Annotated in this window: 39 protein-coding genes and 2 pseudogenes; 27 read left to right on the forward strand and 14 right to left on the reverse strand. The window is 62.5% G+C overall.

Annotation, left to right across the window (positions count from 1 at the left end; genetic code table 11):
• Window positions 1–457 precede the first annotated feature (457 nt).
• The 5 genes and pseudogenes from F2P44_RS30265 to ilvA all read right to left on the reverse strand — a co-directional run.
• Window positions 458–1,415: pseudogene (locus tag F2P44_RS30265) on the reverse strand (IS4 family transposase); the annotation flags it as partial.
• Between the two features lie 517 nt (window positions 1,416–1,932).
• Entirely contained in the window at window positions 1,933–2,868 is a 936-nt protein-coding gene (gene hprK, locus F2P44_RS30270; RefSeq protein ID WP_054265941.1) for an HPr(Ser) kinase/phosphatase, read from the reverse strand.
• Between the two features lie 51 nt (window positions 2,869–2,919).
• Window positions 2,920–3,402, reverse strand: a complete 483-nt coding sequence (locus F2P44_RS30275) for a PTS sugar transporter subunit IIA (protein ID WP_167093094.1) — start codon at window positions 3,400–3,402, stop codon at window positions 2,920–2,922.
• A gap of 437 nt (window positions 3,403–3,839) precedes the next feature.
• Window positions 3,840–4,670, reverse strand: a complete 831-nt coding sequence (queF, locus tag F2P44_RS30280; RefSeq protein WP_167093095.1) for an NADPH-dependent 7-cyano-7-deazaguanine reductase QueF — start codon at window positions 4,668–4,670, stop codon at window positions 3,840–3,842.
• A gap of 79 nt (window positions 4,671–4,749) precedes the next feature.
• The gene (gene ilvA / locus F2P44_RS30285) at window positions 4,750–6,285 is read right to left on the reverse strand and encodes a threonine ammonia-lyase, biosynthetic (RefSeq protein WP_167093096.1); all 1,536 of its coding nucleotides are present in this window, start codon (window positions 6,283–6,285) and stop codon (window positions 4,750–4,752) included.
• A gap of 193 nt (window positions 6,286–6,478) precedes the next feature.
• Here ilvA and F2P44_RS30290 point away from each other — a divergent pair, with 193 nt between their 5' ends.
• Entirely contained in the window at window positions 6,479–6,991 is a 513-nt protein-coding gene (locus tag F2P44_RS30290; protein ID WP_167093097.1) for a YqaA family protein, read from the forward strand.
• A gap of 18 nt (window positions 6,992–7,009) precedes the next feature.
• On the opposite strand, the gene F2P44_RS30295 is transcribed toward F2P44_RS30290, so the two are convergent.
• Window positions 7,010–9,142 (reverse strand): TonB-dependent receptor plug domain-containing protein, encoded by a 2,133-nt coding sequence (locus tag F2P44_RS30295; protein WP_167093099.1) that lies wholly within the window; start codon window positions 9,140–9,142, stop codon window positions 7,010–7,012.
• An 86-nt stretch (window positions 9,143–9,228) separates the two neighbouring features.
• On the opposite strand from F2P44_RS30295, the gene F2P44_RS30300 reads away from it, so the two are divergent.
• From F2P44_RS30300 to F2P44_RS30320, 5 genes are all read left to right on the forward strand, one after another.
• A complete protein-coding gene (locus tag F2P44_RS30300) occupies window positions 9,229–10,419 on the forward strand; it encodes a sensor histidine kinase (protein ID WP_229423841.1) in 1,191 nt (396 codons plus the stop codon).
• Window positions 10,416–11,195: a LytR/AlgR family response regulator transcription factor gene (locus F2P44_RS30305; RefSeq protein ID WP_167093101.1), complete on the forward strand. Its 780-nt coding sequence runs from the start codon at window positions 10,416–10,418 to the stop codon at window positions 11,193–11,195. Before F2P44_RS30300 ends, F2P44_RS30305 begins: the two co-directional genes overlap by 4 nt.
• Window positions 11,196–11,426: 231 nt before the next feature.
• The gene (locus F2P44_RS30310; RefSeq protein WP_167093103.1) at window positions 11,427–15,455 is read left to right on the forward strand and encodes a DUF3683 domain-containing protein; all 4,029 of its coding nucleotides are present in this window, start codon (window positions 11,427–11,429) and stop codon (window positions 15,453–15,455) included.
• Entirely contained in the window at window positions 15,452–15,874 is a 423-nt protein-coding gene (locus F2P44_RS30315) for an HIT family protein (protein WP_167093105.1), read from the forward strand. Before F2P44_RS30310 ends, F2P44_RS30315 begins: the two co-directional genes overlap by 4 nt.
• A complete protein-coding gene (locus F2P44_RS30320; RefSeq protein ID WP_167093107.1) occupies window positions 15,871–16,287 on the forward strand; it encodes a gamma-butyrobetaine hydroxylase family protein in 417 nt (138 codons plus the stop codon). The genes F2P44_RS30315 and F2P44_RS30320 overlap by 4 nt, the downstream gene beginning before the upstream one ends.
• 67 nt (window positions 16,288–16,354) lie before the next feature.
• Here the strand turns inward: F2P44_RS30320 and F2P44_RS30325 are convergent, their stop codons facing one another.
• Both F2P44_RS30325 and F2P44_RS30330 read right to left on the reverse strand, forming a co-directional pair.
• Entirely contained in the window at window positions 16,355–17,419 is a 1,065-nt protein-coding gene (locus F2P44_RS30325) for a hypothetical protein (protein ID WP_167093109.1), read from the reverse strand.
• A gap of 83 nt (window positions 17,420–17,502) precedes the next feature.
• Entirely contained in the window at window positions 17,503–18,264 is a 762-nt protein-coding gene (locus F2P44_RS30330; protein WP_099873929.1) for a DeoR/GlpR family DNA-binding transcription regulator, read from the reverse strand.
• Between the two features lie 146 nt (window positions 18,265–18,410).
• Between F2P44_RS30330 and glpD the strand changes: the two genes are divergently transcribed.
• From glpD to F2P44_RS30395, 13 genes are all read left to right on the forward strand, one after another.
• Window positions 18,411–19,937 carry a glycerol-3-phosphate dehydrogenase gene (gene glpD, locus F2P44_RS30335; RefSeq protein ID WP_167093111.1) on the forward strand — a complete coding sequence of 509 codons (1,527 nt, stop codon included), beginning with the start codon at window positions 18,411–18,413 and terminating at the stop codon, window positions 19,935–19,937.
• Window positions 19,938–19,995: 58 nt separating this feature from the next.
• The gene (locus tag F2P44_RS30340) at window positions 19,996–21,105 is read left to right on the forward strand and encodes an ABC transporter ATP-binding protein (protein WP_167093113.1); all 1,110 of its coding nucleotides are present in this window, start codon (window positions 19,996–19,998) and stop codon (window positions 21,103–21,105) included.
• A gap of 2 nt (window positions 21,106–21,107) precedes the next feature.
• Window positions 21,108–22,190, forward strand: a complete 1,083-nt coding sequence (locus F2P44_RS30345; RefSeq protein ID WP_167093115.1) for an ABC transporter ATP-binding protein — start codon at window positions 21,108–21,110, stop codon at window positions 22,188–22,190.
• Window position 22,191: 1 nt separating this feature from the next.
• Window positions 22,192–23,061: a carbohydrate ABC transporter permease gene (locus tag F2P44_RS30350; protein WP_167093117.1), complete on the forward strand. Its 870-nt coding sequence runs from the start codon at window positions 22,192–22,194 to the stop codon at window positions 23,059–23,061.
• Window positions 23,058–23,858 (forward strand): carbohydrate ABC transporter permease, encoded by an 801-nt coding sequence (locus tag F2P44_RS30355; protein WP_054265957.1) that lies wholly within the window; start codon window positions 23,058–23,060, stop codon window positions 23,856–23,858. The genes F2P44_RS30350 and F2P44_RS30355 overlap by 4 nt, the downstream gene beginning before the upstream one ends.
• Before the next feature lie 10 nt (window positions 23,859–23,868).
• Window positions 23,869–24,144: a DUF2160 domain-containing protein gene (locus F2P44_RS30360; RefSeq protein ID WP_167093162.1), complete on the forward strand. Its 276-nt coding sequence runs from the start codon at window positions 23,869–23,871 to the stop codon at window positions 24,142–24,144.
• A 61-nt stretch (window positions 24,145–24,205) separates the two neighbouring features.
• The gene (locus F2P44_RS30365) at window positions 24,206–25,930 is read left to right on the forward strand and encodes an ABC transporter substrate-binding protein (RefSeq protein ID WP_167093119.1); all 1,725 of its coding nucleotides are present in this window, start codon (window positions 24,206–24,208) and stop codon (window positions 25,928–25,930) included.
• Window positions 25,931–26,089: 159 nt separating this feature from the next.
• Window positions 26,090–27,574: a glycerol kinase GlpK gene (gene glpK, locus F2P44_RS30370; RefSeq protein ID WP_167093121.1), complete on the forward strand. Its 1,485-nt coding sequence runs from the start codon at window positions 26,090–26,092 to the stop codon at window positions 27,572–27,574.
• Between the two features lie 67 nt (window positions 27,575–27,641).
• Window positions 27,642–28,376: a bifunctional demethylmenaquinone methyltransferase/2-methoxy-6-polyprenyl-1,4-benzoquinol methylase UbiE gene (gene ubiE / locus F2P44_RS30375; RefSeq protein WP_167093123.1), complete on the forward strand. Its 735-nt coding sequence runs from the start codon at window positions 27,642–27,644 to the stop codon at window positions 28,374–28,376.
• Between the two features lie 10 nt (window positions 28,377–28,386).
• Window positions 28,387–28,983, forward strand: a complete 597-nt coding sequence (locus F2P44_RS30380) for a Tim44 domain-containing protein (RefSeq protein ID WP_167093125.1) — start codon at window positions 28,387–28,389, stop codon at window positions 28,981–28,983.
• Between the two features lie 105 nt (window positions 28,984–29,088).
• Window positions 29,089–29,766: a ubiquinone biosynthesis accessory factor UbiJ gene (locus F2P44_RS30385; RefSeq protein ID WP_167093127.1), complete on the forward strand. Its 678-nt coding sequence runs from the start codon at window positions 29,089–29,091 to the stop codon at window positions 29,764–29,766.
• Complete coding sequence (ubiB, locus tag F2P44_RS30390) at window positions 29,766–31,334, forward strand: ubiquinone biosynthesis regulatory protein kinase UbiB (RefSeq protein ID WP_167093129.1); 1,569 nt, start codon at window positions 29,766–29,768, stop codon at window positions 31,332–31,334. The genes F2P44_RS30385 and ubiB overlap by 1 nt, the downstream gene beginning before the upstream one ends.
• Window positions 31,335–31,336: 2 nt before the next feature.
• The gene (locus F2P44_RS30395; RefSeq protein ID WP_167093132.1) at window positions 31,337–31,933 is read left to right on the forward strand and encodes a methyltransferase; all 597 of its coding nucleotides are present in this window, start codon (window positions 31,337–31,339) and stop codon (window positions 31,931–31,933) included.
• Window positions 31,934–32,010: 77 nt separating this feature from the next.
• On the opposite strand, the gene F2P44_RS30400 is transcribed toward F2P44_RS30395, so the two are convergent.
• Complete coding sequence (locus tag F2P44_RS30400) at window positions 32,011–33,000, reverse strand: peptidylprolyl isomerase (RefSeq protein WP_167093134.1); 990 nt, start codon at window positions 32,998–33,000, stop codon at window positions 32,011–32,013.
• A gap of 143 nt (window positions 33,001–33,143) precedes the next feature.
• On the opposite strand from F2P44_RS30400, the gene F2P44_RS30405 reads away from it, so the two are divergent.
• From F2P44_RS30405 to nudB, 4 genes are all read left to right on the forward strand, one after another.
• Window positions 33,144–33,470 (forward strand): FmdB family zinc ribbon protein, encoded by a 327-nt coding sequence (locus F2P44_RS30405; RefSeq protein WP_167093136.1) that lies wholly within the window; start codon window positions 33,144–33,146, stop codon window positions 33,468–33,470.
• A gap of 42 nt (window positions 33,471–33,512) precedes the next feature.
• Window positions 33,513–34,118, forward strand: coding sequence for a DUF502 domain-containing protein (locus tag F2P44_RS30410; protein WP_167093138.1), 606 nt, complete (start codon window positions 33,513–33,515; stop codon window positions 34,116–34,118).
• A 65-nt stretch (window positions 34,119–34,183) separates the two neighbouring features.
• Window positions 34,184–35,980, forward strand: coding sequence for an aspartate--tRNA ligase (gene aspS, locus F2P44_RS30415; protein ID WP_187363481.1), 1,797 nt, complete (start codon window positions 34,184–34,186; stop codon window positions 35,978–35,980).
• A gap of 69 nt (window positions 35,981–36,049) precedes the next feature.
• Window positions 36,050–36,499, forward strand: a complete 450-nt coding sequence (nudB, locus tag F2P44_RS30420) for a dihydroneopterin triphosphate diphosphatase (RefSeq protein ID WP_167093142.1) — start codon at window positions 36,050–36,052, stop codon at window positions 36,497–36,499.
• 25 nt (window positions 36,500–36,524) lie between these two features.
• On the opposite strand, the gene F2P44_RS30425 is transcribed toward nudB, so the two are convergent.
• From F2P44_RS30425 to F2P44_RS30435, 3 genes and pseudogenes are all read right to left on the reverse strand, one after another.
• Window positions 36,525–36,878, reverse strand: a complete 354-nt coding sequence (locus tag F2P44_RS30425; protein WP_370662765.1) for a calcium-binding protein — start codon at window positions 36,876–36,878, stop codon at window positions 36,525–36,527.
• 24 nt (window positions 36,879–36,902) lie between these two features.
• Window positions 36,903–37,031 (reverse strand): annotated as a pseudogene (locus tag F2P44_RS36240) (hypothetical protein); the annotation flags it as partial.
• A 12-nt stretch (window positions 37,032–37,043) separates the two neighbouring features.
• Window positions 37,044–38,447: a calcium-binding protein gene (locus F2P44_RS30435; protein WP_308610473.1), complete on the reverse strand. Its 1,404-nt coding sequence runs from the start codon at window positions 38,445–38,447 to the stop codon at window positions 37,044–37,046.
• 13 nt (window positions 38,448–38,460) lie between these two features.
• On the opposite strand from F2P44_RS30435, the gene F2P44_RS30440 reads away from it, so the two are divergent.
• A complete protein-coding gene (locus F2P44_RS30440; protein WP_167093148.1) occupies window positions 38,461–39,774 on the forward strand; it encodes an IS1182 family transposase in 1,314 nt (437 codons plus the stop codon).
• A gap of 371 nt (window positions 39,775–40,145) precedes the next feature.
• On the opposite strand, the gene F2P44_RS30445 is transcribed toward F2P44_RS30440, so the two are convergent.
• Window positions 40,146–40,568, reverse strand: coding sequence for a hypothetical protein (locus F2P44_RS30445; protein ID WP_167093150.1), 423 nt, complete (start codon window positions 40,566–40,568; stop codon window positions 40,146–40,148).
• A gap of 306 nt (window positions 40,569–40,874) precedes the next feature.
• Here F2P44_RS30445 and F2P44_RS30450 point away from each other — a divergent pair, with 306 nt between their 5' ends.
• Genes F2P44_RS30450 through F2P44_RS30460 form a run of 3 tightly spaced genes read left to right on the forward strand, consistent with a single transcriptional unit; the run spans window position 40,875 to window position 43,248 of the window.
• Window positions 40,875–41,687 (forward strand): endonuclease/exonuclease/phosphatase family protein, encoded by an 813-nt coding sequence (locus F2P44_RS30450; RefSeq protein ID WP_167093152.1) that lies wholly within the window; start codon window positions 40,875–40,877, stop codon window positions 41,685–41,687.
• Between the two features lie 26 nt (window positions 41,688–41,713).
• On the forward strand, window positions 41,714–42,874 hold the full coding sequence (clsB, locus tag F2P44_RS30455; RefSeq protein ID WP_167093154.1) for a cardiolipin synthase ClsB: 1,161 nt from the start codon (window positions 41,714–41,716) through the stop codon (window positions 42,872–42,874).
• Window positions 42,874–43,248 (forward strand): RNA-binding S4 domain-containing protein, encoded by a 375-nt coding sequence (locus tag F2P44_RS30460; RefSeq protein ID WP_167093156.1) that lies wholly within the window; start codon window positions 42,874–42,876, stop codon window positions 43,246–43,248. Before clsB ends, F2P44_RS30460 begins: the two co-directional genes overlap by 1 nt.
• 100 nt (window positions 43,249–43,348) lie before the next feature.
• Here the strand turns inward: F2P44_RS30460 and F2P44_RS30465 are convergent, their stop codons facing one another.
• The gene (locus F2P44_RS30465) at window positions 43,349–43,993 is read right to left on the reverse strand and encodes a beta/gamma crystallin domain-containing protein (protein ID WP_167093158.1); all 645 of its coding nucleotides are present in this window, start codon (window positions 43,991–43,993) and stop codon (window positions 43,349–43,351) included.
• Between the last annotated feature and the right edge of the window lie 183 nt (window positions 43,994–44,176).

Raw genomic sequence — 44,176 nt, forward strand, 5'->3', positions numbered from 1 at the left:
TGTCCAAGTGCGCCACCCAAAAGGCAAGAGTAAACGCGATCTTGGCAAAGTTTACAAGCCCCTCTGGCAACTCATTGAATGTAAACGACTTTTTGGAACGCTACGGACTTATGTATAAGGGCATGCCTTTACGCCGGTCGCCGCCTGCCCAATAATCAGGCGTCCGGCAAGCTGGTCCCAAGAGATAGAAACGCCCCTGGTTTTGACGACAAATAGGATAACGACGCGTCATCGGAAGGTTCACTTTCGTTCGTCTCTCTGATCCTTACCTGCCCGAGGTACGGCCTCGGCGCTTTGCCTCCAACGCTCACCACCACGGCTCTTGGCCGCAGCAGCTTGGGGTGGTTTGAAGCCCGCTCCTGAAAGCCGACTTCGAGGGGCCTACCCTCATCTTTCACATAGCTTTGACACAGTCCGTCAGTTCATGCCGAACTTCCTTTCTGTGTGCCTAAGGCAAACTCTCGATCTCCCAACGTGCCCGGTACCAATCGATCAATTCGACCGCCTGCTCGCGCGTCTCGACTGCACGGTTCGTCAGCAAACGCCACTCGACTGGCTTGGTGCCGGCCGGTGCGCCCACCTCGCGCGCAATCAGGCACGTGACGGTCAGACGAGCGTGTTTGCCGTCGCTGATCTCGACTTCGCGTGCCCACAATTGTTGTCGTACGCTGCGCGCCTTGCGGTTCTCACGGGCTCCCAGCATGAATTCGATCTCGCCGATCGGTACCCCTGCCGTGGTCGTATCCCACAGCTTAGCGCCGTCACCGGCAGGCAGACATCGGTCATGTTTGGCGCGCACCAGCCAATCGGCTGGCGTATGCAGTTCGTGCGCGCGGCGCATCATGTCGACCATGTCCGCTTCCCGGTCGGCCAGATAGACCAGCCTTGTACCGGGCATCTCGGCGGCCATCTCCGCCACCCGCTCATAGCCTTCCACCCAGCGTAGACTCTCCTTCTGGCCTGGCCGCACGCCGTCGTCGCCGCGCTTCTCGCGTGCCCACATCCAGGCATCGAGCACGCCGAGCGGTTCGCGTTCCGTCGTTACCGCCAAGGTCGGGTGCAGGTACATACCGCGCCGCGCCTCATAATTGAGCGGGCCCAGCCCAGCAATTTCCTGACCGTTAAAGTCCAGTTCCGTCGTGTCCTGGATGCACAGCACCACTTTCTGTTCACGCATGCGTTCCTGAGTGCGCGCCCAGTGTGGTGCCAGGATGCTCTCCCAAGTAACGTCCGAGTTGCGCAGAAAGCGGTACGCAGCACAAGTCTCGCTCCAGGTGTCGCACGCTTCCGGAATGCTGGCCGTCGGTTTGGCTGCAAGTCGTTCCATCAATTTTTTTCGCTCTCTTGTCAAGACGGACGTCGCCAAGGTCGAGTGCCGCAAATTCCTGCTCTGTCCACTGCTGTGCTACTTTCATCACGCGTCCGCCCAAAAGACGAGAGTAAACGCGATTTGCCCGAAATTTACAAGCCCTGCTGGTAAGTCATTGAAAGTAAACAGTTTTTGCCGACGGGTGGGGAGTTGTGTATAACGCTATGGGCTATACTGTATGGATGTACAGCACAGTCAAAAGATGACGAGTTCGCGGGGCGCGTCGGCTGGACCGGGACATATATGCGGACCTTGGCGCTGCCGGCCATCTGACGATGTGCGCGGTTGAGACGTGGCATGAACTGAAATTTGTTTGCAGTTGGGACGGATGCGCGACCGGAGCCGATCATCCCGGTGCTTTTCGAGCCAGTGCTCGTGGCGATGCACGGGAACCGGATGTCGTTTCGCGCGCTGGAGCGGCGAGGCCATCAGCACGATCCGAATGCCGTGTCCATCATGCAGGAGTGGTCCGTTCAGAACACGAGGGGGGAGGGAAGTTACAGGGTGTCGCTCCGCGCCTGCGGAACGGTGTGCCCTTGCAAGGGCACACTGCGTAAACAGGCCTAGTCTGAACTCATCGCCTGCCGCTGACGCTCCATGAATTCCTGTAATGTGTCGATGCCGCGCAGTTGAAGAATTGTATTGCGGACCGCTGCTTCCAACAGCACAGCGATGTTGCGCCCTGCCGCGACGGGAATCACGACTTTGCGAATCGGCAGCCCCAACACATCCTCGGTCGGGAACAAAAACGGCAAGCGCTCGACTTCTTCTTCCAGCGCGCTACGGCGCACGAGATGGACGATCAGCTTGAGGCGCATCTTGCGCCGCACGGCTGTCTCGCCAAAGATTGCCTTGATATCCAGCAGCCCCAGGCCGCGCACTTCCAGCAGGTTTTGCAGCAGCGCCGGACAGCGTCCTTCGATCATGTTCGGCGCGATGCGCGAGAACTCCACCGCATCGTCGGCCACCAGCCCATGGCTGCGCGAAATGAGTTCCAATCCCAACTCGCTCTTGCCCAGGCCCGAGTCGCCGGTAATGAGCACGCCCACGCCCAGCACGTCCATGAACACGCCATGCATGATGATGCGCTGCGCGAGCTTCTTGGACAGGTACACGCGCAAGAAGTCGATCACCTGCGCGGCCGGCAGCGGCGTGGAAAACAAGGGGATGTTCTGCTCGTCGCAGATGGCCAGGATATCGGGCGGCGTATCGAGACCCTGCGCGATGATCAGCGCCGGCGGCCCGCCGGCAATGAGCTCGCCGATCACGTGGCTGCGCGAACCGGATTTAAGCCGGTGGTAATACGTCAGTTCCTGGTGTCCGAATACCTGGATGCGGCCCGGGTGGATCAGATTCAGGTGGCCGACCTGGTCGGCGGCGGAGGCGACGTCGCCCGAAATGAGGCGTTCGCCGCCGGGAAAGCCGGCGAACCAGCCCAGCTGCAGACTTTCGCGATTGTCGTCGTACAGCCGTTGGATGGTCAGCGGAGTTTGCAGCATGAACGGGTCTTCAGAAAAGTGAGGGCGCCAACGCGCCCGGCACGAAGAAGTTTAACCCAGGGCTTGCAGACTTGGTTGCCAATTGATGATGCGCGCGTGGACCGATTTCGGGTCCGGATCGGTGGCCAGCGCTGTGCGGAAACCGTCGTCGGAAAACATCTCGGCGATCTCGGACAAAATCTCAAGGTGCTGCTGGGTCACATGATCGGGAATGAGCAGGAAGAACAGCAGGTTGACCGGCTGGCCATCGGGCGACTCGAACGGAATCGGTTCGAGTAGCCGCACGAAGGCGGCCAGCGGCGACTTGAGGCTTTTGCTGCCCTTGATGCGCCCGTGCGGCACGGCCACGCCATGGCCGAGCCCGGTTGAGCCGAGGCGCTCGCGCGCAAACAGGTTGTCCGAAACGGTCGAGCGGGCAATTCCGCAGTTGTTCTCGAAGATCAGCCCGGCTTGCTCGAAAGCGCGCTTTTTGCTGGACACTTCGAGATCAAGCAACACGTTCTCGAGCGATAAAATTTTGCTAAGGTTTGTCATAACGCTGAGTATTGGTGCGATGCACAAGGGTGCTTGCGAGCCAGAATTATAGGCCTGTTTGCCAGCTGTGTAATCGGAATTCGTTGTCGATCCATATCAAGTCTGCATTGACATTTCGCAAGATGAATAGCGATTCATACAAGCCGGAAAACCTGCGCTCGGGGCGGGTGTCGAAAATTTGAATTTCCGCCATGAAATTGAGGATTTTGCACACAAATGCTGGTCCTTAACGCAGTTTGCCATTTTTCCTGTGCTTGCTGCCCGTTTTTTCAGCGCGACATGTGCTCACGCGCCTGTTGTTTTATTATAAAGTTGGTGGCCTTTGTCTGTCGCCCGAAAAGCACACTCGTTCCCTTACCGATCACGGTATTCCCGCATAGCAATGCCGTCAAGCGTGCACGCAGGGGGACACCAGTCCCCTTGCGCTGCCTCAAACGTCACTGGCGGGCGGTGCGCAGATTGGACGGACGGCCCGAGCTGAAGTTGCTGCGCCAAGGGTTGATGTCCAGTCCGCCACGGCGGGTATAGCGGGCATACACAGCCAGCTTTTGCGGTGCGCACTGGCGCAGGATGTCGGTAAAAATGCGCTCGACACATTGCTCATGGAATTCATTGTGTTCGCGAAAGCCGATCAGGTATTTCAGCAAGCCGCCCTGTTCGATCTGCGGGCCCACGTAATGGATTTGCACGCTGGCCCAGTCCGGCTGGCCGGTGACCAGGCAGTTCGATTTGAGCAGGTGCGAGACGAGCGTTTCCTCGACCGGCGCGCTGTCCGTCGCTGCCGTGAGCAGGACGGGCGAGGGCGAGTAGTTGTCGATCTCGACGTCGAGGCGGTCCAGCAGCACGCCATCGAGTTCACCCATCTTGACGGTGTTGAAGGCGTGCGGTTCGATCAACGTGATGTGGACCGGCGCGCCGAAGCCGCCGGCCAAATCTTCGTGCAGCAGGGCCAGCAAGGCGTCGCTGCTGGACAGGCGCGTCTGGTTGAACGAATTTAAATACAGCTTGAACGATTTCGATTCGACGATGTTGGGCGAGTCGGCCGGCACCGTGATCGTGGCAATCGCCACCTGGGGTTTGCCGCGCATGTTCAGCCACGAGATTTCGTAGGCGTTCCAGATATCGACACCGAAGAAGGGCAGGGTGCCGGTGAGCTGGAGTTCATCGCGCTTGCCCTGGCGCGGGATCGGGAACAGCAAATCCGGCGCGTATTGGGTTTGGTAGGCGGACGTTTTGCCCAGGGGGGATAGAGCGGCGGTGTTGGTCATATCGATTCAGTCAAATTCAAGCACCGTCGCTCCCGCGCAGGCGGGAGCGACGGCGATCAGGTCAGCGAGGGTAGTGGTATCACCCCAAAAACATCTTATACACCGGATTGGCACTCTCATCCCAGTGACGGTATCCGAGCGTGGTGAGGAACAGGCGGAACTCTTCCATTTCCTCGGCCGGCACTTGCAAGCCCACCAGAATCCGCCCCACATCGCCGCCTTGATTACGGTAATGGAACAGCGAGATATTCCAGTTCGGCGCCATGCTGTCGAGGAAGCGCATCAGCGCGCCCGGACGCTCGGGGAATTCGAAACGATACAGCAACTCGTCATGGGCCAAGGTACTCTTGCCGCCCACCAAATGGCGGATGTGCAGCTTGGCCAGTTCGTCGTGCGTCAGATCGAGTGTCTTGAAGTCGTTCTGCTCGAAGGTGCGCGCCAGCACGCCGGACTCGCCGCGGCTGGCAATCTGCACGCCCACGAACACGTGCGCCTGGGCCGCATCGCTGACCCGGTAGTTAAACTCGGTCACATTGCGCGGCCCGACCAGCGCGCAAAAGCGCTTGAAGCTGCCGCGCTGCTCGGGAATGGTCACCGCGAACACCGCCTCGCGTGCTTCGCCCAGTTCCGCGCGCTCGGCCACGAAACGCAGGCGGTCGAAGTTCATGTTGGCGCCGCAGGCGATCGCCACCAGGGTCTCGCCGCGCACCGGGTTCTTGCTCATCGCCGAACGCTCGATATACGCCTTGGCGCCGGCCACCGCCAGCGCGCCGGATGGTTCCAGGATCGAGCGCGTATCCTGGAACACGTCCTTGATCGCCGCGCAGATCGCATCGGTATCGACCAGGATGATTTCGTCCACGTACAGCTGCGCCAGGCGGAAGGTCTCTTCGCCCACCAGGCGCACGGCGGTGCCGTCGGCGAACAGGCCCACGTCGGAAAGGGTCACGCGCTGGCCGGCTTTCAGGCTGCGCGCCATCGCATCCGAATCGGTCGACTGCACGCCGATGATCTTGATGTCCGGGCGGATCTGCTTGACGTAGGCCGCCACGCCGCCGATCAGGCCTCCGCCGCCAATGGCTACGAAAATCGCATGGATCGGGCCCGAATGCTGGCGCAAGATCTCCATGCCCACCGTGCCCTGGCCGGCAATGACGTCCGGATCGTCGAACGGGTGCACAAAGGCGAGGTTCTGCTCTTTTTCGAGCGTCAGCGCGAAGTTATAGGCGTCGGTGTACGAGTCGCCGTGCAAAATGACTTCGACACGGGCGCCGCCGAATGCCTTGACCGCATCGACCTTCACGCTCGGCGTGGTCGTTGGCATGACGATCACCGCGCGGCAGCCGATCTTGGCCGCCGACATGGCCACGCCCTGCGCGTGGTTGCCGGCCGACGCGCAGATCACGCCGCGCTTGAGCTGTGCCGGCGCCAGGTTGGCCATCTTGTTGTACGCGCCCCGCAGCTTGAAACTGAACACGCTCTGCATGTCTTCACGCTTGAAGTAAATGCGGTTCTCCATGCGCTGCGACAGGATCGGCGCCAATTCGAGCGGCGTTTCGGTGGCGACGTCATAGACGCGGGCGGTCAGGATTTTTTTGAGGTAGTCGATAGTCATAGTCTGCAAACAAAGTGATTCTGGGCCGGAAAATCCGGAACGCGATGCTGTTGACGCTGGACTGTGTTGTCGGCGGATGGCCGAGGCTTGCAGTGCGATGCGCGGTTCCGGGTGACGGGCTCGGCGTATCGTGTCGTTGCAATAATTTTTCCTCATTATAATGGACGGCTTCAGCAGCCATCAAAGTGCGTCCATGATCGAATCCGCTGTCCTCTGGCTGCTCAAATTGCTGGCCGCTCCCGCGGTCGGGCTCAGCTCGGTCTTCGTCATAGCGTTCATTTCGGCAACACTGCTGCCGCTCGGGTCCGAGCCGGCCGTGTTTGCGGTGATCAAGGCCAATCCGGGCATGTTCTGGCCCGCGATCCTGGTGGCGACCCTGGGCAATACCCTGGGCGGTGCGCTCGATTATTTCATCGGTTACCGCGCCAAGGTCGCGTTTGCGAAAGAGCGCAAATCGCGCTGGTTCGCCTGGCTGGCGCGCTACGGTGCCAAGACCATGCTGTTGTCGTGGGTGCCCGGGATTGGCGATCCGCTGTGCACACTGGGCGGCTGGCTGCATTTGCCGTTCTGGCCCAGCCTCGGCTATATGGCGATCGGCAAATTCGCGCGCTACCTGACCATGACTACCGCGCTGCTCTACGTGCCGGATAGTTTTTGGAAGGAGCTGGGCGAGACCCTGTCCAATTTCTGGCACATGTTTTTTTAGCGGTACCTTCCGCTTCGTTCAGAGGCTCGCTTCCAGCACAATCCGCACTAACGCCGCCGACGATGCGCGCCCCGCGCGCGCGTTGCCGCCGCCGGCATCGGCATACGTACTGCCGCTGCGCCGGTCACGGTGCAGCGCATTCGTCACCGACAGGCGCAGCTGCGTGTTCACACCGGCCTTCCACACTCCATATACATCGAGCACGCGCACCGGCCCCGTATCGCTGCGCAGGTAGCGGCTCATTTGCGTCGCCCCGCCATACTGCAGGTTCAGGTTCATCCCCACCGTGTACTGCGCCCAGATGCGCGCATCGAAGCCGATATTGGCCGTGACGCGGGCCTGGTCGCCCAGGCGGTTGTCCGGCCCCGGCACCGCATCCAGGCGCGACCAGTTGCGTGCCGCGTTGGCGCGCAGGTCCATGTCCGGCGCCGACGGCAGCACGCTGCGCAGCGGGAAGCGGGCGTCGAATTCGAGCCCGGCTACTTTCGCCTTGCCGTTGTTGAACGGCGTCGAAATCCAGGCGCCATCTTCCTGGTACAGGGTTTGCACGGTCACCGCGTCGATCCGGCGCGCATAGGCCGACACGCTGACCACGCCGTTCTTGCCGAAGTACGATTCGTAGGCCGTATCGAGCCCCCATGCCAGCTCCGGCTTCAACGCCGGGTTGCCGCGCACGTCCGGATTGGTCGGTCCGTTGGCGTTGTTGACCGTGTACCGGCGCGGCACCAGGTTGCGCACCGCCGGCGCCTTGTAGGTGCGCGAGAGCGAAAAGCGCAGCTGGTCCTTGCCATCGAGCTTCCACAGCAGCTGCGTGACGGGGCTGAGCACGGACGATTGGCTGCTCACTTCCGCCAGCGCGCGCCCCTCGGTCGAGGTGTGCAGCCCTTCCCAGCGCAGCCCGAGGTAAGCCTGCAGGCGCGGCAACACGGTCCATTCATCCTGCGCGAACAGCGCCAGGCGGCTGACCACCGCGCGGTAGTCCTCGTCGAGCTGCGACAGGAACCGGCCGGCGGCGGTACTGTCGTTCTGGCGCCGCGATTCGGTGCGCTGGGTGCGTCCGCATTCCCAACCGATGCCCATCGCATGGTCCGGCATCAGCGGTGCCAGGTATTTGCCGCTCAAGACGGCGCTGTTGTCGACCGCATCCGAGAGCACCTTGCGCGCCAGCGTATGGTCACTGCCCGCGCCCCTGAACAGATAATCCGATTCGCGCTTGTTGTGATTGAGCCCCGCCTTGACCGTGAGCTTGCCGTCGGCGCCGACCTGGCGCGCCAGGCTGATGTCGCTGCGCGCCGACAGCGTCTGCGCCCTGGTGCCGTAATCGTTGATGGGATACTCGGTGCTTGCGCCGGAGACGGTGGTTTCGACCGCGTTGCCGTTGTTGGCGTTGCGCGAGACATCGATGAAGGTTTGCCACGCCAGGCTGCCGCCGTCGGCCAGGGTCCAGTTCACGCGCGGGGTCAGGTTCAGGCGCGTGCTGCGAAACGACGCCCACTCGCGCAGTTCACGCCGCGCCAGCGGAGCAGCGTCGGCGTCGTCCAGCGTTTCTAGCGTCATGTAGCGGTTGTCGCTGGTCGTGCGCGTCATCTCGGCCGCCAGCGAATACGCCAGATCGCCGGCGCGCTCGCCCCATTGCAGCGACGCCGACGGATCGCCCCGCCCCGGCAGCAGGCCGGTGCCGAGTTTCACGTCGCGCTGCTTGCGCGCGTTGCCCTTCTTGAGAATCACATTGATGGTCCCGGCGATGGCCTGTGAACCCAGTTCCGCCGTGGCGGTGCGCAAAATGTCGATCCGTTCAATCATCGCCGGAGCGATGCTGTCGATCGAAAAACCGGCCGCCACCGGGTCGCCGTTGACCAGCAGCTGGGTGTAGCCCGCGCCCAGCCCGCGCATGCGGATTTCGCCGCCGCTGAGCGACACGCCGGGCTGGCGCTTGAGCACCGCCGACAGGGACGTGTCGCCATATTGGATAATCTCGTCGCGTCCGACCACGATGCGCGCGGCGGTGTCGTCGCGCCGCAGATTGGCGCTGCCGGCGCCGCTCACCTCGACCCGCTGGATCGTGCCGGTGGCATCCTGGGCGTGGGCGGCATGGCTGAAGGAGGAAAGCAGGGCGATCGCCTGCGCGGAAAAGACGAGAGAGTGTTTCATGAACGATCAATTGGTTGACAGGAATGCCGATTGTGTCCGCTCGCCCTGCCGCGCAACACCGGTATGTGACGAGTCGCCGGAACTGGATGACGAAGGCGGTAGCATGGCAGAAAAATGGCCAGGTGGCGCTGGTATACTTTGCATCGATGACCACCGCACAAAATCCACCCCGGCCAACCAGCCTGCCCAAGGCCTTCCTGACGATCGTGTTGATCTGGACGGTGCTGTGCGCGATCGGCGCTATCGGTAACCACAGCGACGACCTGCAACGCGGTGGCGTCAGCCGTCCCTACGCGCATTTGTTCTGGCTCTGGTGGCGCGAGCACCTGCTGCTGATGTCGATGAGCTTCGCGTGCTACGCATTGTTCACCGCCCGCCCGGCGGCGCTGGGCAGCGTGCCGCGCATGCTGGTCGCCTACCTGCTGGTCGCGGCCGTGTTCACGCCGCTCGAACTGCTCAATGCCGGCATGCTCAAACTTCACGACGAGGGTACGTTGTCGGGACTGGCGCCGGTGGTCGACGCTGCGCTGGCGCGCTCGGGATTCTGGCAGTTCATGGCGCTGGTATGGGTGACGTTTACCTTCGTGGCGGTGGTGGCCGCGTGCAGCTGGCGCGCAGGCCGCCGGCGCGAACAGGCCTGGGTGCGTTCCCAGAGCGACAACCTGGCCCTGCGCCTGGAGCTGGAGCAGCAACGCTTGCTGGCGCTGCGCGGCCAGCTGGAACCGCACTTTCTCTTCAACGCCCTGAACGCCATCAGCGCGCTGGTGCGCTCGGACGACAAGCGGGTGGCGCTGGACGGCATCAACCACCTGAGTGCCTTGCTGCGCTATGCGCTGGAAGCGAGCGCGCGCGATCACGTTGGCGTGCGTGAAGAGCGCCAGTTCCTCGACGACTACCTGGCCTTGCAGCGCCTGCGCTACGGCGCGCGCATGCAGGTCAGTGTCGAAGGCGACAGCGAGGCCGTGCTGGCCGGAGACATGCCGCCGCTGCTGCTGCAACCGCTGATCGAGAACGCGCTGCGCCATGACCTGGACTGCCACGACCGTCCGAGCGATATCCGTGTCGCCTTTGCCGCGAGCGCGGATCGCCTGACGATCCACGTATCCAACCCGGCCAGCGCGGCCCGCTCGGCCAATCCCGGCCTCGGACTGGGCCTGCACCATGCCCGCGCGCGTCTTCAACTGGCCTACGGCGACAGCGCCTCGCTGCAAACGGGCCTGGAAGACGGCCGCTTCGTGGTCGACATCCACATGCCGCTGCACGCACCTGACCAATGACGGTGCGCGCGCTGATCGTCGACGACGAGGAGCCGGGCCGCGTCAACCTGCGCTACGCCCTGGCCGACCACCCGCGCTGGCAGGTGGCCGGCGAGTGTTCCAGTGTGGCTGCGGCGCAGGCCTGCATTGCCGCACAGGAGATCGACGTGGTATTCCTCGATATCCAGATGCCGGGAGACTCCGGCCTGGTGCTGGCGCGCGCTTTGGCCGGCCTGGCCAAAGCGCCGCTGGTCATATTCGTCACCGCGCATAACGCCTTCGCTCTGGAAGCGTTCGAAGTGCACGCCCTCGACTACCTGCTCAAACCCGTCCACGATGCGCGCCTGGCCACAGCCCTGGCGCGCGCCGAAGCGATGCTGGAACTGCGCCAGCGGCCGGCCTACGGGGCTGCCCTGCGCGCCTGGGTCGACGCCAGCGGCGAGCCTCCCGGCCCGCCTGGCCGCTACTGGCAGCAGGTGAGCGTGCGCTCGGTCGGCCGCATCGAATGCATCCAGCTGGCCGACGTCGACTGGATCGAAACCTGCGGTAATTACGTGAGCCTGCACCTGGCCGCGCGCAGCGTCATGCACCGGCTGCCCCTGAGCCGCCTGCTGGGCCATCTCGACCCCGCCTGTTTTCTCCGCGTGCACCGCGGTGCCGTAGTGCGCATCGGCCAGGCCGCCAACCTGGAGGTGGTGGGCGATGGCGCCTGGCGCCTGACCCTGCGCTCGGGCGCCCACGTCGCCGTCAGCGAACGCTATGTCGACGCCCTGCGCGCATCGATGCGCGAGCGCTGACGCCGTGGGTGATTCAGCATATCGTTCCGGCAAATGCAATTTCAGCTGAATTTTGATTGGTCGAGGGTGATATTAAATCAGAAAACTCTTGTCGATTTCTCAAATCGCCATCGATTTGTTTGTGCGCTTTCCCCATGTAGCCCTTGCAAAAGCGAAGGCTGTTCCTGCGTTGTGCAGCGCAATACGCTAGAATGAACTCCCTTAGGGTCAGTCCACATAGTCCACCAATACATGAACGCCCCCGCACAAATCCAAGCACTTCTGGCCGAAACGCCAAACGGTCACGCCGCCACCCGCCTGCGCGAAATCCCTTATAACTACACCTCGTTTTCGGACCGCGAAATCGTGATCCGTCTGCTGGGCGAGTCGTCCTGGGAGCTGCTCGACGAATTACGCGGCTCGCGTCAGACCGGGCGCTCGGCGCGCATGCTGTACGAAGTGCTGGGCGATATCTGGGTGGTGCGGCGCAATCCCTACCTCCAGGACGACATGCTGGACAACCCGAAACGGCGCCAGGAACTGATCGACGCGCTGCATCACCGCCTGGCCGAAGTGGACAAGCGCCGCATCAGCGTCGAAGCGGAGGGCGGCGACGACCCGGCCGGCGAAGTCGCGCGTGCGCGCAGCGCCAACGTGGAAAAGCTGCTCAAGGCGGCGTCCAAGGCGGTCGAGGACTTCGGCAACGAATTCCGCCAGACCTGGGACCTGCGCAAGCGCACCACCAAGGTGCTGGGCCGCTACACCGAAAAGCACAACATCTGCTTCGACGGCATGAAGCGCGTCGCCCACGTGACCGACGCCACCGACTGGCGCGTCGAATATCCGTTCGTGGTGCTCACGCCCGACACCGAAGATGAAATGGCGGGCCTGGTCAAGGGTTGCATCGAACTCGGACTGACCATCATTCCGCGCGGCGGAGGAACCGGCTACACCGGCGGCGCCATTCCGCTCACGCCCATGTCGGCCGTCATCAACACCGAAAAACTGATCACTCTGGGCGAAGTCGAAATGACCATGCTGCCCGGCGTGGACCATGAATACGCGACCATCCATTCGGGCGCCGGCGTGGTCACCAAGCGCGTTTCCGACGCCGCCGAAAAGGCTGGTTTCGTGTTCGCGGTCGATCCTACGTCGGCCGAGGCCTCCTGCATCGGCGGAAACGTGGCCATGAACGCCGGCGGCAAGAAGGCCGTGTTGTGGGGCACCGCGCTCGACAACCTGGCGTCGTGGAAGATGGTCGACCCGAACGGCGACTGGCTGGAAGTCACGCGCATCGGCCACAATCTGTCGAAGATCCACGACGCGCCGACCGCCACCTTCAAGCTCGAATGGACGCATCCGAATGCGCGCGGCGAAGCGAAAGACGCGCCGTTCAAGACTGAAATGCTGGTCATCGAAGGGCGCCGCTTCCGCAAGGAAGGCCTGGGCAAGGACGTCACCGATAAATTCCTGGCCGGCCTGCCGGGCATCCAGAAAGAAGGCTGCGATGGCCTGATCACGTCGGCGCGCTGGATCCTGCACAAGATGCCGAAGTACGCGCGCACCGTCTGCCTCGAATTCTTCGGCCAGGCGCGCGACGCGATTCCATCGATCGTCGAAATCAAGGATTACCTCGACGGCCTGCCGGCCAAGGGCGGCCCGGCGTGTGCGACCATTCGCCTGGCTGGCCTGGAACACCTCGATGAGCGCTATCTGCGCGCGGTCGGCTACGCCACCAAATCGAAACGCGGCGTGCTGCCAAAAATGGCGCTGTTCGGCGACATCGTCGGCGACGACGAGAACGCGGTGGCGCAAGCCGCCTCGGAAGTGGTACGCATCGCGAACACCCGCGTGGGCGAAGGCTTCGTGGCCGTCAGCCCGGAAGCGCGCAAGAAGTTCTGGCTCGACCGCGCCCGCACCGCGGCGATTGCGCGCCACACCAACGCCTTCAAGATCAACGAAGACGTGGTCATTCCGTTGGGCCGCATGGGCGAATACACCGACGGCATCGAGCGCATCAACATCGAGCTGTCGATCAAGAACAAACTGCAGCTGACCGACGAACTGCGCGCGTTTTTCGCCGCCGGCAATCTGCCGGTCGGTAAAAGCGACGACGCCTCGGGCGAATCGATCGGCGACGAAGAAATGCTGGGCGACCGCGTACAGCAAGCCACCGAGCTGCTCGACGCCGTTCATGCGCGCTGGACCTGGCTGCTGGCTGAACTCGACCAGCCGCTGGCCGGCGCGCGCGACGCCTTGCGCGCCATCGGATTGGCCCGCCTCGACGTCGTATTCGACGAGCGCCTGGCACAGCAGCCCGACGCCACCCTGTTCGACGTGGTCCAGGACCGCACTGTGCGCGTCTCGTGGAAGCAGGAGATCCGCGCGCAACTGCGCCAGGTCTTCAACGGCGCCGCCTACAAGCTCATTCTGGACGAATCGACCGCGATCCATCAAAAGGTGCTGCGTTCGCGCGTGTTCGTGGCGCTGCACATGCACGCCGGCGACGGCAATGTGCACACCAACCTGCCGGTCAATTCCGACGACTACGCCATGCTGCAGGACGCGCACGAAGCGGTCGGCCGCATCATGAAGCTGGCACGTTCGCTCGACGGCGTGATCTCGGGCGAGCACGGCATCGGCATCACCAAGCTCGAATTTTTGACCGAAGAAGAAATCAGCGAATTCCGTGACTACAAGCTGCGCATCGATCCGGAAGGGCGCTTCAACAAGGGCAAGCTGCTCAACCTGCCCGAGTTCGGGGCCGACCTGCGCAACGCCTACACGCCGTCGTTCGGCCTGATGGGCCACGAATCGCTGATCATGCAGCAGAGCGATATCGGCGAGATCGCCAACAGCATCAAGGATTGCCTGCGCTGCGGCAAATGCAAGCCGGTGTGCACTACCCACGTGCCGCGCGCGAACCTGCTGTATTCGCCGCGCGACAAGATCCTGGCGACGTCCTCGCTGATCGAAGCGTTCCTGTACGAAGAGCAGACCCGCCGCGGCATCTCGATCAAGCACTGGGAAGAATTCGAGGACGTGGCCGACCACTGCACCGTGTGCCACAAGTGCGTCACGCCATGCCCGGTCAACATCGACTTCGGCGACGTGTCGATGAACATGCGTAACCTGCTGCGCAAGATGAACAAGAAGACCTTCAGGCCGGCCAACGCGGCGGCGATGTTCTTCCTGAACGCGACCGACCCGGTGACCATCAATGCCACGCGCCAGGTCATGGCCGGCTGGGGCTTCAAGGCGCAGCGCTTCGGGCACAACGTGCTGAAAAAATTCGCCAAGAAGCAGACCCGCGCGCCGCTGCCGACCACCGGCAAGGCGCCGGTGCGCGAGCAGGTGATCCACTTCATCAACAAGAAAATGCCGGGTAACCTGCCCAAGAAAACCGCGCGCGCGCTGCTCGACATCGAAGACGACAAGATCATCCCGATCATCCGCAATCCAAAGGTGACCACGGCCGATACCGAAGCCGTGTTCTACTTCCCGGGCTGCGGCTCGGAGCGATTGTTCTCGCAGGTGGGCCTGGCCACGCAGGCGATGCTGTGGGAAGTCGGCGTGCAAACCGTGCTGCCGCCGGGTTACCTGTGCTGCGGCTATCCGCAGCGCGGCGCCGGCCAGTACGACAAGGCCGACAAGATGATGACCGATAACCGCGTGCTGTTCCACCGCATGGCCAACACGCTCAATTATCTGGACATCAAGACCGTGCTGGTATCGTGCGGCACCTGCTACGACCAGCTGGCGACCTACGAGTTCGACAAGATCTTCCCCGGTTGCCGCATCATGGACATCCACGAGTACCTGCTCGAAAAAGGCGTCAAGCTCGAAGGCGTCAGCGGCACCCGCTACATGTACCACGAGCCTTGCCATAATCCGATGAAGCTGCAGGATTCGGTCAAGACCGTCAATGCGCTGGTGTCGACGGTGGACAACGTGAAGATCGAAAAGAACGACCGCTGCTGCGGCGAGTCCGGTACCTTCGGCGTATCGCGTCCCGACATCGCCACGCAGGTGCGCTTCCGCAAGGAAGACGAGATGGAGAAGGGCGCCGACAAGCTGCGCGCCGATGGCTTCAGCGGCGACGTCAAGATCCTGACCAGCTGCCCATCGTGCCTGCAGGGCCTGTCGCGCTACAACGACGATGCCGGCACCACCGCCGACTACATCGTCATCGAAATCGCGCGCCACAAGCTGGGCGAAAACTGGCTGCCCGAATACGTTGCCCGTGCCAACAGCGGCGGCATCGAAAGGGTATTGGTATGACGTGCGAACTATGTGAACTGGCGCTCGAACCGATCTGGCGCAACGACAAGCTGTCGGTGATCCTGGTCGACGACGCCGCCTATCCTGGCTTTTGCCGCGTGATCTGGAACGATCACGTCAAGGAAATGACCGACCTGGCGCCAAGCGACCGGCTGCTGCTCACGGACGCGGTGTGGCATGTGGAACTGGCGCTGCGCGATGTGATGAAGCCCGATAAAATCAACGTCGCCAGCCTTGGCAACATGACGCCGCACCTGCACTGGCACGTCATTCCGCGCTACGCAGACGATGCGCATTTTCCGAATCCCGTGTGGACGGTGGCGGTGCGTACGACCGAAGAACCAACCCTGGCGGAGCGCCGCGCGCTGCTGCCGAAACTGGCGGCCGACATTGTCCGCCGCATGGAAAAACCAGCATGAACCCGACCGCACTGACCGTCCACCAGAAATCGCGCGTGCTCGATATCGCCTTTGACGACGGCAGCAGTTTTTCGATTCCGTTCGAGCTGCTGCGCGTGTACTCGCCGTCGGCCGAAGTGCGCGGCCACGGACAGGGGCAGGAAGTGCTCCAGCTGGGCAAACGCGATGTTGGCGTCACGGCGCTCGAACCGGTGGGTAACTACGCGGTGCAGCCGACCTTTTCGGACGGCCACAACACCGGTCTGTTCTCGTGGGACTACCTGTACAAGCTCGGTAGCGAGCAAACCAGCTTGTGGGCCGACTACATGGCGCGCCTGCACGCCGCCGGTTTCGAGGGTGACGCCGGCCGGGAACCGGGCGCCGAGCTGCCGGGCGTGCCGACGGCGGCCAAGGGCTGCGGTCACAAGCACTAATTACTGCTTGGCTCCTGGGCCTCGCAGATGATCGTAGCGGTTTCTGTGCGGGTAAGTGAGCGTGTACTTACGCCGCCAGCGCCTGCGGCGACACGCCCGCCGACTGCATCGCACCGGCGCGCGCGTAGATCGCGGCAGCCACCGGCGAATTCAGTTTGAGCACCAGGCGGCGCCGGTCCGCAGTCGCCAGGCGTTCATTCATCTGGTCGAAAATCTCCAGCGGTCCCACTTCCTGCGCCTTGAGCTGCACGCCCAGCGCATCGACCGCCGGATACTCCGCCAGCTTGGCGAGGACGTCGTCCACATTCATGCCCGCATGGATGACGATCAGCTGCGGCTCCAGCCGGGCCCAGGTATCGACCGTCAGCTTGAGCTTGCGCTTGGTGTTATCGAGCAGCGCGACCTGCACCGCTTCGGTCCAGGCGACGTGGTTCATTTCCAGCGCATGTTCGAGCTGCTGTCCGTTCAGGGAGTCGCCGGCGCCCAGGGCGCCCGCGTGCGACTTGATCTGGGGCATGGTCGGGGCGGCGGCCAGTTGATGGTCCATGCGCGCCGCATGCACGCGTTCAAACAGCACGATCAGGTTGTTCACATCGAGAACGCGCCCTTCCGGCGTGGAGGCAAACGCTGCGACCGCCGAACGCCATGACGCCTTGCTGTTCGGTTCCACCGTCAAGGTGGGAAGGCGCAGCGCGCGCGCGCCGGGAGCGCCGCTGAGCACCCCCACCGTACCGCTGGACGACAATTTGTAGAATTCGACGAACGGGCGCATGCCGCGCTGCATGCCCACCAGGCCGACGATCTTGTTGTCCGGGTGCTGGCCGATGATATACACGCGCTGGTCTTCGTCGGAGGCGAAGGTGCCGAGCAGTTTCATGCGGTGGTTGGTCATCCCCGACCACAGTTTTTTCATCTCGGCGTAGGCGGCGGCATCTTCCTCGCCGATATATTCACGTCCCAGCGGCTGCACGCGCAGGCGTACGCGCGCGGTTTGCTCGACCAGGTAGGGTGCGTACAGCTTGAAATCGCCAGCCAGCCTGGTGACCTGAGTGCGCTGCAAGTAGTAGTAACCGGCCGCTACGGCGCCGGCCAAGATCACAAGCACGGCAAGAATCATCAGAAAAGTCGACATGCTCATTCGCTAATAAAATAGGGGGAGACAGGGTAACATCAATCATCCCCCAAAAACCGCCAGCGGCCCAGTGCTCAAGTCAATTATTGCGCGATTACAACATTTACCTTGGCCTCGCGCAACACCCGGGCCAGCGCCTCGGGCGGTTTGGCGTCGGTGAACAGCACGTCGATCTGCGAGGCGTGGGCCATGCGCATCAGCGCCTGGCGCCCGAATTTGTCGTGATCGGCCACCAGCCACACCGCGCGCGACTGCTCGATGATGGCCTGCGCCACCTTGACTTCGCGCGGGTCGAAGTCGCGCAGGGTGCCATCGGGCTCGATGCTCGAAATGCCGATGATGCCGATATCGACCTTGAACTGGCGGATGAAATCGATGGTGGTTTCACCCACGATGCCGCGATCGCGCCCGCGCACCACGCCGCCGGCCAGGATCACTTCGCACCCGGGGCTGTCGCACAGGATGGTCGCCACATTGAGGTTGTTGGTCACCACGTGCAGCCCCTGGTGGTGCACCAGCGCGCGCGCCACTTCCTCGGTGGTGGTGCCGATATTGATCAACAGCGAACAGTGCGACGGCACCTGCGCCGCCACCGCGCTGGCGATGCGGCGCTTGGCGTCCACGTTGAGCACCTGGCGGTCGCTGTAATCGATGTTCTGGACCGAGGACGGCAAGCCCACGCCGCCGTGGTAGCGCGCCAGCAGGCCCGCTTCTTCCATCAGCTTGACGTCGCGCCGCACGGTCTGCGGCGTCACTTCAAGCTGCTGCGCGAGCGCCTCCAGCGACACCGTCACCTGCTGGCGCACTGCGTCGAGAATGCGCCGCTGGCGTGGATTGAGCGTCATCGTGGGGCTCCTGTCAAAGCGCCAAATTTATCACAAACGAAATAAAACGAAAACAAACAGATAAATTTTTGTTTCATTTTTTTCGTTTTTGTCTTATTGTTCACCTTTGTAGTGTACTCAGATTCCCCTTTTGAAGCGAGAGTGGCATGGACAAGGCGGGCAATATCGCGTGTGATGTACTGGTGGTCGGCGGCGGCGTGAACGGCGCCGGGATCGCCCGTGACGCGGCGGGGCGCGGCATGTCCGTGGTCCTGTGCGAAAAGGACGACCTGGCCTCGCACACCTCGTCGGCGGCCACCAAGCTGATTCACGGCGGCCTGCGTTATCTCGAACAGTACGAATTCGGCCTGGTGCGCAAGGCGCTGATCGAGCGCGAAGTGCTGCTGCGCGCCGCTCCGCACATCATGTGGCCGATGCGCTTCGTCACCCCGGTCGACAAGGGCCAGCGCCCGGCCTGGATGATCCGCGCCGGCCTGTTCCTGTACGATCATCTGGCGCGGCGCGAGCTGCTGCCCGGTTCCGAAGGGATCGACCTGCGCCGCCACGCTGCCGGCGCGCCGCTCAAATCGACTTTTACGCGCGGCTTTGTGTATTCCGACGGCTGGGTCGACGATGCGCGTCTGGTGGTGCTCAACGCGATCGACGCCGCCAGCAAGGGTGCGTGCGTGTTCACCCGCACCGCCTGCGAATCGGCACGGCGCGAGGGCGAGCGCTGGGAAGCGCGCCTGCGCCGCGCCGACGGACAAGCCATCGACGTGAGCGCGCGCTGCATCGTCAACGCCGCCGGTCCGTGGGCGTCGCGCTTCCTGCAGGGGACCAATCCCGGCCCCGCCGACAAGTCGGTGCGCCTGATCAAAGGCAGCCATATCGTGGTGCGGCGCCTGTTCGAGCATCCTTACGCCTACATCTTCCAGCATCCGGACGGGCGCGTGGTGTTCGCCATTCCGTACGAACAGGACTTCACGCTGATCGGCACCACCGACCTCGAATACCACGGCGACGCCGACAAGGTCGCCATCGACCAGGCCGAAATCGACTACCTGTGCGCGCTGGCGAGCCGCTACTTCACCAACCCGATCACGCCGGCCGACGTGGTGTGGAGCTATTCTGGCGTGCGTCCGCTGCTCGACGACGAGTCCAGCGACGCGTCCGACGTCACACGCGACTACACTTTCGAGCTTGACACCCAGGGCGCGCCGATGCTGTCCATTTTCGGCGGCAAGATCACCACTTTCCGCAAACTGGCCGAACAAGCCGTCGACCTGATCGCACCGGTGCTGGGGAACACGCGCGGCGCATGGACCGTCAACGCCTGCCTGCCCGGCGGCGACGTGCACGGCCCGGTATCGGACAACCGCAGCGTGCTCGAATTCGACGGTTTTGTCGCCGGCCTGCAGAAACAGTACGCGTGGCTGCCGGCGGCGCTGGTGGCACGCTACGCGCGCGCTTACGGCACCCGTATTCATCTGATCATCGACCAGCGCACCAGCATCGCCGCCATGGGCAAGCAGATCGTACCCGGCCTGTACGAAGCGGAAGCGGTTTACTGGATCGATCATGAATGGGCCACCACGGCGACCGACATGCTGTGGCGCCGTTCCAAACTGGGCTTGCACTTGCCAGCCGATGCGGGCATTGCAGTCGATGCCTGGATCACCGAATTCCGCAAGTAGAAAACGCAAATCCCGCAACAGGGATGCAGTGGTACGACAGGAAAAAACAGGAGACATGATGCAGCTGGCATTGGAAAACGTGAGCACGAAGTACGGGGCGCAGGATCACCTGTACCCGATGTCGCTCGAACTGGTACCCGGTACCATCAACGTCCTGCTGGGCACCACGCAGGCCGGCAAGACCTCGCTGATGCGGGTCATGGCGGGCCTCGACCGGCCCACGCACGGCAAGGTGATCGCCGGCGGCAAGGATGTGACAGGCCTGCCGGTACGCCAGCGCGACCTGGCGATGGTGTACCAGCAGTTCATCAACTATCCGTCGTTCACGGTGTTCGACAACATCGCCTCGCCGCTGCGCATCAAGCGCGTGCCCGAGGCCGAGATCCGTACCCGCGTGGAACGCATGGCTGAACGCCTGCATATTTCGGCGCACCTGGACAAGCTGCCGGCGCAGCTGTCCGGCGGCCAGCAGCAGCGCACCGCGCTGGCGCGCGCGCTGATCAAGGAGTCGGCCCTGCTGCTGCTCGACGAGCCGCTGGTCAATCTCGACTACAAGCTGCGCGAAGAATTGCGCAAGGAGCTCGGCGCCCTGTTCGCGGAAGGGAAAACCACTGTCGTCTACGCCACCACCGAACCGCTCGAAGCCTTGCAACTGGGCGGCCACACGGTGCTGCTGCACGAAGGGCGCCTGCTGCAGCATGGTGCGACTCTCGATGTCTTCAACGCCCCCAACTCGATCCAGAGCGCGCGCACCTTCAGCGATCCGCCGATTAACCTGATTCCGGCCACGGTCGGCACCGATGGCATGGCCAGGGTGGCGCCGGATCTCGCGATCCCGCTTAATGAAATCCAGCGCCGCCAGGCCGCGCAGCATGGCGAGGTCACGCTCGGCCTGCGCGCCCACAGCCTGCGCCTGGCGCCACTGCACGCGGACGATTTTCCGATTGACGCCAAGGTGGAACTGGCCGAGATCAGCGGCTCGGAAACCTATGTGCACTTGCAGCGCGGCGCGATCGGGCTGGTGGCGCAACTGACCGGCGTGCATAACCTCGACCTTGGCGTGCCGTGCGCCGTGTACCTGCGTCCGGACGAATTGTTCGTGTTCGCACCGGGCGGCGCGCTGCTGTTTGCGCCCGATCACGCAAATGCGCAGCAGGAAGGAGCGTAAGCATGGCCCGCATCGAACTGCCCGACCTGGCGCATGCCTACAAACCGAACCCGCAGGGGCCTGAAGATTACGCCCTGCGTCCGATGAACCTGACCTGGGACGACGGCGGCGCCTATGCGCTGCTCGGCCCTTCCGGCTGCGGCAAGACCACGCTGCTGAACATCATCTCGGGCCTGGTGCGCCCTTCGCACGGACGCGTGATTTTCGACGGCAAGGACGTCACCGACCTGCCGCCGGAAGCGCGTAACATCGCGCAGGTGTTCCAGTTCCCCGTCATCTACGACACCATGACGGTGTTCGACAACCTCGCCTTCCCGCTGCGTAACCGCGGCTGGAAAGAAAGCGAGGTGCGCAAGCGGGTCGAGCACATCGCCGCGATGCTGGAGCTCTCCAGCGACTTGAAACAGCGCGCCAGCGGCCTGGCGGTCGACGCCAAGCAAAAAATCTCGCTGGGCCGTGGCCTGGTGCGGCCGGACGTGGCCGCGGTGCTGTTCGACGAGCCGCTCACCGTCATCGACCCACATCTGAAATGGCTTTTGCGCCGCAAGCTCAAGGAAATCCATCACGAACTTAAGCTCTCGCTGATCTACGTCACGCACGACCAGGTCGAAGCGCTGACCTTCGCCGACAAGGTGGTCGTGATGACCCAGGGCGACGTGGTGCAGACCGGCAGCGCGCAGGAACTGTTCGAAGAGCCGGCGCACACCTTCGTGGGCTACTTCATCGGCAACCCCGGCATGAACCTGCTGGCCTGCCCGGTGCGCGATGGGCGGGCATATCCTGGCGCGGACGGCATCGTGCTGCCGCCAGCGGCGCAAAGTGCGTTGGCCGGTGCGGCCAGCATCACCATCGGCATCCGTCCGGAGTTCGTCGAATGCGCAGCAGCGCAAGGCGTCGACACCGTCTCAGCCACGGTGGCCAGCGTGCGCAACATGGGAACGCACTTCATGGCCGAATTTATGGTGGGAGCGCACACCGTCACCGCCAAGCTGCGCAGCGCCCCTGCGCGCGCCGGACAGGCAGTCCGGCTGCGCTTTCCGCCCGAGCGCACTCTTTACTACGTCAACGACAAGCGGGTGGCCTGACATGAAAACCTATAACAACCGCGCCTGGCTGCTGATCCTGCCGGTGATCATTTGCGTGGCCTTTTCGGCCGTACTGCCGCTGATGACGATCGTGAACTACTCGGTGCAGGATATTCTCAGCCCGACCAACAGTGTCTTTGTCGGCACCGAATGGTTCAAGATGATCATGCGCGACAGCGAACTGCATGGCGCGCTGGTACGCCAGCTGGGCTTTTCGATGGCCGTGCTGCTGATCCAGCTCCCGCTCGGCATCCTGATTGCCCTGACCATGCCGGCCAGTGGCTGGCGCGCCTCGCTCGCGCTGGTGCTGATCGCGCTGCCGCTGCTCATTCCCTGGAACGTGGTTGGCACCATCTGGCAGATTTTCGGCCGCGATGACATCGGCCTGATGGGCAATACCATCAACCGCATGGGCATCAGCTACAACTACACAGGCAGCGTGATCGACGCCTGGGTCACCGTGCTGGTCATGGATGTGTGGCACTGGACGCCGCTGGTGGTGCTGTTGGCGTATGCCGGCCTGCGTTCGATTCCCGATGCGTATTACCAGGCGGCGCGCATCGACGGCGCCTCGCGCTTTGCCGTGTTCCGCTTCATCGAACTGCCCAAGATGCGCAATGTGCTGATGATCGGCGTGCTGCTGCGTTTCATGGACAGCTTCATGATCTACACCGAACCGTTCGTGCTGACCGGCGGCGGGCCTGGCAACGCCACCACCTTTTTGTCGCAGTACCTCACGCAAAAAGCCGTGGGCCAGTTCGACCTGGGGCCGGCGGCAGCTTTTTCGCTGATCTATTTCCTCATCATCCTGCTGTTCTGCTTTGTGCTGTATAGCTGGATGCAACGTCTCGGTACGGGAGAGTCCAAATGAAGCGCCTTTCCTCACCGCTGCTGGTGTTCTATCTGGTACTGGCGATGCTGCCGATCTACTGGATGTTGAACATGTCGTTCAAGACCAACGAAGAGATCACCGGCGCGCTCACGCTCTTCCCGCGCGAGTTCACGCTGGCGAACTACCGCACCATCTTCACCGATCCGTCGTGGTACAGCGGTTACATCAACTCGATGATCTATGTGATGATGAACATGGTGATGTCGGTATCGGTGGCGCTGCCGGCCGCGTACGCGTTTTCGCGCTACTCCTTCATCGGCGACAAACACCTGTTTTTCTGGCTGCTGACCAACCGCATGACGCCGCCGGCAGTGTTCCTGCTGCCGTTCTTCCAGCTTTATTCGACGGTCGGCCTGATGGATACGCACCTTGCCGTGGCGCTGGTGCACATGCTGTTCAACGTGCCGCTCGCGGTCTGGATCCTGGAAGGATTCATGTCCGGCATTCCCAAGGAGATCGACGAAACCGCGTACATCGACGGCTACAGCTTTCCGCGCTTCTTCTTCAAGATCTTCCTGCCGCTGATCAAATCGGGGGTGGGCGTGACGGCGTTTTTCTGCTTCATGTTCAGCTGGGTCGAGCTGCTGCTGGCGCGGACACTGACTTCGGTCGACGCCAAGCCGATCACCGCGATCATGACGCGTACGGTGTCGGCCGGCGGCATGGACTGGGGCGTGCTGGCCGCGGCGGGCGTGCTGACCATCGTGCCGGGCGCGCTGGTGATCTGGTTCGTCCGCAATCATATTGCCAAGGGCTTTGCGATGGGGAGGGTGTGACATGGAAAACCTGTTTGCATGGATGGCGTGGACCGCGCCGGTGGCCATTTTCTTTAGCTGCATCGGCCTGATGCTGGCCGGGATGACGATCTGGCAGATTCGCTCGCCCTCGATCGAGCGACGCGGCTTTTTGCCGATGTCCACCACGCGCGGCGACCGCCTGTTTATTGGCTTGCTCACCGCTGCATATGTTAACCTCGCGTGGGCGGGCCTGAGCGAGCTGCATCAGGGGATCGGTGCGGCGATCGGATTTGTGGTGCTGTTGATTGTGATGCGCTGGGGTTGAACCGGGCTGCGGTGCATGGTGGGGTACTTTCTTAACGATGTACATAAAAAAAGGCGGAGACATGAAATTGAAAATGACATTGATGGCGGCTGCATTGCTGGCCACGGCGAGCGCTTGGGCCGATACCAAGGATGCCGAAAAATGGATCGGCCAGGAATTCCAGCCGTCCACGCTGTCGAAACAGCAGCAGCTCGAGGAAATGAAGTGGTTCATCGACGCCGCCGCCAAACTCAAGGCCAAGGGCATCAAGGAAATCAGCGTGGTTTCCGAAACCATCGATACCCACGTCTATGAGTCGAAGGTGCTGGCCAAGGCCTTCGAGGAAATCACCGGCATCAAGGTCAAGCACGACATCATCCAGGAAGGCGACGTGGTCGAGAAGCTGCAAACGTCCATGCAGTCCGGGAAAAGCATCTACGACGGCTGGGTCTCGGATTCGGACCTGATCGGCACCCACTACCGCTACGGCGCCATCGTGCCGCTGTCGGACTACATGGCGGGCGAGGGCAAGGCCTTCACCAATCCGGGCCTGGACCTGAAGGACTTCATCGGCGCGAGTTTTACCACCGCCCCGGACGGCAAGCTGTATCAGCTGCCCGACCAGCAGTTCGCCAATCTGTACTGGTTCCGCGCCGACTGGTTCGCGCGCAAGGACCTCAAGGACAAGTTCAAGGCCAAGTATGGCTATGAGCTGGGCGTGCCGCAGAACTGGTCGGCGTATGAAGACATCGCCGAGTTCTTCACCAACGATGTGAAGAACATCGACGGCAAGAAGGTGTTCGGCCATATGGATTATGGCAAAAAGGACCCATCGCTCGGCTGGCGTTTCACCGATGCCTGGCTGTCGATGGCTGGTGCCGCCGACAAGGGTATTCCGAACGGCTTGCCGGTTGACGAATGGGGCATCCGCGTGGCGGCCGACAAGTGCACGCCGGTTGGTGCATCGGTCTCGCGCGGCGGGGCCACCAATTCGCCGGCGTCGGTGTTCGCGCTGACCAAGTACGTCGACTGGATGAAGAAGTACGCACCGCCGCAGGCGGGCGGGATGACGTTCTCGGAATCCGGTCCGGTGCCGGCGCAGGGTGAAGTGGCGCAGCAGATTTTCTGGTACACGGCGTTCACCGCGTCGATGATGAAACCGGGCCTGCCGGTGGTGCAGGCGGACGGCAAGCCGAAATGGCGCATGGCGCCGTCGCCGCACGGCCCGTACTGGAAAGAGGGCATGCAGAACGGTTACCAGGACGTCGGCTCGTGGACCTTCTTCAAGTCGACCCCGCCGGACCGTCGCGCCGCGGCGTGGCTGTATGCGCAGTTCGTCACGTCCAAAACGGTGTCGCTCAAGAAGTCGATTACGGGCCTGACCTTCATTCGCGAGTCGGATATCAAGCACGAGTACTTCACCAAGAACGCGGATAAATACGGCGGCTTGATCGAGTTTTACCGCAGCCCGGCGCGGGTGGCGTGGAGCCCGACCGGGAACAACGTGGCGGATTATCCGAAGATGGCGCAGCTGTGGTGGAAGAACGTGGCCACGGCGGTGAGCGGCGAGAAGACCCCGCAGGCGGCGATGGATAACCTGGCCGAGGAAATGGATTCGGTGATGTCGCGTTTGCAGCGTGCAGGGATGCAGAACTGCGCGCCGAAGTTGAATCCAAAGGTCGATCCGGCTACGTATTTGACTGACAAGGCCGCGCCGTGGAAGAAGCTGGCCAACGAGAAGCCGAAGGGGGAGACGATTGCGTATGATGTCTTGCTCAAGGCATGGAAGGAAGGGCGGGCGCGGTAAGCGGTAAGTTAAAGTCCCCTCTCTCCTCAAACCTCAAAACCGTCGTTCCCACCATTGGCGGAACCGACTCCCCGCGAAGGCGGGGATCCATAGCGCCTACGCGCATACGTGCTATGGGTTCCCGCCTGCGCGGGAACGACGAGCTACCAGCGACCCAGCATGACCAAATTCATTCTCGCCATCGACCAGGGCACCACCAGTTCGCGCGCGATCCTGTTCGACCGCGCCGGTCACATTCACGGCGCGGCGCAGCAGGAGTTCCGCCAGTTCTTCCCCCAGCCCGGCTGGGTCGAACACGACGCCAACGAAATCTGGCAATCGCAGCGCGCCGTCATCGACGAGGTCCTGCGCACCAATAACGTGCCTGCCGCCGACATCGCCGCCATCGGCATCGCCAACCAGCGCGAAACCACCGTTCTGTGGGACCGCGCCACCGGCGAACCGGTCGCCCCCGCCATCGTCTGGCAGGACCGCCGCAGCACGCCCTGCTGCGAAGCCCTGCGCGCCGACGGCCACGAAGACCTGTTCCAGAAAAAAACCGGCCTGGTGCTGGACGCCTATTTCTCCGGCCCCAAACTGAAATGGCTGCTCGATAACGTCCCCGGTGCCCGCGAGCGCGCCGAACGCGGCGAACTGGCCTTCGGCACCGTCGACAGCTGGCTCATCTTCAAAATGAGCGGCAAGCACCTCACCGACCCCAGCAACGCCGCCCGCACCCTGATGTTCAACATCCACAGCGCGCGCTGGGACGACGAACTGCTGGCCCTGCTCGACATTCCCCCCGGCCTGCTGCCCACGGTGGTCGCCAGCAGCGGCATCGCCGCCCATACCGACGCGCAGCTGTTCGGCGTGGCGCTGCCGATTGCCGGCATCGCCGGCGACCAGCAGGCCGCCACCTTCGGCCAGGCTTGCCACAGCCCCGGCATGGCCAAGAATACTTACGGCACCGGCTGCTTCATGCTGATGCACACCGGCCAAACGGCCACGATGTCGCAGAATAAGCTGATCAGCACGATCGGCTGGACCCTGCCAAAAGGCACCGATTACCTGCTCGAAGGCAGCGTCTTCATGGCCGGCGCCGCCATCCAGTGGCTGCGCGACGGCCTGGGCATCATCAAGCACGCGGCCGAGGTCGAGGACCTCGCGCTGGCCGTGCCCGACAATGGCGGCGTGCTGTTCGTGCCCGCTTTTGCCGGCCTCGGCGCGCCGCACTGGGACGCCTACGCGCGCGGCACCATGGTCGGCATGACGCGTGGCACCAACAAGTCCCACATCGCGCGCGCCACGCTCGAGAGCATCGCCCTGCAAAGCGCCGACGTGCTCGTCGCCATGCAGGCCGACGCCGCCATGCCGCTGACCCAGCTGCGGGTCGACGGCGGCGCCGCCCGCAATAACCTGCTGATGCAGTTCCAGGCTGATATTCTCGGCGTGCCGGTGGTGCGCCCCGTGGTGACCGAAACCACGGCCCTGGGCGCGGCCTTCCTGGCCGGGCTGGCGGTGGGCTTCTGGGCCTCGCAGGAGGAAATCGCGGCCCAGTGGCAGATGGAACGTCGCTTCGAGCCCGCCATGGCGGTCGACGAGCGTGCGCAGCGCATGGGCGAATGGCGGCGCGCGGTGGAGCGCTCGCGCGGATGGAGCCAGTAGCAAACGCCCAGCGTGTCGCCGCCGTGGGTCGCTTGTATAATGCACGCAGACAAACGGCGGCCCTACTATGACAAACAGCACACATTTCGGTTACAAAACGGTCTCCGAGGACGACAAGGTCCACGAAGTGGCCAAGGTGTTCCATTCGGTCGCATCCAAGTACGACGTGATGAACGACCTGATGTCGGGCGGCCTGCACCGGCTGTGGAAGACATTTACCATCGCTAACGCGGGCGTGCGCCCCGGCTTCAAGGTGCTCGACATCGCCGGCGGCACGGGCGACCTGGCCAAGGCCTTCGCCAAGCAGGCCGGCAAGACCGGCGAAGTCTGGCTCACCGACATCAACGAATCGATGCTGCGCGTCGGCCGCGACCGCTTGCTCAACAAGGGCCTGATCACGCCGACCCTGCTGTGCGACGCCGAAAAGCTGCCTTTCCCCGACAATTACTTCGACCGTGTCAGCGTGGCCTTCGGCCTGCGCAACATGACCCACAAGGACCAGGCGCTGGCGGAAATGCGGCGCGTCCTGAAACCGGGCGGCAAGCTGCTGGTGCTGGAATTTTCCAAGGTTGCCGCGCCCCTGCAAAAGCCCTACGACGTGTATTCGTTCTCGGTGCTGCCGTGGCTGGGCCAGAAAATCGCCGGCGACGCCGACAGCTACCGCTACCTGGCCGAGTCGATTCGCATGCATCCAGACCAGGAAACCCTCAAGACGATGATGGAAACGGCCGGCCTGGAGCGGGTCCAGTATTTCAATTTGACGGCTGGCGTGGCGGCGTTGCACACCGGTATCAAGTTCTAGGAATCGTACGATGAAAAAATTTGTTGCAAGCATGTTCTTCGCCATGACGGCGTTTTCCGGCGCGGCCATGGCGCAGCAGGCTTCGGCCGCTGCCACCACATCGGAATACCCGCCCCAGGTGCTCATCGGCGGCGCGGTCATGGTGTTCGGCCTGGCTGGATTCTTTGGCTTTCGCATCATCCGGCGCCGCGATGCGGCGGCCAAACCGGCGCCAGCCCCGGTCAGCACCAAGCCCGCCTTTCCGCCCGGTTTCGACAACACAGCCTTCCTGCGCCAGGCCAAGGCCACCTTCATCCGCATGCAAAAGACCTGGGACAAGGCCGACGCCAGCGACCTGCGCCAGTTCACCACGCCGCAGGTCTTCGCCGAATTGCAGCCGCAAATGCAGCTCGCCGGCGCCAGCGTTACCGAGGTGGTGGCGATCGAGTCCGAACTGCTGGGCGTGGAGACGGTCGGCGATGTCTTCCTGGCCACGGTCCGCTTCAGCGGCCAGATCCGCACCGCGCCGGGCGCCGCGCCCGAGCCGCTGGCCGAGGTGTGGAATATGTCCAGGCCGCTCAAAGGCGGCGGCGACTGGAAGCTGGCTGGCATCTGTCAGCTTTCCTGATTATTCTTTCTCAAAGTAACAGTGCTGCCGGAAAAGTGTCCATCAAACTGGTAAGATCAAAACCGCCCGCTTGCCCAGGCGGTTTTGTTTTTTAAGCGTGCCCACATGTCACCACCGAACTCGTTTACTCCGCAATCCGCGCTGATGGCGCCCGCCATCGCCGCAATCAATCACTTGCTGGCGCAGGAAGCGTGGGCCAGGGATGCGCTGGCCCTGCACAGCGGTAAAGTGGCTTGCATCGATGCCAGCGGCATCGCGCTGCGCCTGCTTGTCTCGCGTGACGGCATGGTCGAGGCCGGCCCGGCCGGCAGTGCGGAAGAGGGCGCCAGCGTCACGATCCGCGTCAAGCTGGCCGACTTGCCGCTGATCGCACAGAACCGCGAGCGTGCCTTTTCCTACGTCAAGATCGAGGGCGATGCCGAGTTCGCCAACACGATTTCGCAATTGAGCAAGGGCTTGCGCTGGGAAGCCGAGCACGACCTCGAACGCCTGGTCGGACCGATTGCCGCCACCCGCCTGGTGGGCGGCGCCCGCAGCGTGGTCGACGGCGTGCGCGCCTTGCATGGCAAGGTGACGGAAAACCTGGCCGAATTCTTCCTCGAAGAGCAGCCGCTGCTGGTGCGGCCAAGCGCGGTCGACGACTTCGGCGCCGAAGTGAGCCGCCTGCGCGACGATGTCGAACGCACCGCCAAGCGCCTCGCCCGGCTCGAACAAAAGCTGGCGCCCGCTGGCGCCGCACCGGACGCGCTCAATGCTGCCGGGCAACAAAAACTGGATCTTTAATGCTATTGAAATTCCTGCGCCTGCTTAAAATTCTCCGCGTTGCAGTCAAGTACGGCCTCGACGAAATCGCGATCTCCGGCCTGAAAGTGCCGCGCACGGCCAAGCTGATCGACACTGTGATTTTCTGGCGCGATATCTCCGCCCCGCGCGGCGAGCGCCTGCGCATGGCGCTCGAAGAACTGGGGCCGATCTTCGTCAAGTTCGGCCAGGTGCTGTCGACCCGGCGCGACCTGATGCCGTTCGACATCGCCGACGAGCTGACCCATCTGCAAGACCGGGTGCCGCCGTTCAGCTCCGAGCTGGCGATTGCCCAGATCACGCGCTCGTTGCGCGCCCACCCGGATGAACTGTTCGCCAGCTTCGAGCGCACCCCGGTGGCGTCGGCGTCGATTGCCCAGGTGCACTTCGCCGTCTTGAAAGATGGCAAGGAAGTCGCGGTCAAGGTGCTGCGTCCGGGCATGAAAAAGTCGATCGATGAAGACGTGGCGCTGATGCATATCGCCGCCGAGTGGATCGGACGCATCTGGGCTGACAGCAAGCGTTTGAAACCGAAGGAAGTGGTCGCCGAATTCGACAAATACCTGCACGACGAGCTCGACCTGATGCGCGAGGCGGCCAACGCCAGCCAGCTGCGCCGCAACTTCGCCGGCTCCAACCTGCTGATGGTGCCCGAGATGTACTGGGATTACTGCGCCAGCAGCGTGATCGTGATGGAACGCATGCACGGCATTCCGGTGTCGCAGATCGACCGCCTGGCGGCCGAGGGCGTGGATTTGAAGAAACTGTCCAGCGATGGCGTCGAGATTTTCTTCACCCAGGTGTTTCGCGATGGTTTTTTCCACGCGGATATGCATCCCGGGAATATCCTGGTCTCGGTCGCGCCGGAAACGTTCGGGCGCTATATTGCGCTCGACTTCGGCATCGTCGGCACCCTGAACGACTTCGACAAGGATTACCTGTCGCAAAACTTCCTGGCTTTCTTCCGGCGCGACTACAAGCGCGTGGCCGAAGCCCACATCGAATCGGGCTGGGCCCCGCGCGAAACCCGGGTCGACGAACTCGAATCGGCCGTGCGCGCCTGCTGCGAACCCATCTTCGACCGCCCGCTCAAGGATATTTCCTTCGGCCAGATCCTGCTGCGCCTGTTCCAGACCTCGCGCCGCTTCAATGTCGAAGTCCAGCCGCAACTGGTACTGCTGCAAAAGACCCTGCTCAATATCGAAGGCCTGGGGCGCCAGCTCGACCCCGACCTGGACCTGTGGAAGACCGCCAAGCCCTACCTGGAGCGCTGGATGGGCGAGCAGGTCGGCGTGCGCGGCATGATCGAGCGCATCAAGGCCGAGGCGCCGCGCTACACCCATATCATTCCGCAACTGCCACGCCTGGTTCACCGGGCGCTGCTGCATGCGTCCGAGCCGGCCACCGTCAACCAGGACTTGCTCAAGATCCTGGTGGCCGAGCAGCAGCGCACCAACCGCCTGCTCTCGGTGGCGCTGGCTTGCGCCGCCCTGCTCGTGAGCGGGGCGGTGGCGCTGCTGGCTTACGCACGCTGGTCGCACCTGTTCTGACCATGGTCGACTTCGCCAGCCGCGATCCGCAATCGCCCGCCTTCTGGGATGAGCGCTTCGAGCGCGGTTTCACGCCCTGGGACCGGGGCGGGGTGCCGGCGGCGCTGCGCGATTTCGCCAGCCGCGCCGGGCGTCCACTGCGCACCCTGATTCCCGGCTGCGGGGCCGCGTATGAACTGGCCTATCTGTCTGACGCCGGCTGGAACGCCACCGCCATCGATTTTTCGCCGGCCGCCGTGGCCGCCGCCCGGACGGCGGTGGGACCGTGGAGCGAGCGCGTGCGCGAGGCCGACTTTTTTGCCTTTGCGCCGGAACAGCCGCTGGAATTGATCTACGAACGCGCTTTCCTGTGCGCCTTGCCGCGCGCCATGTGGCCGCAAGTGGCCGCGCGCTGGGCCGACCTGCTGGCGCCGGGAGCGCTGCTGGCGGGATTTTTCTTTTTTGACGATGCGCCCAAGGGGCCGCCGTTCGGCATTGCACGGGCCGCACTCGATGCACTGCTCACGCCGGCGTTTCGCTGCGTGGAAGAGGCTGCCGTGGAAGATTCGATTGCCGTGTTTGCCGGCAAGGAGCGCTGGATGGTGTGGCAGCGCAGCTGAACCGTTCCCGCTGAGGGAACGGCCTCATGCACGCCGCAGCGGGGCCAGGCCACCGCTGCGACGCTGGCCGGAGCCGCTTACTTCGATGCTGCCGGGGTGGCTGCCGCTGGTGCTGCCCCGTGATCGTGGCCATCGCCGGCCGCTGGTGTCGCCATGCCCGGTGCAGCTGGTGCTGCCGCAGGCGCTACCACCGGGGTGGTGTACACAATCTTGGCGTCAGCTTTCAGCTTGTCCAGGTAGGCCTTCATGTTGGTGCGCTGGACTTGCTGCTTGAGCTGGTCCTTGAGCTGCTCGAACGGCGGCGGCGTGATCGGACGCGAATCTTCCAGCATGATCACGTGGTAGCCGAACTGCGACTTGACTGGCTCGTCGGTGAACTTGCCTTTTTCCAGCTTGGCCACGGCCGCGCCGAACTCGGGCACCATGCTGGCCGGGTTGAACCAGCCCAGGTCGCCGCCGTTGACTTTCGAGCCGGGATCGTTCGATTTTTCCTTGGCCAGGCTGGCGAAGGCTTTCGGATCCTTTTTCAGCTTGGCGATGATGCTTTTCGCTTCGGCTTCATCCTTGACCAGGATGTGGCGCGCCTTGAATTCGGTGCCGCCGGCCGAGCCGACCATCTTGTCGTATTCAGCCTTGACCATGGCGTCGGTCACCGGATTGGCTTTGATGTAATCCTGGATGTAGGCGTTGGCCGTCATCGATTGCTTGATCAGCTCCATCTGGCGCTTCACGTCGTCGCTCTTGTCCAGGCCCTTCTTGATGCCTTCATTGGCCACCAGGGTCTGCATCGCCAGATTGTCGATGATGGCCTTGCGCAGCTCGGGGCTGTCCGGCTGGCCCTGGGCGGTACGCTCCTTGACCATCATGTCGACCGTGGCGGTCGAAATCGCGGTACCGTTGACGGTGGCTGCGACGCCATCCTTGGCGGCAGGCGTCGAGGCGGACGCCGTACCGGACGCCGTACCGGAGGCCGGCGTCGCTGCCTTGGCAGAATCTTTTGGGCCGCAGGCGGCCAGTGCCAGCGCCGAAGCAGCGCTGATGAGCAGAACACGAGACTTTATCAACATCGTTCAATTTCCTTTTTCAAGTTAGCCCGGCGCATGCCGCGCTGCAGGCACGCATCTTACCATCCCCGTGGCTGCCCATTTATGCTTGCGTCCTTGAAAAAAGCTTATAATTCAGGGTTTTGACGATTTTTGCGGAGTATTCAATGCCGATTTACGCCTACCGCTGCGATGAATGCGGTTTTGCCAAGGATGTATTGCAGAAGATCTCCGACCCGGTGTTGACGGTCTGCGTGTCCTGCGGCAAGCCTTCTTTCAAGAAGCAATTAACCGCCGCCGGCTTCCAGCTCAAGGGAACCGGCTGGTACGCCACCGATTTCCGGGGCGGAGCCGCGCCATCCACGGGTACCGCCAGCGGTCCGGCCGAGGGCAGTGCAGCCGCGCCCGCGGCGGCGGCGACGCCTGCCGCCGAGGCTTCCGCGCCGGCGGCGCCAGCCAAGCCGGCGGCCACCCCCGGCAGCGGCACGCCCTGAGCCAAGGGACGCCCTGGCGTCCCGCCAATCACCGAGAGCCGAATGCGTAAATATTTCATCACCGGATTGCTGGTCCTGGTCCCGCTGGCGATCACCCTGTGGGTCCTGAACCTGGTCATCAGCACCATGGACCAGTCGCTGCTGCTGGTGCCGGTCAACTGGCGTCCGGCGGCCCTGTTCGGACGCGACATTCCGGGCCTGGGCACGATCCTGACGATCGCCATCGTGTTCCTGACGGGCTTGCTGGCCAACAACCTGGTCGGCAACTACCTGGTGCGCCTGTGGGAACGCCTGCTGCACCGCATTCCGGTGGTCAGTTCGCTCTACGGCAGCGTCAAGCAAGTGTCGGATACCTTGTTTTCTTCGTCCGGCAACGCCTTCCGCAAGGCCGTGCTGCTGCCGTATCCGCACGCGGATAGCTGGACCATCGGTTTCCTGACCGGCGTGCCGGGCGGCGACGTGAAGAACCACCTGGTGGGCGACTACGTCAGCGTGTACGTGCCGACCACGCCGAACCCGACCTCGGGCTTTTTCCTGATGATGGAACGCAGCAAGGTTATCGAACTCGACATGAGTGTCGACGCGGCCCTCAAATACATCGTCTCGATGGGCGTGGTCGCCCCCGAGCATTTGCCAACCAAAGAGTAAGAGTGCGGCGCTTTGCCTCCGCGCCCGTTGAATAACCAACCTAGACTGAAAACACTATGTCCTCCATGCGTACAAACTACTGCGGCCTTGTCACTGAAGAATTGCTGGGCCAAACCGTCAGCCTGTGCGGCTGGGTACACCGCCGCCGCGACCACGGTTCGCTGATTTTCATCGACCTGCGCGACCGCGAAGGCCTGGTGCAGGTGGTCTGCAATCCGGAGCAGGCGGAGATGTTCAAGGTCGCCGAAGCGGTGCGTAACGAATACTGCCTGCGCGTGACCGGTGTGGTCACCGCGCGCATCGGCAACACGGTCAACAACAACCTCAAGTCGGGCAAGATCGAGATCGTCGCCAGCGCCGTCGAAGTGCTCAACGCCTCGGTGCCGGTGCCGTTCCAGCTGGACGACGACAACCTGTCGGAAACGACCCGCCTGACCCACCGTGTGCTCGACCTGCGCCGTCCGCAGATGCAGAACAACCTGCGCCTGCGCTACAAGGTGACCATGGAAGTGCGTAAGTACCTCGACAACCTCGGCTTCATCGATATTGAAACGCCGATGCTGACCAAGTCGACCCCGGAAGGCGCGCGTGACTACCTGGTGCCGTCGCGTGTCAACGCGGGCAACTTCTTCGCGCTGCCGCAGTCGCCGCAGCTGTTCAAGCAGCTGCTGATGGTCGCTAACTTCGACCGTTACTACCAGATCACCAAGTGCTTCCGCGACGAAGACTTGCGTGCCGACCGCCAGCCTGAATTCACCCAGATCGATTGCGAAACCTCGTTCCTGACCGAACAGGAAATCCGCGACCTGTTCGAAGCGATGATCCGCATCGTCTTCAAGAACACGCTCGACATCGACCTGCCGAACCCGTTCCCGGTGATGGACTTCGCCACCGCGATGGGCCTGTACGGTTCGGACAAGCCGGACATGCGCGTGAAGATGGAATTCACCGACCTGACCGACGACGTCAAGGATGTTGAATTCAAGATCTTCGCCGGCGCCGCCAACATGGTGGGCGGGCGCATCGTGGGCCTGCGCGTGCCGCAGGGCGGCAGCATGCCGCGTTCCGAGATCGACGCGTACACCCAGTTCGTCGCGATCTATGGCGCCAAGGGTCTGGCTTACATCAAGGTCAACGAGAAGGCCAAGGGCCGTGACGGCTTGCAGTCGCCAATCGTCAAATCGCTGCACGATGCCGCACTGGCCGCGATCCTCGAAAAAACCGGCGCCCAGGACGGCGACCTGATTTTCTTTGGTGCCGACAAGGCGAAGGTCGTCAACGACGCCATCGGCGCGCTGCGCGTGAAGATCGGCCATTCGGACTTCGGCAAGAAAGCCGGACTGTTCGACGACGTCTGGAAGCCGCTGTGGGTGGTCGACTTCCCGATGTTCGACTACGACGAAGAGTCGGACCGCTGGACCGCGACCCACCATCCATTCACGGCGCCGAAAGACGGCCATGAAGACATGCTCGAAACGAACCCTGGCGCCTGTATCGCCAAGGCGTACGACATGGTCTTGAACGGCTGGGAACTGGGTGGCGGTTCGATCCGTATCCACCGCGAAGAAGTGCAGAGCAAGGTATTCCGCGCACTGAAGATCGATGCCGAAGAAGCCCAGCTCAAGTTCGGCTTCCTGCTCGACGCGCTGCAATACGGCGCGCCCCCGCACGGTGGCCTGGCCTTCGGCCTGGACCGGATCGTGACGATGATGACCGGTTCGGACTCGATCCGCGACGTGATCGCCTTCCCGAAAACCCAGCGCGCCCAGTGCCTGCTGACCAATGCCCCGTCCGAAGTCGACGAGAAGCAACTGCGCGAACTGCATATCCGCTTGCGCAACGCCGAACCGAAGATCGTTTAAACTGAAAAGCACGGTTCGCCGTGCTTTTTTTTCGTCTGTGGCCTTGGCCTCGATCTTGATCCATGATTCATGCCCGCTAAAATCCCGGAATCCGTCCTCGTCGTCATTCACACGCCCGCGCTGGAAGTGCTGCTCATCGAGCGCGCCGACAAGCCGGGATTCTGGCAATCGGTCACCGGCTCGCTCGACGCGCCCGATGAACCGCTGCTCGACACCGCCGCGCGTGAACTGTTCGAGGAAACCGGGATCGTGGCCGACGGCGCCAGCATTGCGCTGCGCGACTGGCAGCTGTCGAATATCTATGAAATCTATCCGGTCTGGCGCCACCGCTACGCGCCTGGCGTGACCCACAACACCGAGCACGTGTTCAGCGTGTGCGTGCCGCGCGACACGCCCATCGTGTTGAGCGCGCGCGAGCACGTGCGGCACGTCTGGCTGCCTCACGTGGAGGCGGCCGACCGCTGCTTTTCTTCATCGAACGCGGAAGCAATCCTGCAGCTTCCGCGCAGAGTGAGCTGAGCGACGCCAGGGCGTCGCCCGTTTGCTACAGCATCGCCGGGATCTCGCCAATCAGTGCTACGTCCGGCTGGTGGGTTCCCACATCGATCCATGCCGCGCTGACCGGGGCCAGCGTGGTGTCGGCGAGCAGCTCGGCTTGAATCTTTTTCACATCCCACGTGACGCCATCGGCAAAGCGGATTTGCTGTAGCGGGCTGAACTGGGTCGGCGACTCTTGCGAAATGAAACTGTTGACGGTGATCTGGTCGCTCGTGCCCGCGATCTTGATCAGCAGCGAGCGGTCAACCGCACTGAACTGCAGATCGCTGCCCGCGATGCCGGCCTTGAACTGCAGCGTATCGACAGTGCTGCCGATTCCACCAGGTGAAAGGACGGCCACCAGGGTGTCCTGGCCGTCGCCTTTGCCGAACAAATAGGTATCGTTGCCGGTGCCGCCATCAATGGTGTCGTTCCCCTTGCCACCGTCAAGCGTATCGTGACCTCCGCGCGCGTAGAGAGAATCCGAACCTCCACGACCGGTAATCGCCTCGGCGTCGCTGGTACCCTAAATACTGTCTACAGTTTCTGTTCCTGCGAACAGTTTGAGCAATATCGTGCTGATGTCCCAGATAGTGCCGTCGGCAAACGTGATCTGTTGCAAGGGATTGTTGTTGTTGCTGGTTGAATCCTCACTCATGAAGGTCGGCACTGTGATAGCGTCTACGTTGGAGGTGCCCAGAGCGTAAATTCTCATCCCTGGTGGGGCGCCTTTCAAAACGATATCAGACGGAAGAATGCCGGCCTTGAATTGCAGTGTGTTGAATCCAATCGGATCCGTACCGTTGGTGAAAGTGAGAACGTCCTCGCCGTCCCCCCGCCCGTAGACGAAAGTATCGTTCCCTGTGCCACCGTGGAGGTAGTCCGAACCCGCCCCACCTTCCAGCGTATCGTTGCCCTCCCAGCCTATGAGCCAGTCATTTCCGGCCTGGCCGTAGATATGGTCATTGCCGCCTCCGCCCTCGAGTGTATCGTCAGCGCCCGTTCCTGCGTACAGCGTGGCATTAATCGTTGCCTGGTTCCAGCTGCTGCCGTCGGCAAAGAGGAAGCGCTGCAGCTGGCTGGTCAGAGGGTTGGTGGTGTGTTGGGGCACGAAACCGCTGACACTCATCTGGTCGGTACTGCCATTGATTTTGACGACGAGTGTTCCGCCGGTGGCTGTGAGGACAAGGTCGCTGGGAAGCACGCCGGCCTTGAACGCGAGCGTGTCGAACGTTCCCGCTTGCGCATCGGGGCCGGAGGAAATGGCGTCCTGACCATCGCCTTTGCCGAACAAGTAAGTATCGCTGCCCACGCCGCCAGATAGCGTGTCGTTGCCGGCATCGCCGCTGAGCCAGTCGTCACCGCTGCCGCCGTTGAGAAGATCGTTGCCCGCTTTACCGCTGAGTGCATCGTTACCGGCCAAGCCGCTGATCTTGTCGTCCAGGTAGGTGCCGTTGCGCGTGTCGGCGCCTGCGGTCCCGGCGTACAGGGCAGCGGTGATCGCGGCCAGATTCCAGGTGGTGCCGTCGGCAAAGGCGATCTGTTGCAGCGGATTGGCGGTGTTGCTGGTGGTGTCGCCGTACAGGAAACCGTCGACCCGGAACTGGTCGCTCGTGCCATTGATGTTGATGAGCAACGACGTGCCGCTCATGTCGAAGCCGATGTCGGTGGGCAGCACGCCCGGCTTGAAGCGCAGCGTGTTGATTTCGCCGATTGGGCGGACCCCGGAGCCGTACACGATATCGCGGCCGTCGCCGCGGCCGAACAGGTAGACATCGTTGCCCAGGCCCCCGTCCATGACATCGTTGCCCGCGCCGCCGTCGAGAGTGTCGTTGCCGCCCATGCCGAACAGCTTGTCGGCGCCGGCCTGGCCTTGCACGACATCGTCCGTGTCGCCGCCTGTCAGCGTGTCGTTGCCTGCGGTGCCCAGGTAAACGAGCTACTTGTTTCCACCTTCGGTGGAGGACTGGTTGCCGGAAAACCACTTGGCGCGTTTCATCGTGGAGGTCATCGACCGTCTGGACCTGACAGAGTTGACGCGTCAGTACGCGGGACGTGGTTCTGCAGCGCACCACCCGGCGGTTCTGTTGGGCCTGCTCATGTACGGCTACGCCACCGGCTTGCCGTCCAGCCGCAAGATCGAGCGTGCAACTTACGACTCCGTTGCATTTCGCTACATCGCAGCGAACACGCATCCTGACCACGACACTTTGGCCGCATTCCGTCGCCGCTGTGGTGCCCAGTTCGAACAGTTGTTCGTACAAGTGCTGATGCTGGCGCGCGAGATAGGCATGCTCAAGCTGGGCAGGATTGCTGTTGACGGCAGCAAGATCAAGACTGACGCCAGCCGTCACAGCGCCCTGTCGTGGGGGCACATCAAGAAGATCGAGGCGCAATTGCAGCAGGAGGTCAAGCAGTTGATGGCGCTGGCGGAAAGCGAGGACCGCAAGCAGGTGCCGGACGGCTTGGATGTGCCACAGGAGATTGCGCGGCGCCAAGAGCGTCTGGCGGCGCTGGACGAGGCCAAGCGCAAGCTGGAAGAGCGTGCGCGCGAACGCGACACACAGGCACAAGCCGAGTATGAGTCCAAGATGGCCAAGCGTCGTGTCAAGCGCGAAGCCGGTCGCAAGCCCGGCGGGAAAGATCCTGAGCCGCCCACCAGCGGCCCGCAGGACAAGGACCAGATCAACCTGACCGATGAAGAATCACGCATCATGAAAGTGGGTGGCGGTTTCGATCAATGCTACAACGCGCAGGCGGCGGTCGAGACAGCCAGCATGCTGATCGTGGGTAGCTTCATTACGCAAGCGGGCAACGACAGCCGGCAGATTGAACCCTTGTTGGAAATGCTGACCGAGCGCCAGGAGCAGTTGGGGCCAATCAGCCAAGTCCTGGCCGATACTGGCTATTTCAGCGCCGCCAATGTGGCCGCATGCGAAGAAGCTGGGATCGTGCCGATGATCGCCATGAAACGTGAACAGCACCATGTGCCAGTGCTGGACCGTTTCACGGAACCTCCACCACTCCCGCAAGATGCCAGCCTTGTCGAGGCCATGGCCCATCGGCTGAAAACCAAGACAGGCCGCGCTGACTACGCCCTGCGCAAGCAGACTGTGGAACCGGTGTTCGGCATCGTCAAGCATGTGATGAAATTTCGCCAGTTTCTGGTGCGCGGAAAGCAGCAGGTCGCCCATGAATGGAATTTGGTGGCCCTTGCGTGGAATCTGAAACGCATGAACGCGCTGAAAATGGCCTGATCGGGCTGACAAGCCCAGAAATCAGGCCCAAAAACGGCCACATCACAAGCCTGCTGGCGCCTTAAGACGCCTTTGCGGAAGGATCACGAAAATATGACAGCAAGACCGAATTGCCTGCCGCTCAATCGGCGGCTTCAAGAGTCAAGTCCGACAGGCTGCTAGAGCAGAGCGTGCTGGCGCGTGTGCTGCACAAATAGGCGCACTGGGGCATGACGGCACGCTAGCGCGGACGCCGCGATGCCTCGGCGAATATCGTTACTTGCGCCCGCTCTCTGTCCGGGCGCGTTGGTCATCAGAGGCCTGGCGTACGCGCTCAAGCACTGAGTCCAGTGCGACCAGGTCATTTTCGTCCGGGCCCAGATCGCTTGTTTTTACGTTACGGATGTTGCGCAGCTTCCTTGATTCGATGTAGATTTTTCCGCCGCGCACATGGGCGGGCGACCATGAAATGCTGTCGCCTTCCTGATTGACAATGACCTGCCCTCGCCACTGGTGAAACGCGGCCCCCATTCGCCGATGCCTTGTTTGAATACCCTTGTCGTAGCGCCGGCTTCTCCCAAAAAAACCTGCTCCACTTGCACTTCCATGCTCTCGCAGCCGCCGCCGTTATGAATGCAAACCCATTGCGTACCGGCCGATTGCGGCTTGCGCGCCTCGCATGGATCCGGGCATCCCTGCGCGCCATACGCCAGCAAGACCACCCGCTGCACCTTGCCTGCCAGTAGCACGTCTTGCGCCGACGCCTGCGACATGGCCACCAGAAGGACCAGCGCGGCTAGCCTGACATGGTTCATGCGTGCCTCTTCGATTTGAAAATTGCTCTAACTTTAATATTTCCAGAATTTCAAGGTATATTCTTCGCTTCGCTCCAGGGCGTGACCTTGCGCTGGCATCCGTGCCGGCCTCATGCCGCTGAACAGCTGCAATGTCTTCAGTTAATTGGACATTGCGTTTTTGTTTAAGTTCATGCAGTCGTTCAGCGTATCCGGCTGCCCGGTCACCGGGGGTTTTTCTCGCGACCAATCCGCCCTGAGCGGGCAGAAGTGCGCACGATAGAGTTCCTTCTGAAGAACATCCACTGATGGGGTTAGAATGTTCCCATGAAGATTCGTGTCGCTACCTATAATATCCACAAAGGCGTGTCCTCCATCCGGAGCACACCACGCGTGCTGGCCCTGAAAAAGGCGATCGCCCAGTTCGATGCGGAGGTCGTGTTCCTGCAGGAAGTGCAGGGCAAGCATGACCACAACTCGGCGAAGTTCGGCGACGAGAGCCGCGGACACCGCCATTGGCCGGAGCGTGCCCAGCACGAGTATTTCGCGGGCGACTCGCATCATTCCGCCTACGGCATGAATGCGGTCTACGATCATGGCCACCACGGCAATGCCTTGCTGTCCGCGTTTCCCATCGGCGGCACGCATAACCATGACGTGTCCGACCATGCGTACGAGCAGCGCGGCATCCTGCATTGCATCCTCGATACGCCGAAATGCCAGGTGCACTGCTACGTGGTCCACCTGGGCCTGTTCGAATCGGGACGCGGACGCCAGACGCAGGCGCTGATCGATTGCGTGAATGCATCGGCGCCGAATGGCGAGCCGGTCATCATCGCGGGCGACTTCAACGACTGGCGCAACAATCTCAGCGACAAGCTGCGCAAGGAGCTGGGCGTGGTGGAAGTATTCGACGAACTGGGCGCGCGTTCGCGCCTGGGCGACCTGGTGCGCAGCTTCTCGGGGCGCGAAAAACCGGTCACACCGGCGCGCACCTTCCCCGCCGCGCTGCCTTTTTTTCGCCTGGACCGCATCTATGTGCGCGGCTTCAAGGTCGACACGGCCGAGGTCTTGCATGGTACGTTATGGGCCAAATTATCCGACCACGCCCCCATCGTGGCCAACCTCAAGCTGGCCTGACGCTTTGCAACCAACCATGAAGCACTATGCGCTCGGTCCATTACACCGCCCACAACGATATCGCCCTGCTTGAAACCGGACTGGCATTCTTCCCCGCATTGATCGCGGCCATCGATGGCGCCCAGTACGATATTTACTTCGAGACCTATATCTTTGCGGACGACGCCACCGCCCGTTCGGTGGCCGACGCCCTGTGCCGGGCCGGCCAGCGCGGGGTCAAGGTGCGCGTGGTCACCGACTGGTGGGGCACCGGACGCGCGCGCTCGACCGCCCTGGGCATCGCCTTTGCCGCCGCCAGCGTGCGTTTTCGCGCCTTCAACGCCTGGTTCAAGCGCGGCGTGGCCCGCACCCACCGCAAGATCGTCGTGGTGGACCGCGCCGTGGCGTTCGTCGGCGGCATCAACGTCAACGACGACTGGTACTGCGATTACGACCCGGGCAAGCGCCTGCCGGCGCCGCGCTGGGACTTTGCGGTGCAGGTGCGCGGCCCGCTGGTGGCCGCCATCCACCACGAAATGCAGACCCAATGGGCGCGCGTGGGCCACCTGGGGCTGATGAAGCGGATCGGCCTGTTCCGCGAAATGCGCAAGGACCAGTCGCAGCAAGGCGACAAGCCGATGCAGGCCGCCTTCGTGGTGCGCGACAGCTTGCGCAACCGCCACACCATCCAGCGCGCCTACCTGCACGCGATCGGCCACGCCAAGAAAAGCGTGCTGCTGGTCAATCCTTACTTTGCCCCGGGGCACAAATTCCGCAAGGCGCTGGCGATTGCCGCCGAGCGCGGGGTCGAGGTGAAGCTGCTCATCGGCGTGGGTGAAATCAAGCTGCAGGATATGGTGGCGCGCTCGTTCTACCCGAAACTGCTCGACAGCGGGGTCGAGGTCTACGAATACCGCAAGACCCAGCTGCACGCCAAGGTGGCCGTGGTCGACGACGACTGGTCGACGGTCGGGTCGAGCAACTGCGATGGCTTGTCGCTGTTTCTGAACCAGGAAGCCAATGTGGTGGTCAAGGACCATGAATTCGCCCGGACCATGCGCGAACACATCCGGCGCGGGATTGCCGACGGCGTCATGATTTGCCGGGAAGATTTTGAACACGTGGGATGGGTACGGCGCAGCGGTTACGAGGTGGCGTATTTCTTCTATAAAATGGCGATGCGGATTTTCGCTATAGGATATGCCTGATGGACAATGTACGAATAGATAAATGGTTATGGGCGGCGCGCTTTTTCAAGACGCGTTCGCTGGCGACGGATGCGGTCGATACGGGCAAGGTGCGCCTCGACGGCGAGCGCATCAAGCCGTCGCGCGCGGTCAAGCTGGATGACAGGCTGAACATCGATAACGGCGCCGAGACGTGGGAAGTGCGGGTGATGGGCATTTCCGACGTGCGCGCCGGCGCGCCGGTGGCGCGTCTCTTGTACGAAGAGACGGAAGAAAGCGTGAGCAAGCGCGAGAACGATGCGGAAGCGCGCAAGCTGTACCGCGAGCCGGGGACCACCATCAAGGGACGCCCGACCAAGCGCGACCGGCGAGCGATCAGCAAGGCGGGCGAGTAGCCAGCCTTGCCGTTGCCGCAAACGCCTTTCCTGCGCAAGCGGGAACGCAGGCGTTCCCGCTACCCCGGAGCGCAGCCTGACGGCCCACACCGGGTTTGCGCTATTTCCAGGTAAACGAGAATACGTTTCCTTCCTGCGTGTAGCTCAGGCTGGCCGACTCGTATTCAGGGATGTTCTTCGCATGCGGCTTGCCATCCTTCCAATAGAATTGAAGCGAGCCGTTCGGGGATTCATACTCGCCGTCCGGTTTCCTGACGAAGATTGCCGTGACGATGGGCTTGGTATCGATATCGGTCTCTTTCAGCGTGGCGAACGCGCGCGGCGTGTTCGGATCGACTCCGTCCTGCGGTTCGGGATTCGGTTGGATGACCGAGCCGAAGCCTGCGCTTTGAAGCGTCATGCTGCGGCCGTGCCCGGTGCTGTCGCTGAACTCGAATAACAGGGCGTGGTGTCCGGCTTTATTGAGTACGATAAAAGCGCTCATGCCGCCGATATCGATATTGCCGGTATCGGCGTCCAGCTCTTTCGACGGGCTGCCGAAGTTCGCATGACGAAACGCCACGACCTTGCACGAGGAGCCGATTTTCACCGAATTCAATCGGTCATTGAGGGCGTGGTGGCTGCTATAGATATTTACTTGTGCGCCCAGCGTGGACAGATAAGCCTTGCCGTCAAAATTGCTGCCCTCGTAGAAGATAACCTGGTCGGGGCCGGGAGAAGTGAGCGTAGTTTCTGTCAATGACATAGTTTATCCTCGATAAAGTGTTTCATTTACCCCGTTTCAGTCACCATGCGCTTTAGGGCATGCCCTTATACATAAGTCCGTAGCGTTCCAAAAAGTCGTTTACATTCAATGAGTTGCCAGAGGGGCTTGTAAACTTTGCCAAGATCGCGTTTACTCTTGCCTTTTGGGTGGCGCACTTGGACA

The organism is Massilia frigida, assembly GCF_011682175.1.
In the GTDB taxonomy this organism is placed as follows: Bacteria; Pseudomonadota; Gammaproteobacteria; order Burkholderiales; family Burkholderiaceae_D; genus Telluria_A; species Telluria_A frigida.

Bases quoted from the DNA above. Each gene is read 5' to 3' on its own strand.
- hprK (WP_054265941.1), bottom strand. From the start codon at position 2,868: ATGCTGCAAACTCCGCTGACCATCCAACGGCTGTACGACGACAATCGC.
- F2P44_RS30275 (WP_167093094.1), bottom strand. From the start codon at position 3,402: ATGACAAACCTTAGCAAAATTTTATCGCTCGAGAACGTGTTGCTTGAT.
- queF (WP_167093095.1), bottom strand. From the start codon at position 4,670: ATGACCAACACCGCCGCTCTATCCCCCCTGGGCAAAACGTCCGCCTAC.
- ilvA (WP_167093096.1), bottom strand. From the start codon at position 6,285: ATGACTATCGACTACCTCAAAAAAATCCTGACCGCCCGCGTCTATGAC.
- F2P44_RS30290 (WP_167093097.1), top strand. From the start codon at position 6,479: ATGATCGAATCCGCTGTCCTCTGGCTGCTCAAATTGCTGGCCGCTCCC.
- F2P44_RS30295 (WP_167093099.1), bottom strand. From the start codon at position 9,142: ATGAAACACTCTCTCGTCTTTTCCGCGCAGGCGATCGCCCTGCTTTCC.
- F2P44_RS30300 (WP_229423841.1), top strand. From the start codon at position 9,229: ATGACGAAGGCGGTAGCATGGCAGAAAAATGGCCAGGTGGCGCTGGTA.
- F2P44_RS30305 (WP_167093101.1), top strand. From the start codon at position 10,416: ATGACGGTGCGCGCGCTGATCGTCGACGACGAGGAGCCGGGCCGCGTC.
- F2P44_RS30310 (WP_167093103.1), top strand. From the start codon at position 11,427: ATGAACGCCCCCGCACAAATCCAAGCACTTCTGGCCGAAACGCCAAAC.
- F2P44_RS30315 (WP_167093105.1), top strand. From the start codon at position 15,452: ATGACGTGCGAACTATGTGAACTGGCGCTCGAACCGATCTGGCGCAAC.
- F2P44_RS30320 (WP_167093107.1), top strand. From the start codon at position 15,871: ATGAACCCGACCGCACTGACCGTCCACCAGAAATCGCGCGTGCTCGAT.
- F2P44_RS30325 (WP_167093109.1), bottom strand. From the start codon at position 17,419: ATGTCGACTTTTCTGATGATTCTTGCCGTGCTTGTGATCTTGGCCGGC.
- F2P44_RS30330 (WP_099873929.1), bottom strand. From the start codon at position 18,264: ATGACGCTCAATCCACGCCAGCGGCGCATTCTCGACGCAGTGCGCCAG.
- glpD (WP_167093111.1), top strand. From the start codon at position 18,411: ATGGACAAGGCGGGCAATATCGCGTGTGATGTACTGGTGGTCGGCGGC.
- F2P44_RS30340 (WP_167093113.1), top strand. From the start codon at position 19,996: ATGCAGCTGGCATTGGAAAACGTGAGCACGAAGTACGGGGCGCAGGAT.
- F2P44_RS30345 (WP_167093115.1), top strand. From the start codon at position 21,108: ATGGCCCGCATCGAACTGCCCGACCTGGCGCATGCCTACAAACCGAAC.
- F2P44_RS30350 (WP_167093117.1), top strand. From the start codon at position 22,192: ATGAAAACCTATAACAACCGCGCCTGGCTGCTGATCCTGCCGGTGATC.
- F2P44_RS30355 (WP_054265957.1), top strand. From the start codon at position 23,058: ATGAAGCGCCTTTCCTCACCGCTGCTGGTGTTCTATCTGGTACTGGCG.
- F2P44_RS30365 (WP_167093119.1), top strand. From the start codon at position 24,206: ATGAAATTGAAAATGACATTGATGGCGGCTGCATTGCTGGCCACGGCG.
- glpK (WP_167093121.1), top strand. From the start codon at position 26,090: ATGACCAAATTCATTCTCGCCATCGACCAGGGCACCACCAGTTCGCGC.
- ubiE (WP_167093123.1), top strand. From the start codon at position 27,642: ATGACAAACAGCACACATTTCGGTTACAAAACGGTCTCCGAGGACGAC.
- F2P44_RS30380 (WP_167093125.1), top strand. From the start codon at position 28,387: ATGAAAAAATTTGTTGCAAGCATGTTCTTCGCCATGACGGCGTTTTCC.
- F2P44_RS30385 (WP_167093127.1), top strand. From the start codon at position 29,089: ATGTCACCACCGAACTCGTTTACTCCGCAATCCGCGCTGATGGCGCCC.
- ubiB (WP_167093129.1), top strand. From the start codon at position 29,766: ATGCTATTGAAATTCCTGCGCCTGCTTAAAATTCTCCGCGTTGCAGTC.
- F2P44_RS30395 (WP_167093132.1), top strand. From the start codon at position 31,337: ATGGTCGACTTCGCCAGCCGCGATCCGCAATCGCCCGCCTTCTGGGAT.
- F2P44_RS30400 (WP_167093134.1), bottom strand. From the start codon at position 33,000: ATGTTGATAAAGTCTCGTGTTCTGCTCATCAGCGCTGCTTCGGCGCTG.
- F2P44_RS30405 (WP_167093136.1), top strand. From the start codon at position 33,144: ATGCCGATTTACGCCTACCGCTGCGATGAATGCGGTTTTGCCAAGGAT.
- F2P44_RS30410 (WP_167093138.1), top strand. From the start codon at position 33,513: ATGCGTAAATATTTCATCACCGGATTGCTGGTCCTGGTCCCGCTGGCG.
- aspS (WP_187363481.1), top strand. From the start codon at position 34,184: ATGCGTACAAACTACTGCGGCCTTGTCACTGAAGAATTGCTGGGCCAA.
- nudB (WP_167093142.1), top strand. From the start codon at position 36,050: ATGCCCGCTAAAATCCCGGAATCCGTCCTCGTCGTCATTCACACGCCC.
- F2P44_RS30445 (WP_167093150.1), bottom strand. From the start codon at position 40,568: ATGAACCATGTCAGGCTAGCCGCGCTGGTCCTTCTGGTGGCCATGTCG.
- F2P44_RS30450 (WP_167093152.1), top strand. From the start codon at position 40,875: ATGAAGATTCGTGTCGCTACCTATAATATCCACAAAGGCGTGTCCTCC.
- clsB (WP_167093154.1), top strand. From the start codon at position 41,714: ATGCGCTCGGTCCATTACACCGCCCACAACGATATCGCCCTGCTTGAA.
- F2P44_RS30460 (WP_167093156.1), top strand. From the start codon at position 42,874: ATGGACAATGTACGAATAGATAAATGGTTATGGGCGGCGCGCTTTTTC.
- F2P44_RS30465 (WP_167093158.1), bottom strand. From the start codon at position 43,993: ATGTCATTGACAGAAACTACGCTCACTTCTCCCGGCCCCGACCAGGTT.